Genomic DNA, 57250 nt, shown 5'->3' on the forward strand with positions numbered 1-57250 from the left:
GGTTGTCCTCGCGCTTCAGGTAGACCGGATTGCGCAGACGCGCCGACAGATTCGGCGCGCGTTCGAGTTCGGTCTCGCGGGCCACGTCGTAGACGCGCGCGGTCAGGGTTTTCTTCAGGTAGTCGTGACGAAGCGCGACGCTATCGGCGGCTTCGGCCGCCTGTTTGAGTTCGTGTAACGGCAAGGCAAGCTCCTGTGCGGCAAGGACGAATCAGTAAAGCGTTCACAGGAGGCAGGTTGCAAGCGGACATAAAAAAACCCGCCTCAGGTGGCGGGTTATGTGTCACTGCTATCCGACGCGCGCTAACCCACCATTCGATGAATGATGCTAATAATCAGCGCAATACGGATGTCGAGGCAGTTCATGCGTTCGATCTTCGTTGACTTGAGGCGCTTTGTCAATCCCTGTTGATTGCAATGCGTGCCGTCTCGCGCTCCCTGCATAGCGGCGAAACATGCGCCGAGCCGCGCTTGCAGGTCATGAGTAGCATCGGCAACCATCATGCTCGCTGCTAGTCGATCTCAACCCTGCTGAACCTGCGCCACGCGCAAACCACGATCCCGCACGGAAACCGAACGCCGCGCATTCAACATACGCTCGCGCAGAAACTGTTCGAATTGCGCCATCACCACATTGCGCGAGCACTGCGAAAAGAGCGCATGGTCGACCTTCCCGATCAGTTTCACGTCGACGTTCTTCAACTTGCCCAGGCGATTACCTTGAGGTCCGAAATGAATTTCCAGCGCGTCGAGCCCTTCATCGAGCGAACCATATAACAATGTAGTCTGCACGCCCTTGCGCTCCAGTTCGAGTACGAGCTTGCGCTCCATGCCGCCCGGCGTGCGTTGGCCTAGCAGCCATTCGACCGCTGCACCGGCGCGCGCTGCAAGGCGCGCGCCCAGACGGCGCGCGAGTTCGATCGCGATCATCCTGCCGTTTGCCTGGCCGGTCAGCAGACGCAACCATTTGCGCGGATTGCGCATGGCACGCCGGTAGACGACGCTCGCCGCCACATGCCGTGCACCAGGCCGCGTATGCGCGCCGTCCCACGTAAAAAACGGCAGATTGACAGCGGCGCAACCCACCACTGCCGGATGCGCATGCGCCGTATGCAGGCTGACATACGCACCCGTGCACACGCCGAACATCACGGTTTCCGGATACCCCGTCGCCACGAGCCAATCGACGCCGGCTTTCGCGTCGCCAACCGCATATTGCGCGTACACCCTATCGAGCGACAGCGCAGCATCACGGCGCAGACTATCGCCGAGGCCGCTCAGGTCCATGCGCAACGAGGCGATACCTTTTGCGGCCAGATAGCGCGCCATCAGCACCGTGAAGCGGCCGTCGCCGATTCGGTGCACACCGCCCGTATTGACGAACAACACCGCCGGCGCATCTTCAAGTGCGTGTCGCGGCTGACAGAACACGCCGGCATAGCAACCGCCCTCGAACACCACAGGCGTTTCGCGTCCGTGCGAAAAATCGATCTGCGCAGCGGTTGCGCCCGCAAGCATCTCGACGACCGGCTCGCGTTCCGTGATCGCGCCCGCACTGAACCATTCGAGCACGCTCGCGAACGCATGCTCCGGCGTTTCGCTATAACTGGGATTGACGAGAAACTTGCCGTATTCGCCGAAAAACTGCAGATCCGTTTGAGTACCGAGCGCGTGATAGTGCGCCACCACGCGCTTCAGACGCGCGCTCTCGTTCAGATCCTGCAGCAGCACACGCCGCGCGGCACATCGTGCAGTCCGTTCGAGATCGACCTTCGCAAGCGACTCGAGCGTGTCCGGATAGAGACGGAAGCCGTGTGCGCCGACGGTATTCGCGGTCTCTGCATCGAGACTGAGTCCGAGCGCCTGCTGCGAACTGAGCCAGCTCTGATGCTGAAGCTCCAGCTCACGAATGTAGGTCTTGCCCGAACTCACCGGCATGAGCAGCACCAGATCGTCGACGCCGCCCATCTGTTCGGCGGCCAGCGCCGCCAGCGTCGCGCCCAAACGCAGTCCGCACAGACTCAGGCGCGTCACCGCGGTTTCGGCGCGCAGCCATAGCGCTGCCGCCTCGATGCTGTCGAGCCAGACACGCATGCGCTGCGGATCGTCTTCGTTGCCGCTCGAATCGCCGGTGCCGGGATAGTCGAAGCGCAGCACCGCCACTCCGCGCGCGGCGAGCATATCGGCGAACTCGCGCCAGCCTCGATAGGTGCAGAGTGCCTCATAACCGAACGGGTTGCACAGCACGACGCCCGTGTCGGGTTGCATGCCGGCCGGACGATGCAGCCAACCGAAACAGCCGCCGAACGTGACGGGTGTCATGGTGAGCTGAGCGGACATGGGCGGACAGCGTAGCGCCAAGTCAGGTTCGCGTTGCACTCGATTCCTCCGGCACGATGTGCGCAAGCACGCTTGCAAGGGAATCGATGCTTTCGAACAGTTCGTGCGTGATCTGCGCGCCTGGAATTTCAATGGCGAATTCGTCCTCGATGGCCATCATCACACGGACCGTGCCAAGCGACGACAACCCGGCGGCATAGAGATCGTCGTGGTCGTCGAGCGTATCGACCGGTACGTCGAGACAGGCGGCCTCGCGAAGAATACGGCGCACATGCGTCTTCATTGTGATTCCCCCGATACTTCAATTTTTCGACACGGCATCGATCCATCAGGAACGAGCAAAGAGACACTGCCGCGCGATGCTCAGGTGAGCACATCGCCGGTCATACACTGTCCGGCCAGCGCCCTTCTATCGACCTTGCCATTGACGTTCAGCGGCAACGTGTCCAGCATGACGACCCGTTGCGGCACGGCATACGCCGGCAGGCGCTGACGGCACGCCTGCAGAATCTGCGTCGCGCCAGCTTGCACATGCGTGACAAAAGCGATCAGGCCACCTGCGCGACCCGCTTCATCGACAGGCCACGCGATAACCGCGCACAGCGCAGCCTGACTGCACGACCTGACGACATGCTCGACTTCTTCGAGTTCGATACGATTGCCGCGAATCTTGATCTGCGTATCCATGCGGCCTTGAAACACGATTCCCTCGCCGGCTACCTCGCGCGCGGCATCCGCACTCCGATACCAGCGCGACGCGCTGTGGCCCGGATACCTCCGCGAAATGAAACGGCGATTGCCGGGCTCGTCCGCCGACAGATAACCCGAGGCAACCTGCGGACCGCCAACCAGCAATTCGCCGCCGACGCCTGGCGCGACCGGTTCGAGCGCAGCGTCCACGATCAACAGTTCCATGCCCGGCAACGCGCGGCCAAGCGGCATCACCGCGTGGCGCGAGTCGGCAAGAAATTCCGTGGTGACTTCGAATGCTGTGCACGCAACCGTCGTTTCAGTCGGCCCGTACATGTTCAGCACCCGGCTGTTCGGTGCGGCACGCAGCCACGCTTGCACCAGCAAACGCGGCAACGGTTCTCCGCCGAACAACGTCACGCGCAGGCTGGGAAATTCGTCCGGCTGCAGCTTGCGGAACTGCTGCATGAAGGCGGCGACCGAAGGCACGCTGCTCCAGTGCGTGATCGCGTGTTCCTTGATGAAGGCCGCGTTGTAGATCGGCTCGACCGTCTTCGGCACGTACAGGCATGCGCCATGCGCCCAGCACACGAACATGTCGTGCACCGAAGGATCGAAGGAAAGCTCGCATAACTGTATATAGCGGGCACCCGGCAGCCTGTCGATCAGATGCAGTTGCCCCGCCACATAGGCACAAGCATTCTCGTGCGAGAGGGGCACGCCCTTGGGTGCGCCGGTCGAGCCTGACGTGAACAGAATATAAGCCTCGTCGCACGACGCGCGAGGCATGGCGGCTTCGGTCACAAGTGGATCATGTGGCGGCCGTGTCAGGTCGCCATCGGCCAATGCCGTGCGGGCCAGATGCATTTCATCGGAATCCTGAGAGACTTGTCCGGCTTCTCCGCCTTCGTCGTAGAGCAGGAAGATCCTGGGTGATTCGTCCAGCAGCGGTACCACTTCGGCGAGCAATGCGGCGCAACGCCGGTCAACCAGCATGACGGGGGCGCCCGACTGCCCGATGATGGCGGCGATACGCGCAGCCGGCACGTTGGGATTGAGCGGCACATAAGCGCAGCCTGCCTTGAGGATTCCTAGCAAACCCGCATAGGCGTCCACACTACGATGCGCGAATAACAGGCAGCGCCTCGCTCGACCAGGCGGCAGCGCCGCAGATACGTCGGCCGCGATCCGGTGCGCTCGCGAGGCAAGTTCGTCGTAGCAGTACGAGCGCTCGTCGACCCATAGCGCGGGAAGATCCGGCTCACGCGCGGCAGTATCGAAGAAGAATGAGTCCAGCATTCACGGCCTCGACGCATGGGGCAAAGTGCCGGCCTTGCCGGACCGGTCGCTCGAGCGCGCCGGAGTGGCTGCCAGCCATGCCGGCAGCACGCTGCCGGGCGACTGGGCGAACCGGCGACGCGCTGCATTATCGTAGGAGAATTCACAAGAAAGACACGGACGACAACCGGCCACGCAGGCTCGTCAAGCAGTATCGCTTGATGAGCCCAGCGGTCAGCTCTTTGAAAGAATCATAGATGCCGGTGAAGCCGGACTATGTGCGATAGCGCTCTCAACAGACGAATGAGCATTCGAAGGCGCACCGCCAGCGGCGATCCGGCGATCCGGCGATCTGGCGATCTGGCGATCTGGCGATCTGGCGATATCAATCATGCACGCCGCTCTGCTTCCTGAAGGCGCTGAGAATGCGCCGTTCCAGCGAGTTGTAATCGCCGCCGAAATGGTGATCGCCCGAAGTGCGAATCACCTCGACGCCGGTTTTCGTCAGCGACGGACACAAGGTGTCTTTTTCGTTCTCGCCGTAGAAGCACTGCACGATCGCGGGCGGCACACGGGCCAATTCCGGCTGCACTTTCAGCGCCTTGTCGCTTGCCGGCATGCCGAGCCAGCCGCCCACGCGAATCTGAAAATCGGCGTCGGGGGCGAAGCCGAGCAACGCGATCAGCGAGACCTTCGCGCGCAGCGCTGCCGGCAAACGGTTATACGCGAACGGCATCACGTCCGCGCCAAACGAATAGCCGATCAGTGCGATGTACTGCGCGTTCCAGCGCGCGCCATAGGTTTGCATCACGCGCGCGAGGTCGCGGCTCGTCTGCGCAGGCGGCTTTTCGCTCCAGAAATAGCGCAGGCTGTCCCAGCCGATCACGGAGACGCCGTCTTTCTGCAAAGCCTGGGCGATCGTCTTGTCGAGATCGCGCCAACCGCCGTCGCCGGAAATCACGATCGCCATGAGGCCGTTCGGGTGCGCGGCCGGCAATTCGATCAGTGGCAGATCAGAGACGTCGTCGTCGCTCGTCGACACCGCCTGCAGATGCGGCGTGACCAGCGCCACGAGGCGCGTGTGATCGGCGCTGCCCGTGGCCGCCTTTTCGACGAAGCCCGGCACCTTGTCGCGGATCACCGTCGGGTCCGGCGGGCACGGCTGGAAGCGCGGATCGAGCGTGCGCTCGGCGTCCACCGCGACCGCACCGGCAATCGTATTCGACGGCGCCTGTTCGAGCACGCGCGTGGCGAGCGTCGCGCCCTGCCCCGTACCCGCGACGATCGGCGCGAAATAGTGGCTCGATTGCGATTGCCGTTCGAGCTGGTGGCTCAACGCTTCGGCATCGCCCACCAGCTGATGGCAGGCTTCTTTCTTTGCGGCGAGGTTGGCGGCATAGCGCGCGGTATCCACGCCGACGGTCAACGCGCCGGCCTTGGCGAGCGCATCGGCGCTCTGCTGATCCGCCGTGCTCCAGCCGCTCGCTTGCGAGTACAGCACCACGAAGCCGCGCAACGGACCAGCGGGCCGAGTGACCGTCACATCGCCATACCGGCCACCCGCCACGGTGGTGGTCGCGGCATGCGCGAGCGCGCCGCCGGTCACGAGGCTCGCCGCCACAGCAAGCCTGAAAAACGAATGCAATGTCATGAACGCCGGCCTCCCGCCAGCAATGACAGGTCCGCGAGTGTGAAGAACACGCCCACCGAACCCGACGCCGCGAGATAACGCGGCTCCCAATGCGGCTGGAACTTGCTCTTGAAAGCACGCAGTCCGCGGAAGTTATAGAAACGGCCGCCAAAGCGCCACACCATGCCGGCAAGCCGGTGCCAGCGCGAGGCGAGCGGCGTGGGCTGCATGCCGGACAGCGGCGCGATGCCGAGACTGAGCGAGCGGAAACCCGCCTGCTTCAGATGCAGCGCGAGTTGCGTGAACAGATATTCCATTGCATACGGCGACGCGCTTTCCACATGACGCATCACGCCGACCGTCGCTTCGGTGTTCATATCGGTCGTCATGAAGGTGACGAACGCGGCCGGCACGCCGTTCTGGCGCACCAGCATCACCGATTGCGCGGCGAGGTACTCGTCCGTGAAAGCGGCGACCGAGAAGCTCTTTTCGCGCGCGTCGCGGCTGCCGAGCCAGCCATCGGAAATCCCGCGCAGCGTTTCGAGCGACGCGGGCACGTTCGCCTGATCGATCACTTCGACGGTGAAGCCATCACGCTCGCCGCGTTTGAGCGCATAGCGAAGATGCGCGCGATGCGAGCCCTTCAGATCGAAGTCGTCCAGAACGATATGCGCTTCCTCGCCGAGTTTCATCAGCGTGAGACCGGCGTCGAGATAAAGCGGCAAGGCGTTGGCGCGCACCTGATAGAACGCCGCGCGCCCGCCATGTGCATGCGCGAGCGCGACGAACTTGCCGATCAGGCCGGCCCACTCTTCGCGCGGACCCACCGGATCGTGCAAAGCGGCCCACGTGCGGCCGTATTTCGCGTACATCAGGAAAGCCTGGCGCGACTCGGAAAACAGGAAGCTCTTGTCGCCCATCAGCGCAAGACCGGCGTCGCTGCGCTCCTGCGCACGGACGATGCGCGCCGCGTCGTGCAGATCTTCGGGCGCCGGCTTGACGAAGCGGCCCGGCGCGGGACGCAACAGTTGCCAGAAAGAGAACGTCGCGGCAAAGAGGCTTGCGGCCAGCGTCGCGCGCAGCGCACGCGGCGCGCGTTCGTCGAAGGCGAATTGCCACCACAGGTCGCGCGTGTACGGCACGTCGCGGAAAGCAAACAGCATGACCCACGTGGCGAGCATCAGCACCATCGCCACCGAGACCAGCCAGCCCGCCGTAAAGCGCTCCGCGAACAGCGACGAATGACGGTTGAAACGCTCGCGCGTGGACAGCAGCAGCACGATCAGCATGCCGAGCACGCCCGCTTCCACGAACGCAAGACCTTTGGTCAATGACAACGCGAGACTCAGCACGGCCAGCAGGAGCGTCATCCACCACGCGGCGTCCAGCCGCCGCAGCAAACCACGCGCGACGAACAGCAGCAGCACGCCGAGCACGCTGCAAAGCATCTGTGAGCTTTCGAGCACCCATAGCGGCAGCACGTCGCGCAGAATACGGATGCGTTGCCAGAATGCGGGCGTCGCGCTGGATATCACCAACATGCCGCCCACCACGAACGTGACGAGACTCAGGAACAGCGGCGCAAGCTTCGACGCGGCGGCCGCATGCTGCAGCGGCAGACGGCTTTTCAGCGCACGTCCTTCGAAACCGGCCAGCAACGCGGCCGAGACGATCAACGGGACACCGAAGTAAATCGCCCGATACGCAAGCAGAGCGGCAACCATCTGATGCGTTTGCACGCTGCCGTTCAGCGTGAATACCATCGCCGCCTCGAACACGCCGACGCCGCCCGGCGTATGGCCGATCATACCGAGCAGCATGGCCGCGGCATAGACCGTGATGAAGGTCACGAAGCTCACGTCCGCATGCGGCAGCAACGCCCACAGCGCAAGGCCGGCGGCCACCACGTCGAGCACTGCGAGCGCCACTTGCGCGAGCAGATCGCGGCGTGCGGGAAGGTCGAACGAGAGCCACTGCCAGCGCGTGCGAAGCGGGCGCGTTTCGCTGCGGCATGCGGCGGCCGCCAGCCCGAGCACGACGAGCAGCACCGCGCCGCTCCAGCGCAGCGCGACGGGCTCGAGGTGCAGCATCGGCGCGAGCGTGCCGGCGAGGCCGAGCATGCCGAGCGCCGTCATCAGCACCAGCGCGAGCGCGAGCGACACACTCGTGAACACCGTCATGCGCCCGATCTGCGCGGGCGTGACGCTCGCCACGCTGTAGACGCGCGCGCGCACGGCGCCGCCTGTGAGCGCGCCGAAACCAGTCGCGTTGCCGAGCGCGGAGCCTGCGGTCGCGCCGATCCACAGTGCCACACGCGGAACGACCACACCCAGATAGCGCAAGCCGACGGCGTCGCGGCCGACCAGCGCCACGTAACTGAGCGCAGTGGCGCCGAGCGCGGCGACCCACTCGCCGGCCGTCAGTTCACGCAACTGACGCATCACCGAGCGATAGTCCACGGCTTGCGAGAGATGTTGCAAGACGACCAGCAGCAGCACGCCAATCACGAGTGCGAGAACGGGCGAGAGAAGCCCCCGGTTACCGAGCGTTTTCGATGCACGGTCGAACATCGCGCCTAGCCGGTCGAATTTATTGTTATATCGATGGAACATGGTCAATGCAGGGCCTTGCTTGGAACTGTCACGACGACGATTCGTCAGCCGCGGCGTCGCCTGTTATTGGCGATTTACAAATGGATAACGGCACAGGGGTAAAAAGGTTGACAGTTCCAGCCTTGTCGCGGGGTTTAACCTGGGCCGTCGAATCTGAATGCCGCGCGCGGCGTGGCAACGCGAAACGCTTGAATGAAACGGTCGATATTGCCGACCGGGTGGCAATGACGCGCGCCGGGTATCGACAGGGGCTGGAGTTTAAACGCTATTTGCGCGCCGCGAATGAAGAATCGACGCCATGTGGTAACGGCGGATCAGGATTGGGTAATGGCGCACGCGTATTGGAGCGGTCTAATGGCTATGACGCTTTTTGGGAAGCGCATTGGCCACGAGAGCGACCGGGGAGCGCGGGGCAGCGCCGGATGTTGTCGAGCGGCGCCCACAACTCATTCATGCAGGGCCATGCGAGTCCGTATCGCATGAGCATGATGCAAACAGCACGGTGTAGCCCATGCGTGACATGCCGCCCGTATGCGCGAGGCGCCCATGGGCGATCGGCCGATGGCGTTCGAACCCAAATAACAGGCGTGAAAGACGCGTTGAAATGACACGAGATCGATACGGCGGCGCCATAACAGCGGCAGCGCCGTCAGTCGGCGCGCGGGTGGCGTTCGGGCGTCTGTATTACTGCGGACGGCGATACGCTTCAGCGATCACGGCGCAGTTTTGCAGGTGCAGATTGAGTGCATGCAGCGCCAGTGCGCGCAGTTTGCCGAAGAACGTCTTGTTGGTGGCGGCAGTAGCGTGGGCGGCGGCAGCGTTGGAAGCGGTGTTCATGGCAGACTCCATTTAGGGTTTATACCTAGGCAATAACCCGATTATAGCCAGCTTCTACTGCACCGCAACAAATATCAATAAAGTGGTGGACCGGGACACCCCAGCGCGCATCGACGATCGGCCTGTCGTAAAAAGGGGGACATCGAAACGTTGTCTTTTAACAACCCGCACCGTACAGGTGCAATAATGCCGCTTTGTCCGCGAGCGCCCGACGCAGCCCGCCTCCATGACCGTCGCCCAGAAAGCCCTGATTGCGCCCCTTATCGTCGCGTGTGCGATGTTTATGGAAAGCGTCGATGCGAATGTGATCGTCACCGCATTACCGGCTATGGCACGCGACTTCGGGCGCGATCCGGTCACGCTGAAAATCGCGGTGACGAGCTATGTGCTGGGGCTCGGCGTGTTCATCCCCGTGTGCGGCTGGCTCGCCGACCGGTTCGGCGCGCGTACCATCTTCCGCACGGCGATCGGCATCTTCGTGACCGGCTCGCTGCTGTGCGCCGCGTCGAACTCTCTCGCCACCTTCACGCTCGCGCGCTTCGTGCAGGGGGTCGGCGGCGCGATGATGGTGCCGGTCGGGCGGATCATCATCTTTCGCGTGGTGCACAAGGCCGACTTCATCCGCGCGATGAACTACCTGAGCGTCCCGGCGATGCTCGGCCCCGCGGCAGGGCCGCTGCTCGGCGGTTTCATCACCACGTACCTGCACTGGCGGCTGATTTTTTTCATCAACGTGCCGATCGGCATTCTCGGCATCTATCTGACCAACCGGCACATCGCCAACACGCGTGAACCGGATCCCGGTCCGCTCGACTGGATCGGCTTTTTCCTGTCGGCCGCAGGCGCGGTGTTGCTGTTGCTCGGGTTGTCGCTGGTCGGCGGCGAACTGATTTCGAACCGCGACGCGTTCGGCATGTGCGCGAGCGGCGCCGTTCTGCTCGCGGCCTACGTCGCCTATGCGCAGCGCGTCCCGCTCCCTCTGCTCGATCTGCGCTTTTTCAAGGTACCCACGTTCCAGGCGAGCGTGCTTGGCGGTTCGCTGTTTCGTATCGGCCTCGGCGCGCTGCCGTTCCTGTTGCCGCTGATGCTGCAGGAAGGCCACGGCATGAGCGCGTTCGAATCCGGTCTGATCACCTGCGCGTCCGCATTCGGCGGCATGTTCATGCGCACGGTCGCTTCGAGCGTGCTGCATCGCTTCGGCTTCCGTTCGGTGCTGGTGGTCAACGCCGCGTTGTCGGGGCTTTCTATCGCGGCTTGCGGCCTGTTCTTTCCCGGCACGCCGACCTGGATCATCTGGGCGATCGTGCTGCTCGGCGGGTTCTTCCCCGCGTTGCAGTTCACCAGTCTGAACTCGCTGACTTACGCGGAGATTGCCAGCCGCGACGTGGGCCGCGCCACCAGTCTCGGCAGCGTCGTGCAGCAGATGTCGCTGGGGTTGGGCGTGACAATCGGCGGTATCGTGCTGCAGATTTCGCGCGTGCTGCACGGACATCCCGGCCTCATGTGGTCGGATTTCTGGCCGGCGTTTCTGGTGGTGGGCCTGTGCTCGTTCGCGTCGATTCCGGTCACGCTGCGCATGCCGCATCGCGCGGGCGAGGAAATCTCGCGCGGCGGCCGCGGCTGACCGATCGTACCGGTCGCCGCCGTCGCCGGCCGGCTTCACGATCGCACCGGCCGCCGCCGGCCGGCTTCAGAGCTTCTTGCGGATCACGCTCACTTCGCCATTGCGTTCGAGAATTGCCGCGGCGACGTTATCCATCGAACGTGAACCGGTCTTCTGGCGCACGCTTTCCTGCACATCGGTCGGCGTGATGAGCGCCGCGTCCATTTCGCGCGCGTTGAATGCGCCGTTGCTGAACACCTCGCGTTCGACGCCGCCGACCAGCCGTTCCAGCGCCGGCGAGCGCATGCATGCCCACGCCAGCAACCGATGGCACGCAACGATCACGAACGACGCCACCACGGTCGCGACAAACGGCGACGCACCGACAATGGCCCGGCTCAACGTCGCGCCGAGCAGGATCACCACCACCGAATCGAATGGCGAGCGCTGTCCGAACGAGCGCCGGCCCGAGATCCGGATCAGCACCAATGCGACAAGGAACACGACGATCGAGCGTATGCCCATCTGGAGCGGGTCGAGCGTCCTGCCCTGACCGAACAGCAGGGAGATTGTGTCCATCATGCCGCCCTCCTCGCGGCGTGCAGCCGTCTTTGATAGTGTGCGGTCAAATCGGTTTTGCGGCGCTGCTCGCTCAAGCTTTCACGCGCTTTCTCTCGCCCGCTTTGCCAAGCCGCTTCACCGAGCGTTTTGTCGCGCCGTTTTACCAACCCGTTTTGCCGAGCCGTTTTACAGAGCCGTTTTACAGAGCCGTTTCACAGAGCCGTTTCACAGAGCCGTTTTACCGCGCCCCTTCACCGCGCCGCTCCATCCACCCGCGTTACCCCACCGCCCACGCCGCCAGCGTATCGCCGAACCCACCCCGCGCACGAGCTGCCGCGCGTGCGCTCGTGATCACGCGCGGCGCCGCGCTCCACGCAATGCGAGCTCCGATCGCAATCAGCCGGTCGACCAGCGCGACATCCTCGCTGCACGTGAGCGGCGGAAACCCGCCCGCGCGCCGGTACGCATCGGCCGACACGCCGAGATTCGCCCCGTGGATGTGGCGATGACCGTCGGCGTCCATGTATGTCTTGCGGAAATATTCACGCACGCTATGCGGATGCGGAGTCCAGTCGTCGACGGCAATCGAGCCGCACACCGCGTCCGCCTCCAGCGAAAGCTGCGCAACCAGCCAGCCTGGCGACACGCGGCTATCGGCATCGGTAAACGCGAGCCAGCGCGCGCCGTCCGCGAGCAGAAAGTCCGCGCCGCTCGCGCGCGCAATGCCGACATTGCGCGCCTTCAGCGTCAGCGTCTCGACGCCGTAAGCTCGCGCGATCGCGCCGGTGAAGTCGTCGCAGTCGTCGAGCACCACGACGATACGCACCGTTTCACACGCCAGTTCCGCATGGCGCGAGGCTTCGATCAAGGCCGCGAGGCAAGGCGCAAGCAACGCCTCTTCGTTATGTGCCGGAACGATCACGCCGATCATAGGAGCCCCTCGCGTTGCGCAACCGAACGGGCGTCGCGCGACCAGACGTCGATCAGCAGATCGGCTTCATCGTGATGCGCGAGACGCGACAGGCCGCAGCGCGCATCGAACAGAGCATGCGCGGCGTCGGCGGATTCGAGCGCTTCGGCGAAGGGCCGGCGCCAATGGCAGGCAAGCAGCGTACCGTCTGTCGTGAGCGAGGCGGCGATCCGCGCCGCCAGGGTTTCGAGTTCCGCCGCGTCGAGGTAGTAGGCGAATTCGCTGATCACGATCAGATCGAATGGGCCGGCCTCGGTCGGCCACTCGCGTGGCACCGTGCGCTGTTCGACACGCACCTGCGACGCATCGGCAACGCGCTCGCGCGCAAGCTGCACGGCACGCTCGTGCAGATCCGCGGCGAGCAGCGTATCGCAGCGCTTTGCCAGCTCGACGGTCAGTTCGCCGTTCGCGCAGCCGGGTTCGAACGCGTTCCGGTAGCGCGGACGCGGCAGCAGCGCGAGCGTGAGCGAGCGCTTGCGGCGTTCGTACCAGCCCTCGCGCAGCTTCCACGGATCGTCGCTCCGCTGATAGAGTTCATCGAAGTAAGTTGCCGGAGAGCTCATGTCAGCAGCCCTCCGTGCAGCGTGTCAGAGCATCCACGGGCCACCTCCGGCATCGCAATCGGCACGGCCCTCGCCTGCCTTGCCCGCTCCCGCGGCGCCGCTCAGCTCCCCTAGCGCGGCAAGATCGCGCTCCGCGTGGCTCTGTCGCAGAAACACCGGCAGGTCGGCGAGCGCCCGTGCAAAGTGCGCATTGCGGCACAACGGACCGGCGCCGAGCGCACGCGTCGCGTGATTCATCACCGTGCTCGCGGCTTCTTCCACCACGAGGCGCGCACGCATCGCCTCGCGCCGGGAGTCGGCCAGCGGATCGGCGTCGATGTGCGCGGCGGTCTCGCGCAACACTGCCGCCGCGCCGGCCAGGGCGACCTCGACCGCACCGAGATGCGCGAGGCGATGCGAGTCCGCGCGCTGCGTGGACGCCTCGCGCAGCATCCGGCCGATCTGCGCGGCGGCGCCGTACCAGCACGCGGCGATACCGGCTCCGCCGTGCCAGAAGCCTGGCCGGCGCACATAAGCGTGCGGGGCGCCGACCAGCGTTGCCGGTGTGCGGTCGAACGTAACGTCGGCGCTCGCCGTGGCCTGCATGCCGACCGCTTGCCATTTCGAGGTATCGATCGCGATCGACGGCTGATCCATCGCCACGGCCGCGAGTACCGGTTCACCCTCCAGCCACGCGGTCACGAGCGCATGCGTGACGACACCGGCGCCCGAACACCAGGCTTTCGTCCCAGTGAGATGCAGGTCTCCGCCATCGCTTCGGAATCCTACTGTCACTGCCTGCACGCGTGCCTCGGGCGGCTCCGCTGCCCATACGCCCCAACGGCTTCCCGCTGACGGCTCGGAACCCGGCAATTCCGCGAGAATGGCGAGCGCATCCGTGTGGCCTTCGAACAGTTTGACCAGTCCGAGATCGCGCGCCGCCACTGCGGCAAGCGCACGCCAGCGCGCGAGCGTATCGCCGTGGCCCGGCAAGGGCATGACCGGCGCACGGTCATAACCGCGCTCGACCAGCGCGCGCAACACACCGCCCAACGCGGCGGGGTCGTTCGGATCGAAACGCGTGGCATGCAGATAATCTTCGAGCGGCCCGGCAAGTTTCGCTTCCTTGCGCGCGTGGCGCGTCGCCGTATGCGGAGCACCGGAGACGGTCAGGCCGGAGCTTTGCGGCGGCCGGGCATTGACGCCGGCCCTACGATCACGCGTATCTAGCATCGTGCCTCCCTGAAGCTGTTCGATCGGTTGCGAGCGGATCCTCAAGGGGCCGCTGCGCATACGAGGCGGACAGCAAGCGGCGTGCCTCACACGCCGGACGCCGCACACGCGATGATTTTCTTCAGGGATGCGGATGCGGGCGGGCCTATAAGCCCGCTCTGGTATGAAGGAAGCGCGCGCTGATTTGAACGCTAGCCGGGAGTGCGTCCACGGCGCCGCGCTTCAACCTCGGCCAGCAACGTGTCGAACAGCGCGAGTTCCACCGGCTTCACGAGATGCGCATGGAAACCGGCGTCGCGGCTGCGCTCGCGATCGGTTGCATGGCCGAAGCCGGTCATCGCGGCGTACATCGTGTCGGCTAGCCTGGGCATTTCGCGCAGCGCCGCGATGGTCGCGTAGCCGTCCATTCTCGGCATCGCGATGTCGATCACGGCGAGGTGCGGCGCGAAGCGCGGCGCGACCTGCAACGCCTGCTCGCCCTCGTAGGCAATGCGCACCTCGTGGCCTTTGAGTTCCAGCAGCATGGCGAGACTGTCGGCCGAATCGCGGTTGTCGTCGACCAGCAGAATGCGCAGCGGCGCGACCTGGCCGTTTGCCCCGTTCGCCTCGTCACCCGCGGCCTCGGACGGCGCGGCGGCGAGCGGCAGACTCAGCGTGAACGTACTGCCGCTGCCCGGCCCTTCGCTGCTCGCGACAATGCTGCCGCCGTGCATCTCGACAAGCGACTTGCATAACGTGAGGCCGATACCCAGACCGCCTTCGCCGGCGCTCTGCGCCTCTTTTTCCTGGGCGAACAGTTCGAAGATCTTGTCGAGCGAACGCAGCGCAATGCCGCAACCGGCGTCGCGCACTTCGAGCACGGCCATGTGAAAATCGATGCGAGCCACGACGTCGACAACACTGCCCACGGGCGAAAATTTGGACGCGTTATGCAAGAGGTTTTGCAACACCTGAACGAGACGGGTCATGTCGCCACGCACGAATATCGGCTCGAGCGGCATATGCGCGACGACGCGCTGCTCGTGCGCGTCAGTAAACGGCCGGGCCGCCTCGATCCCACGCGCCACCACCTCGGCCAGATCGACACGGCCAACGCGCAGTTCGACCTTGTTGGACATGATCCGGCCGACGTCGAGCAGATCATCGACCAGCCGTGTGAGGTGCGTGACCTGGCGGTCGATCAGATCGCGCGAACGCGCGAGCGTAGAGCTTATGCCGGTTTCGAGCTGCATCACGCCGATTGCATTGCGCACCGGCGCGAGCGGATTGCGCAATTCATGCGCGAGGGTCGCGAGAAACTGGCGCATGCGTTCGCCCGAACGCTCCAGTTCTTCGCGCTGGCGCCGCTCGGTCAGATCGCGCGTGACCTTGGCGAAGCCGCACAGCCGCTTCGATTCGTCATACACCGCGGTGATGTTGACGTTGGCCCAGAACGTCGTGCCGTCCTTGCGCACCCGCCAGCCTTCGTCCTCCACGTGGCCGATTTGCCGGGCAATCGCCAGTTCGCGCGCGGGCTTGCCCGCCGCCGCGTCTTCCGGTGGATAGAAGGTCGAGAAATGCCGGCCGACGATTTCCTCGCGCGTATAGCCTTTGATGCGAGCGGCACCCGCATTCCAGCTCACCACGTGGCCCTGCGGATCGAGCATGAATATCGCGTAGTCCTTGACACTGTCCACCAGCAAACGGAAACGCTCTTCGCTTTGCCGGAGCGCCTCCACGTATTCGCGACGCGCGGTCAGATCGCGCGTGATCTTGGCAAAGCCGGTGAGAATGCCCGCGTCGTTGCGGATCGACGTGATTACGACATTCGACCAGAAGGTCGTGCCGTCCTTGCGAACCCGCCAGCCTTCGTCCTCGAAGCGGCCGGTCAGCGAGGCCTGTTGCAATTCATAAGCGGGCCAGTCGCGCGCTACGGCCTCCTCGGTGTAGAAGCGCGAGAAATGCTGGCCGATGATCTCCCTGTCCGTGTAACCCGCCAGCTTCTGTGCCCCGGCATTGCAACTGACGATTCGCCCGGTTGCGTCGAGCAGGAAGATCGCATAGTCTTCGATCGCCTGCATCAGCGCCCAGTAATCGACATCGGCGGCCGGGTTCATGCGGACCGGCGCCGGGATGTCGGCAGGCTTGCCGTTCTCGGCGGCGGAAGGGACATCGAGTTGTTTCATGGTGTCAGCGGAGTATGGCCACGTCCAAAAGCATACACCGCCAGACACGCTGGCTGTGTCGTTTATGGTGCCGCCGGACGACCACCCGGCAGGCTCGGCGCTGCCAGCCGCGCGAGACATAGTAGCTGGATGACCGGGCCTCGCAATTGCTACTCCAGCATCGCACCATCATCAAAGAACAGGGCCGCCGACCCGCCGGCAAATGAGCGGCGTGCGACAACGAGCCGGTGGTGATCGTCCGATCACCACCGGCTCAATGGGCACCGTTGCTTCTACGGGATTCACCCGGCGGCACTGACCTTTTCCGCCAGCTTCGCGTCGTAACTCGAATGCACGTGCACGCGTTTTTTCTCCGGATAAGCATACGAGTACGCCTTGCGCAGCGCCAGCGAAGCCTCATGAAAGCCCGACAGAATCAGCTTCTGCTTGTTCGGATAGTTGGCAATGTCGCCGACCGCGAAAATACCCGGCCGCGAACTTTCGTAGTTCGACGTATCCACATCGACACGCCCGCCATGAATCGACAGACCCCATTGCGCGATCGGGCCGAGATCGGCGACCAGTCCGTACAGCGCGACGAGATGCTCGGCCGCGAGTCGAGTCTCGCCCTCGATATGTCGCAAGGTGATCGACTTCAACGCATCGTCCTCGACGTCGAGCCCCACAATCGCGCCGACCACGAAGTCCATCTCGCCCGCCTCGACTGCACGCCGCATCGACTCGACACTCGAATCCGCTGCACTGAAACCGCTGCGCCGATGCACCAGCGTCACCCGGCGCGCGACCTTGCGCAGCGCCAACGCCCAGTCGAGCGCGGAATCGCCGCCGCCGGCCACGACCACGGTCTTGCCGGCGAAGTCGGCAAGCCGCGGCACGCTGTAATGCACGTGGCGCGACTCCAGCGGCACGGCTTCGGCCAGCGCCAGCTTTTGCGGCACGAACGCGCCGTTGCCGGCAGCCAGCAGGATCGCGGCGACATCGAACACGAGGCCGCGATCGGTACGCACGGTCCAGCGCCCGTCGCTGCCCTGCTCGACCGACTCGACCCGTTGTTCGAGATGAATGGGCGGGTCGAACGGCTTGCATTGCGCGAGCAGGCGCTCGACCAGCTCACGCGCCGTGCAGGATGGAATGGCGGGAATATCGTAGATCGGCTTGTCCGGATACAGCTCGATGCATTGGCCGCCGACCTTGTCGAGCCCATCGACGATCTGGCAGGACAGCCCGATTACGCCCGCCTCGAAGGCAGCAAAAAGTCCCACGGGGCCCGCGCCCACGATCAGGACGTCGGTGCGGATCGGCGGCGGCGACGACGATGGCGGAGTGGCGGCGGAGTTCATGCGCGATCTCTTGGGATAGGTGGATGACCCACCATACAGAATCGCCCGATGCCCGGCAACGATGCCATTACCATCGGTAAGGACGCTCGACGTGGCCAGTTCGGATCGCGGTGCGCACGCAGCGGGCTGCCTGAACACCGCTGCTCGAAGCCGGTTATGGAAACGGCCTCTCTGAATGCTGCTCCCCGAAAGTAACTTAGAAAGCGGCCTCGCGCTGCGCCGCATCGCTCGCAACTTTGAATGCCGCGGTCAATTCGCTCAACTGCCGCGCCTGATCCGCGAGCGAGTTCGCGGTCGCAGCACTTTCCTCGACCAGCGCCGCATTGTGCTGCGTGACCTCGTCCATCTGCGTGACGGCGAGGCTCACCTGCCTGATGCCTTCGCTCTGCTCTTTCGAGGCCGCCGCGATTTCGCCGACGATACGCGCCACGCGCCCGATCGCGGTTTCGATTTCCTGCATCGTGTCGCCCGCTTCGTTGACGAGTCCCGCGCCGCTCTCCACCCGCGAGGTCGACTCCGCGATCAGTGCGCCGATCTCTTTCGCGGCAGCCGCCGAACGCTGCGCCAGGCTGCGCACCTCGCCCGCCACCACCGCGAAGCCACGCCCTTCTTCACCCGCGCGGGCCGCCTCGACGGCCGCGTTCAACGCGAGGATATTGGTCTGAAACGCAATGCCTTCGATCGCGGTAATGATGCCCGTCATTTTCGACGAACCCGCATGGATCACGCGCATGGTCTCGACCATGCTGCCGACCGAATCGCGCCCGCGCCCGGCCATTTCCGAGGCGCGCGAGGCCAACTCGCTCGCGTGATGCGCATTCTCGGCATTCAGTTGCACGGTCGACGTGAGCTGCTCCATCGCCGCCGCGGTTTCTTCGAGCGACGCCGCCTGTTCCTCGGTGCGTTGCGACAGATCGAGATTGCCCGCGGCGATCTGCTGCGTCGAAGACGCGATCGAATGCGAACCGGCACGCACGCTGGTGACGGTCGCGCCGAGTTTGTCCTGCATCGACGCGACGCCGCGCAATAGCGTCGCCATTTCGTCGTTCGAACGAATCGGCACATGGGTCGTCAGTTCGCCGGCGGCGATCGCGTCGAACTGGCGCAGCGCGTCGTTCAGCGGCGCCATGATCGCGCGGCGCAACGTGCGCCAGCTGACGAACGCCACCGTCAGCCCCACCAGAATGCTGCCGATGCACGCATACAGCAGCGTATGAAAAAGCGTGGCGGAGCGCTCGTTCGCGTCGCTCGCCTGCTGGTTCAGATAATTCTCCAGCGCGCCCTGGCTCGCGTTCATCGCCGTATAAAGACCGATCAGATGATTCGCGCGGCTTTCGTCCATCCAGCTCGCGTCGCCGGTGCGGATCGCTTCGATCAGTTTGTCGATGCCGTCGCGGCGCACGGCGGTGCGCTTTGCGTCGAGGTCGTCGGTGAGACGCTGCAGTTCGGGCGTTTTCGGCAGATCGCGAAAGGCGTTCCACCATTTGTCCGAATCGCCGAGCAGCATGCGGGCGCGCGCGAGTTGCGCGGCCAGTTGCGGCGAGTGCGGATTGCTCATGGCCCAGTCGAGTCCGAAACGCGCCCGCGACATGGCCGTGCCTGATTTGCCGAGCGCGACGACCGAGGCGAAATGGACCGTGTAGGCATCGTGCTGCGCCTCGTTGCTCTGGTTCATGCCGAGAATGCCGAGCGCGCCGGTGGCGATCAGCAGCACGCCGAGAAACGCGATGGTGATCGCGATCCGTAGATTGATGGTCAGGTTCTTGGTCATCGTGGTTTGATCGCTCTGGCTGGTTTTGCGCTCTGGCTCATAACGTGCGGCCCCGCGCACGGTGCAAGGCGGTAGATCCCCGACGCCTTTCAGATGGCCAGTTTGATTTTCCGACTCAACGATTTTGTTCCATTAATGGAACATAAAACCGTATATGGAAAGTATAGCGACTCGCGTTCAGGCGAAAAAATAATATTTGGCAGGGGCGCGGCAAACGCGCAACAAGCTGCGCCTGGCTACGCAAGCCGTAACGCGTGGCGCGACGTGAAGCGCGGCGCGGTGTTCTCCACGCCGACCGCGCTCTGTTACGTGCGTACGCTCGTGAGCGCTGGCCTCACTCCCCGATCCACGACCCACGCAGATCGCTGTCATGCAGCAATTTCAACAGCGTGCCCGCCGGCCGGCTGAGCCGCTTCGCCGCCAGCGCGATGAATTCCACCGACGGCAGCGCCGGCAGACTCGCTGTGTTCAGCGGCGCCGCCAGCCCCCGAGCGGCCAGATATTGCGGACGAACCATGATGCCGAGCCCGCCGCGCGCCGCCGCGATGCAGCCCGCGTGACTGCTGCTCGTGCACACCACCTGCCAGCGGAAACCCGCCTCGGCGAGCGCGTCGAGCACGACGGCCCGCGTCACGCTCGGCTCGGCGACCAGAATCAGCGGCAATGGCTGGCTCAGATCGACCAGCGTGCCCGCGCGCGCCAACCACTCCAGCCGTCCGGTAAAAAGCGGCACGCCGCGCCGGTCGCCAAGACGCCGCTTGCCGACCAGCAGATCGATCGCGCCTGCGTCGAGCAACTCATATAGCTTGCCGGTCATGCCGATGGTGATTTCCAGTTCGACATCGGGATGCGCGTTGCGAAACGCGGCCAGCACCGTAGGCAGCGGGCCGAGCGCGACGTCGTCGGAGGAACCGAGCCGCACGCGTCCCTTCAGGCGCGGCGCGCGAAACTGCGACTCGGCCCGCGTTAGCGCCTGCAGAATCACGCTCGCATGCGCGAGCATGGCTTCGCCGTCGGGCGTCATGGCAAGCGAATGGGTGTCGCGCACGAAGAGGCGGCGGCCCACGCTTTCTTCGAGCCGCCGGATGTGTTCGCTGACGCTCGATTGCGTCAGGCCGAGCCGCCGCCCTGCCTCGGTGAAACTGTGGCAGGCCGCGACGGTCGAGAAGGTCTTGAGCCAGATGGGATTGAGCATCGGCTATTCTCGCGCCGCTTATCGGCAATGTCGATGACAATCAGCGCCCCTAGTGGGGTTCCCGATTGACGAGGATGTCAATATCATGACGGAATTCCCCCAATCAATGCTCCGAGCCCAGGTGCGCCCCTGCCGGCCCGCCGCCCTCCGTAAAAGATGACCAAGGATTCTTCCCAGACCGCCCTGCTCTGGATCGTCGCTGCCGGTTTTTTCATGCAGTCCCTCGACACGACGATCGTCAATACCGCCTTGCCGTCGATTGCGAACAGCCTGCACGTCGCACCGCTTGCCATGCAGCCCATCGTGGTCGCCTACACGCTGACCATGGCGATGCTCACGCCCGCCTCCGGCTGGCTCGCCGACCGCTTCGGCACGCGGCGCGTCTATTTCGCGGCCATTCTGCTGTTCGTCATCGGCTCGATCTGCTGCGCGAGCGCGCATACGCTCGGCCAACTGGTGATGGCGCGCGTCCTGCAAGGCGTGGGCGGCTCGATGCTGCTGCCGATCGGACGGCTCGCCGTGTTGCGCAGCGTGACGGGCGAGCAGTACGTCGCGGCCCTCGCGTTCATTTCGGTCGCGGGACAGTTGGGACCGATCGCCGGGCCGACGCTCGGCGGCTGGTTCGTTCAGGCGATCACGTGGCACTGGATTTTCCTCATCAATGTGCCGATCGGCGCCGTGGGTCTGTACGCGGTGCAGCGCTTCCTGCCAGCGCACGGCGAAACCCAGGCGCCGCCGTTCGACTTCGTCGGCTGCGGGCTGCTCTCGCTGTGCATGATCGCGTTCTCGCTCGCCATCGACGCGCCCATGCCCACGCATCGGCTGGCATGGTCCGCAGCGCTTTTCGTACTCGCCGCCGTGAGCGCGCTCGCCTACATTCCGCATGCGAAACGCCGGGCCGATCCGCTCTTCAAACTTTCGCTGTTTCGCGAGCCGAATTTCAGCGTCGGTTTGATCGGCAACCTGGTGTGCCGCATCGGTTCGAGCGCCGTGCCGTTTCTCGTGCCCTTGCTGCTGCAATTGCAACTGGGCTATTCGCCGCTGCATTCCGGCCTGATGATGCTGCCCGCCGCGCTGGCCGGCACCGTCGCCAAACGCTGGATCGCGCCGCTCGTGCGCCGCTATGGCTACGACACGTTCCTGCTCGTCAACACCGTGATCGTCGGTTCCTCGATCGTGGCCTTTGCGCTGATTACGCGCGGCACGCCGCTCGTGGTCGGGATCACGATCCTGGCCGTGTTCGGCGCCGCCAACTCCATGCAATTCGCGGCGATGAACAGCGTCACGCTCAAAGACCTCTCGCATGCCGATGCCGGCAGCGGCAACAGCCTCTTTTCGATGGTGCAGATGCTGGCGATCGGGCTGGGTGTGTCGATCGGCGGCGGGCTGGTGAATCTCTTCTCCGCGCAGGTGGGATCGGCCGCGCTCGGGTTTCGCCTCGCGTTCGTGTGCGTGGGCGTGATCACGCTGGTGTCGGCCTGGGTGTTTCGTCATCTCGACGAAGCGCCTGCCTCGCGCACGGTGCACGGGCAAGCGACTCAAGGCGCGGGGCGCTGAGCGCCGCCGCCCTCTGCATCAGTCCGGCAAACGGATGCCGGAAAAGCCCGCGCAAGCTTCGAGCAGACGCTCCTGAACAGCCACGTCGTGCACCGCCGGATGCGTCTCGCGCGGCTTCATATGGTAGAAGTACGCGCCGCTGACGGTGGCTGCCGGTTCATCGCTGACCGCGAGCCATACCTGGGTTTCCGGCGCCGCCAGCAGATCGTCCGGTGCGCCCGGTCCACCCATTTTCGTCGCGACCCAACCCGGCTCCAGTGCATTCGACAACACCTGCGGCCAGCGGCGCGCAAGCGCGAACGCCAGCAGCGCGTCATGCAGTTTCGAGTCCGAGTAGGCCGCCGTGCCCCGCCAGGGGCGCCGCTCCCAAGCCAGATCGTCGAGGCTCGCGTCGCCGCTGCGATGCAGCGCCGAGCTCAGATAGACGAGCCGTTTCGGCTTCCCGATCAGTGCGCTCAGAATGTACGGCGCCAGCGTGTTGACCGCGAACACGTGCGACAAGCCGTCGACGGTCGCGATCCGGCGCGGCTCCTGATAACCGACCGCCGCGTTGTGAATCACCGCATCGAAACGGCCTAGCCGGTTGACCTGCTGCGCGAGTTCAGCCGTGGCGGCGATGCTCGACAGGTCGGCAACCAGCGCCGTCTCAGCTTGCGGCACTGCTTTCAATGCCTGCTCGGCGCGCGCGTCACTGCGTGCGTGCAACACCACCTGATGTCCGGCGTCGACGAGCAGACGCGCGGCCATCTGACCGAGACCATCGGCGGAGCCGGTAATAAAAATACGCAAACATGGAACGCTCTCCGTTATTCAGTCCAAATATGCCCAATGCATGACGAGAGTCGCATGTCTTTGTACATCGGGCGGGTTCGTACAGATTAACGCGCGCCATGTGACTGACGCGATAGCGTGGCTGTCATTCCACTCATGACACGACATCATTCGTCGGCCTTGCCAGACGGCATTTCGCCGCGCCGGCGCGTGAATTCAAACGGATTTTCGCGTTAGCATGTCACGCATTAATGCATAACAAAGGACTATCACATGCCATTTGACGAGCGCATGCTGAACGGCATGGGCGTCTTGACGGCGATCGTCGATTCCGGCAGTTTCGCGGCGGCGGGCGTTGCGCTCGACATGTCGCAATCCGGGGTCAGCCGTTCGGTCGCGCGGCTCGAAGCGCGTCTCGGCATCCGGCTGTTCGATCGCACCACGCGCTCGGTCGTGCTGACCGACGAAGGCCGGCGCTTCTACGAACAGATCGTGCCGTTGCTGGGTGGACTCGAAGAAGCGGCGGCCTCCGCCGCGCAGGGCGCGACCGCCGTTCGCGGACGTTTGCGCGTGAACATGGATCCGTTCTTTTCACGCCTCGTGCTGGGGCCGAGGCTCGGCGGCTTTATCGACAGGCATCCCGATCTGCAGCTCGAACTGATCACCCGCGACCAGTTGGGCGACATGGTCGCCGACGGTTTCGATCTCGCGATCCGTTTCGGCGACCCGCCGGTGTCGACGCTGATTGCCCGCAAGCTGCTGGACACGCGGATTCTCACCGTGGCCGCGCCGTCGTATCTGAAGAAACACGGGCATCCGGTGAACCCGGCCGATCTCGAAAGCGGCAAGCATGTGTGCATCAAGTTCCGCGATCCGCTGACGGGCTACCCGTTCAACTGGGAATTTCATCGCGGCCGCAAGAAGATCGTGGTGACGCCGCAAGGCCGTTTGACGGTCAACGACGTGGGCACCTTGCACAGCGCCTGCGCAGCGGGCCAGGGCGTCGCGCAGATTCTGGAGCTCGGCGCCGAATCGCTGATGGCGAGCGGCAAACTGGTCGCGCTGTTTCCTGACTGGAGCGACGAGGTTTATCCGCTGTACGCGCTTTACCCTTCGCGGCATCATCCGCCGGCCAAGGTTCGGGCGTTCTTCGAATTTATCGTTTCGCTCACGGGTGGCGCGCCGCGCGAACCGGCGGCTTGATTCCGGACCCGGCGACGTGCGCGCGGCGGCCCCTCGCGCCGTCTGTATCAGGAAATCGTGTAGCGGTTTTGTGGGCCGCCGAGATACAGGCCGCGAGCGAGCGTCAGGATTTGCTCGCGATGCCGGTCGAACGCCGCGAGCACGGCGGGTTCATCTGCGCCCACGCTGGGGCTCAGATTCGAAATCACCGAACGGGTGACGATGAAAGCAATTTCGCGCGCATTGTCATAGCCCCAGAAATTGACGCAGTGGTGCGAGGCGTCATAGCTGCGGCTTGGGTTCGGGAAGTTGAGGGACATTTCGTACTCCCGGGGTATAGGGTTCTCGTCCCACGGTGCGCTGAATGGCGAGCGTGGTCAAGCGGTTGTTTGTAAGTGTGGAGGGCTGCCCTGACCTTGCGTTGCCGGGCAAGCAGCCAGGGGAGATTTGCGTCGCGCATAGGGTCATCCTCCTGTAACACACCGCGGCATGACCGCAGTGCTTTCATCGTGATGGCAGTCCGCTCCGGCGGATTGCAACGCAACTTCTCATTCACCATCACGAGATGTCCTATGTCAAACTCCGTCTCCGATTTTCACCCCACGTTCTCGACGACACCTGGCGCGCTGTCCCACAAGCTCGACGCTGTCGCCCCGACGCCTGGAACCGTCATACCGAAAGGCACAACGACGCCGACCGAATTCGCCAGCGCGATGCTGAAGAAGTACGACGGTGGCGATCAATCGATCAACTACGCCAACGACGCCAAGACAACGCTCGTCCAGGAACAGACGACGAAGCTGCTGATGACCGGCTACCCGCGAGACTTCGTCGCCGCGCGAATGCGTCTGGAGAGTCTTGCGCCCCTCACGGCGCAGATGGACGAGGAAACACGGGAGCGCTTCGCCGCGCGCGCGAAGACCGTGCTCAGCGAGCCGAACCCACAGCGCGACACCGACATCCGGCAGCTCGAAACAGAGGTGCAAACGGAACTGCAACGAACCCGTGCCGACCCGCTGCGCCGCCTGAATGCCATCTTCAATATGCCGGCCGGCGCCGGCCTGCTCGGCGACGGCGGCGCGCAACGCCTGCAGCAACTGCGCGGCCAGTACAGCACATTCAGCGCACCGGGCATGACACCGCAGCAACGCGAGGCGAGCTTCGCGCAGGCCGTCAAAATCAAGACTGATATGCAGCGCGACATCCACAACAAGGTCAGTGACATTTACGCGGCCACTCAGAAGTCATCGAACGAATCGGCCGCCCGCGTGAATGGCATGCTCGACGAGGCGGAAAAGTACACGCCCGACACCATCAATCTGCCGCACAACTCCGACGATCCCGACTGGGACGCCCAAACGCGCAAGCCCGCCTACGCGAAGACCTTTCCGTACCAGTCGATAATGGAGAAGCTGCTTTCCGACGACGGCCATTCGAGCCAGGAGCGCGGCACATCCTCGGCGCGCAAGCGCCCGCCCGAGCAGATCGCGCAGGATCTGCTGACGTTCCAGCACGGGATGACGGATCCGGGCTCGGCGATACACCGCCGCGTGCAGGCCCTGCAGGACAAGGCGCTCACGACCCTGGACAAGCCCGGAGCGGACCTGGACCAGGCCGAGCGTCCGAAGACGTACGAGGACGTTGCCCAGACACCCCCCGCCGTCGACAACGACTACGTCAACAATCTCGCGAAGAACTACGGCGGCGCGCTCAAAGACATCGACGAGAAAAACCGCGCGATGCTGCGCGAGCACATTCCCGGCCTCGCCGACAAGATCCTCTACGGCATCGGCCGGGTGTTATCCGGCCTGTCGCCGATCCCGGGCGCCGATTGGCTGGCCAACAAGTTGCTCGACGCCGAATTCCCCGATCAAGGCGGACTGAGCAGTGAGCAGGTGGGCCTGATCGACGCCGGGACGGCGCTCGCCGGTCTGCTGCTCGGCGGGTTCGAACCCGAAGGGGAGCACCTCACCGGCGCCGGCGAGACTCATCCGTCTGGCGCCGGCGTGGCTCGCGGCAAGCCGGCGCCGTCGCTGGCCGCCAGTTCGGTGGACACGTTCGAGCACAATTTCAAGGGTGGCGACAGCCTGGCGGAAAAAACGAACTCCGCGGGATCCGATAATCAACGCACGTCAGATAGGCCTACGCTGCCCTCGCGCTATGCGGCCCAGCCCTCGGGCGCGTTGCAGCCTGACCCGGCCCACGCTGGAGTCCTCATCGATTCAACGGGGCAGCGGTACATTCAGGATCACGGCCACAGCTATCCGGTGCGCTACGACCCGGCCAACCAGACGTGGCGCCTTGTGCAACAGGACAAACCGACTGCTCCGGGCGTTCCCATCGAGCGTCGGCCGGACGGTAGCTGGCAACCGCATGGCGATGTCGGCCTGCAAGGTGGCGGAAACGAGTCCAGAGAACGAACAACTGCCGTGGGCGACGAGCAAAGGGCCTACCAGATCCAGCGGGCACAGCAGACATTAACCAGCTTGCAAACGCGAATGCAAACTGTCGCGCAGGATCTGGTCTTCACTGGCCGAAGGATTCAGGAGATAGGACAGCTTCGAACAGAGTATGAACAACGGAGGGCGGACCTGACGCAACGGAAAACTCAGACAGAACAGGAGAGCGCCAACCTGTTGGCTCAGCTTCAACAACTCCGTAGCACCGGGCAGCCGCGTGACCCGCAAGCGGAGGTGCGCATCCGCGAGCTCAGTGAACGAAGGCAATCCATTCGCGCGGACATCAGGCGGTTCAACGAAGACCTGGTGCGGCTGAAACTGGAACTGGATAATTTACGCCCGAGATTCGATCAACTTGCCGGCCAACGGCTGCAATATCAGGATCTGGAGACGCAACTTCAGGCGCAGATAGGGGCCGCGCAGCTTGAGTTGAGTCAGTTGCTGAATTAGTCGGAAGGGGCGATGCGGCAGTACCGGCCGCATCGTCTTGCCGCGTCGGCTGCCGCGCCGACATGCTCGCGATTGACCGGGCGGTCGGCAGTGGTGCCCCGTGGTTCATATCCACAGGCTCGAGCACTTGAATGCTCGATGGGCTGGGTTCTGCATCGTCCACTTGCCGTCGACGCAGAATGCTTGCTGTACCCGTCGCGTCAACGCGCGGCGAGCAGCGGGTCAAAAAGCCAAGCCGCCCACCTCAAACCACTTCCTCCAGCAGTTCCCGAACAGCCGCCCTCGCCTCACGCGCCAGTTCCCTGAGATCGACACCGTCGATCTGGTCATCGGCCACCACACGCTTTCCGGCAGAAAACAGCGCGGCCAGCGAAGGCCTTCCGCCCGACGCCACCGGCCCGATCGCCGGATCGTGCAAGCCGAAATACCGCGGGTCGTCGAGCCGGTACACCGCGAGATCCGCGGCGAAACCCACCGCAATCCTGCCGACCTCGTCGAGGCCCATGATCCGCGCGCCACCCGCGGTGCCCCAATGAATCACATCGGCCACGCTCGCCGCGCTCGCGCCGCCTTCGAAGCTGCCGCCACGAAACGCGGGCTGCGCCATCATGCCGAGCCGCGCGCGCTGCGCGAGCCATGTCATGTGCACTTCGGAGATCATGTCGGCCGCTTCGTTCGACGCCGCGCCGTCCACGCCGATCGACACCGGCACGCCCGCGTCGGCCATCTCGCGCACCGGGCAAATGCCACTGCCGAGACGCCCATTGCTCTGCGGACAATGGGCGACGCCGGTGCCGGTTTGCGCGAGCAGCGCGATCTCGTCGGCGTCGACCTTGACGAGATGCGCGTACCAAACGTCGCTGCCGAGCCAGTCGTGCTCGCCGCAAAACGCCACCGGCGACTGCCGGTACAGGGCATGCGCGCTATCCTGGTAGCCCACCGTCTCCGAGAGATGGCTGTGCAGACGCAGCCCCAGACCACGCGCCACCGCCGCCGTCTCGCGCATTTCGGCGGGCGAGATCGAATACAGCACGGTGGTCGGCGCCATCACGACACGCTGCATCGCGCGCGGCGAAGCGTCGTGATAACGGGCGGCAAGCCGTTCGACATCAGCGATGTAGGCATCCAGCGTTTCGGGCCGCAAAGCGCTCGGCAATTCAGCTTCGAGCTGACGTGTCCGCGTGGCGCCACCGCGCAGCAACACGAAACGCAAGCCGAGTTTCTGCGCCTCTTCGAACAGGATCGCCGAACTGTCGAACGGCATGTCCGGGTAATACACATAGTTGTGATCGGCCACTGTCGCACAGCCCGAGCGCGCCAGTTCGATCAGGCCGATGCGCGCCGCGAGCCGGAAGCGCCGCTCGTCGAAGAGCGCCCTGAAGCGATACGGCGTCGCCGCGAGCCACGGCGTGAGCGTGGCGTCCAGCCCTGCCGTGTCGCCCTTGAGCAGCGACTGGAACAGATGATGGTGCGTGTTGACCCATGCCGGGTAGATCACGCAATCGGTGGCGTCGACGATCGCCTCGCCCGGCCGTGGCGTGAGCGCGCCGATCGCTTCGATCGTGTCGCCGGCAATGCGGATGTCGGGACCATTCGCGCGCGCGGGATCGTCGGCCGAACCACGGCCGCCGGTCATGATCGCCGCCGCATTGCGGATCAAGGTGGAAGGTGTCGTGTGATGTGTCGTCATGAGTTCGAGCCTGAGTTCGTCGCCAATGCATTCAAAGGCATTCAAAGTTGACTGTCGTGCCAGCCGCGCAAGCCTATGCGCGACACCCGCGCCGTGATGGCGAACAGCACGACGCCCGTCACGGTGATCAGCAGCAGCGCCGCGAACAGACGCGGAATATTCAGCTGGAAACCCGCCTGCAAGATCTGATACGCGAGCCCCGCGCCGCTGCCGCCCGTACCGGCGACGAATTCCGCCACCACGGCGCCGATCAGCGACAAGCCGCTCGAAATCCTCAGTCCCCCGAAAAAATAGGGCAACGCGCTCGGAATCCGCAAACGCACCAAGGTCTGCCAGCGGGTCGCGCGATTGATCCTGAAGAGGTTGATCAGCCCGGGGTTCACGCTGCGCAAACCGAGCGCCGTGTTCGAGATGATCGGGAACAACGCCACGAGCGTCGCGCACAGCACCAGCGCGGCGTCCATATCCTCGACCCAGATGATGATGAGCGGCGCGATCGCCACGACCGGCGTGACCTGCAACAGGATTGCGTAGGGAAACAGGCTCGCCTCGATCAGCGGACTCTGCACGAACAGCAACGCGATCACGACACCCAGCAGCGTGGCCAGCGCGAACGCCAGCAGGGTGATCTTCAAGGTGGCGAGCAGGCTGCCGAACAGCAGCGGCGCATCCTGCACCAACTCGCTCACGATCGCCGAGGGCGACGGCACCAGATACGCCGGCACCTTCATCACCACGCACCAGGCCTGCCACGCTGCGAGCACCACTACGCCGACGACCCACGGCGCCAACGCCTTCATCACGCCCGGACGTTGCAACCACGGCCGCCGCCGGGCACTTGTAGCAGAGCTTGTAGCGGGCCTGGCAGCAGGCCTCGCATCCTGCGCCGCAGCCGCTGTCGAAGAGGCGGCCGCCGCCCCTCGCCCGCCATTGCCCGAATGACCCGCAAGCACTTCGCCCGTCATGATTGCACTCCTGTTTCTTCGTTCGCAAACGACGCGCGATGCGCATCGGTGATCAACTCCGAGAGCGTCTTGCAATGCTGCAGGAACGGCTCGCTGACGCGATAGGCATCGTCGCGTTCGAGCGGACCGTCGATCGGCACGTCGGCGATGATGCGGCCCGGCCGCGCCTGCATCACGACCACCCGGCCCGACAGATACACCGCCTCGTAAATGCTGTGCGTGACGAACACCACCGTCATGCCGCGCCGTTGCCACAGGGCGCGCAAATCGCTGTCGAGGCGGTTACGGGTGAATTCGTCGAGCGCGCCGAACGGCTCATCGAGCAGAAGCAAATCCGGCTCGGTCACGAGCGCGCGAGCCAGCGACGCGCGCATCTGCATACCGCCGGACAGTTCGCGCGGCAACGCCTTGCCGAATTTGGCGAGCCCCACGCCGTCGAGCGCAGCGGCTACACGCGCGGCGGCTTCGCGGCGCGGCACATGGGCGAGATCGAGCGGCAGACGCACGTTGTCGGCGACCGTCGCCCACGGCATCAGCGTCGCTTCCTGAAACACCATCGACATGCGCCGCCCCGGCGAGCCGACCGTCTCGAACGGCTGTCCCCACCAGCGCATGTGGCCATGCGTCGGCGTTTCAATGCCGGCGAACATTTTCAGCAGCGTGCTCTTGCCGCAACCCGACGGCCCGAGCAGCGAAACGAACTCGCCGGGCTCGATGGCAAGGCGCACGTCCTCCAGCGCAATCGTGCCGTTCGGATAGCACTTGTCGACGCGCTGCACCGAGAGCGACGACGCGGCCCTGTCAGGAGTAAAGGTTTCAGTCGCCGCCATGATCACTCCTCCACGTGAATGGGCAAGACTTCGCGAAATACTTCGGACTCGCCATGATCGTTCAGCAGCTTGAGCAGCATGCGGCGCATCAGCAGGCCGGGCTGATCCGACTCCATATGGCACTCCTGCTGACGGCGCACGTCGATGCAGGCGTCGTAGTCGGTGGCTTCGAGAATGTCGCGGTCTTCGTCGGTGATCGGGCGATCCCAGTCGATCAGTTCCTGCGTCGAGCAGGCGTCTTCGGTGTCGTTGCGATAGAGCCATTGCGACAGCATCAGCGTGCGGTCGTCGATCGGCGTCGCGCAATTGTAGATGATGTGATGGATACCGCTCGCCGGATACACGCAGCCGAAGCGCCGCGCGAACGGCATGAACCAGCGGTTGATCAGATGGCGCTCGGTGACCTCCTCCGTCGTGCCGGTGATGCGATAGCTCGCGGGCGGATTGCGCACGGGCACGTGCGTCTCGGCTTCGAAGCCCCATTCGTGCGGGCGGAATTCGTATTTCGACGGCTTGGGGTTATCGAACAGGCCGAAGTTGCCTTTATGCACGAAGCTGAAATGCGAGTTGTCGAACGAGTTTTCCATCATGCGCAGCGGACTCGTTTCCCAGCGCTCGTAAAACTGCAGGATGCGGCGATAACCGGGCGCGTCGTCCTCGGGAAACTCGGGGATCGGCTGCAACGGCTCGTCGAGCGCGACCCACGCATAGCCGTAGCGTTCCTCGCAGCGATACGACGGCACCACGGCGCGCGACGGAATCGCCCCGCCGCTGTTCTGCGGAATCTTCACGCATTGACCCGAACAGTCGTAGGTCCAGCCGTGATAGCCGCAGGCGATATTGCCGTCGCTATCGACGAATCCCTTCGACAGTTTTGCCGTGCGGTGGCAACAACGATCGCGCAACGCGTGCGGCTTGCCGCCCGCGCCTTTCCATAACACGATCGGCTCGCCGAGCAGGGTGAACGGCTGCGGGCCGGCATCGAGTTGCGCCATCGGCATGATGGCGTACCAGAAGCGGCGCAAGACGTTTTGACGGGTGACCAGCATGTGATGCTCCTTGTCGGGCGTTCAGACGTTCAGGCGTTCAGGTGATGTGAGGTATCCGCGTCGAGGGCCGGCCTCAAGGCATCACCTTCGCGTTCTGAATGAATTGCAGCGTGTAGGCCGCGTGATAATCGGTGGCGGGCTTGAGGAGTTTGGCGTCGACCATGTAGTCGAAGGTCTTTTTCCAGCGCGCGTCGGTCATCGTGCCGATGCCCTGCGTGGCCGCATCGCCACCAGTCACGAGTTTGAGCTTCTTCAGTTGCGCTACGCCGTACGCGAGTTGCGCATCGCTCATCTGCGGGTTGTCTTTCTTGATTAGCGCATTGCCCGGTGCGGGGTCGTTCAGGTAGCTCTTCCATCCTTCCATCGAAGCCTTCACGAAACGCGCCACCACGTCCGGCCTGTTTTTCATGGTGTCGCGCATCGTGACGATCGTGCTGTTGTACGGCGGATAGCCGTCGTCGGCGAACAGGAAGAAGTGCGCGTTCGCATGAGCCTGCTCGGCCTGGAACGTTTCAGAAGACGGATACGCCTGCATCGCGACGTTCGGATCGGCGAAGAACGGTTGCAGGTTGAAGGTGTACGGGCGCGCTTGTGCTTCCGTATAGCCGTACTTCGCCTTCAGCCACGGCCACCACGTCGTGCGGCCCGAACCGGCGACGAGGATCGTCTTGTTCTTCAAACCGGCGAGACTGGTCACGTCGGCGTGGGTCATCATGCCTTGCGGGTCGTACTGGAACGCGGCGGCCACCGTGGCGACGGGAATGCCGGCTTCCACGCTCGAGAGCACCTGAAAGTCGTAGCCGAGCAGAAAGTCCGCCTGGCCGCCGGCAAGCAACTGCATGCCGTTGACTTGCGGGCCGCCCATCCTGATCGTGACGTCGAGCCCATATTTCCTGTAGATGCCGGTCGCGACGGCCTGATAGAAACCACCGTGCTCGGCTTGCGCGTACCAGCTGGTCAACAAGCTGACGTGGTCGTCGGCATGAGCCGGCAGCGCCACCGCGAACGCGGCGCCGGCCAGCGTGGCCGCAGCGGCGGTGCGCGTCGCGAATGAACGGGCGGACACTGCAATGCGGGAGAGAAGATGCGAAATGCGCATGACTGAACTCCGTGTGAATGTGGGCAAGGTTGGGAACGTGAGAAGGCAAGGCCGAATGCCGTACAAGGAACGGGCGATGTGACCGCTGCGCTGCGCGCAAGCCGAATCGATACGACGCGCAGGCATGCGCGAACGCAGATCGCCGCGTGTAATCGCGTTGAGGCACAACAGTCGGGTGAACATCTGGGGCAACTGCATCGCACGCTCCTTGTTGGCGGAACCGGACGGTTCCGTTCAAACGCCGAATCGCTTCGACGTGGGCGCACGATGCGCCCCAAGAGCAATGCCCCACGGTGACCGGCATGGACATGCCGGCTCGCTAGCCGCTTCTACTCTGTTTTTCCTTTAAGCGAATGTTGTGCCAACTACCGCAAAGCGGCATGTGGCGCGCGCAGCCAGGCGTTTCGGCGCAACCCATGCGCGGCGCTCGCGTACGACTGCACTCGCGCGATGCGCGCCGGCACTGTCCAGGTGCAGATGCGGCGCGGAGATGTTTCGCTCATGGAGCGCCGGATCATGAGGCCGGGTCTGCGGCTTGCTGCAATCGTCATGTCATCCACTCGGGAGAGGAACATGAGCGAAACCAGAGAACGCGTCAACGGAAAACCGGCCGACATCGAGCATCCGCAACCGGCGGTACATAGCGATAACGAGAAGAGCAAGCTGCCCGAACGCGACGACGAAGGGCGCAACGAGTCGCCCGCGGACCGTCCCGGCAAAAAACCCGGCGAGGGCGAGCCGTCGGTCAGCTGACATATTAAGCATTGGCCTACAAGCGGCTTTGCTGCGTTCTCGCAGCGAAGCCGCATAAATATTCCCCTTCGACGCCCTTTCATACGCCAAACATTTCTTCCTGATTTTTACCGATTATTTTTCCGATGTGATGGACTAATTTTCTGCTTGCAGCGACCTGTACGCCAAGCGAACCGGCTGCCTCCCCTCAACAGATAACAAAGGAGACGCTCATGTCCATCACCTCCACTTCCTTCCACCGGCCCAAGGTCTCCATCTGTCTGCCGACTTGCGATCGACCGGAACTGATCGCGACGTGCATCGACTCGTGCCTCACGCAAAGTTACGGCAATCTGGAAATCGTGATCGGCGACGACTCGAAGGACACCCGCACGCAGCAGTTGATCGCGGCGCGCTATGCGCAGGAGCCGCGCGTGTGCTACAGGAAGAACCAGCCTTCGCTCGGCCAGGCGCGCAATGTCGCGAGCTTGTTCGAGCGCGCGAGCGGCGACAAGATCCTGCTGATCCACGACGACGACCTGCTCACCACGGACGGCGTCGAAAAACTCGTGTTGTTATGGGCACTGCATCCGCAACTGGATGCGGCATTCGGCGACCAGTACGAAGCCGATCACGGCGGCGCCATCGACTTCACGGCAAGCGCGAGCCTGAACGCCGCGTTCCGCCGCACGAAGGACGCCGAAGGCCTGCAGCCTCTGCCGGGCAGAACCGGGCTGGTTCAGATGTTCCCCAACAACGGCTGGATGGCCAATGCCGAACTTGTCAAGCGGATCGGCTACAAGGAAGCGTATGGCGTGTGCTGCGACTTCGTGTTCGGCACAGAGTTGTGTCTCGCGGCGCGCGAGGTGTTCTATCTGCACGACTATGTCTCGGTGTATCGCAAGACGGCAAGCTCGATCTCGCATAGCACGCGCGGCACGACGGTCGCAGCGACGCTCAGCGCGTATGCGTTCGTCAACGCGCTGAAGTTGCCGGCACAACTGGAGCCTTCGCGCAGGCTGGCGTTGCGCCGTCTCGCGCCGATCGTCGTATCGGTCCACGCGAAGAATCGCCAGGCGCTCACCGGCTTCAAGGTCGCCTTCACCCATCTGTTCGCGTACAAGTATGGATTGAGCGTGCGGCTCTACTACCATCTTCTGATGCTCACGCGCAGCGCGTTGAGCGTGCACCGGCAAGCAGTGGCTGCGGCCGCGGTCGCAGCCGTGGCCGCTGCGCCCGCCGTTGCCGCAGATCCGGCCGCCGCCGTCAAGGAGTTCGTCTCGGAGTTCGTCAGCGATCGATCGGAGCCGGTGTGACGCAGCGCCGGCGCGGCACTCGCTGCCGGTCCGTGCGGGGCGATAAGCGTGTTTTCTGCTAAGCATCCTCTGCTAAGCAAACGCGTATTTGTTGCTTGGTCTGGCGTGGCGCGCTGATTAGGATAGGTGTGAACATCATCAGACCTGAGGCGAGACGCCATGTCCGACAGTGCCTGTTTCAAGCCGCGTGTGATCGAACCGGTCGTCGTCAACCAGCCCGAAGGATTGGGCCTCGCGGTGGAGTTATGGCTCGCGCAACCCGTGGATGGAATTGACGGACGAGCGCTGCAGATTCATTTGCGCAGCGACGCAAAAATGGCCCAGGCCGAAGCGCTGCGCGATCTGCTGCATGCGTTGGGAACGGAGATCATCGTGGCGTGAGCCTGCACCGCGCCTTCGATGCGCGCGGCCCGCTCGTATCGCCCGGGCCGCGAAGAAGCAGCGCGCCGGGTTACCCCGGGCGCCGCGCCTGAACCACATTCGCCGTCGTGCGTTAAGAGCTTACGGTTCGTGCCGCAGATACCCTTCTTTCGACGGGTCACGCATACGCAATGCCACGACGCCGGCAATCGCGCACATCGCCGTCACATACCAGTAGAACGTGGACTCGCTGCCCGCCTGCTTCAGCCACAGCGCGACATATTCCGCCGAGCCGCCGAAAATCGCATTGGCCACCGCGTACGACAACCCCACGCCAAGCGCGCGCACTTCCGGCGGAAACATCTCCGCCTTGATCAGGCCGCTGATCGACGTATAGAAACTGACGATCGCGAGCGCCGCCACCACCAGCCCGAAGGCCGCATACGGGCTCGTCACGTCTTTCAGCGCGTGCAGCAACGGCACCGTGCCGATGGTCGCGAAGAATCCGAAGAACAGCATCGAACGGCGCCGCCCGATGCGGTCCGACAACGCGCCGAACGCCGGCTGCATCAGCATGTAGACGAACAGCGCGCCGGTCATCACGTTGCTGGCCGTCTTCGCATGCATGCCCGCCGTGTTGACCAGGTACTTCTGCATGTAGGTGGTGAACGTGTAGAAAATCAGCGAGCCCCCGGCCGTGAAGCCGAGCACGGTCATGAACGCGCCCTTGTGCAGCCACAGACCGCGCAGCGTACCGGCCTCCTTGCGGTGGCGCGTTTCGGCGGTGGTGGTTTCGTCGAGCGATTTACGCAGATACAGCGCGACCAGTGCCGCCAGCGCGCCGATCACGAACGGCACCCGCCAGCCCCACGCCTTCAGCTCTTCAGTGGAGAGCGTCTGTTGCAGCACCACCAGCACCAGCAGCGCGCACAACTGCCCGCCGATCAGCGTGACGTACTGGAACGACGCGAAGAAACCGCGCCGGCCCTTGAGCGCGATTTCACTCATATAGGTTGCGCTGGTGCCGTATTCGCCGCCCACCGACAAGCCCTGGAACAGCCGCGCGACCAGCAGCAGCGCCGGTGCCAGCGCGCCGATCTGCGCGTAGGTGGGAAGCACCGCGATCACCAGCGAGCCGCCGCACATCATGAACACCGACACCATCATGGCGGTGCGCCGCCCGTGCTTGTCGGCAAGGCGGCCGAAGAACCAGCCGCCGATCGGACGCATCAGGAAACCGGCGGCAAACACGCCCGCAGTGTTCAGCAGCTGTGTGGTCGGATTGCCGCTCGGGAAGAACGCCGGCGCGAAGTACAGCGCGCAGAACGAATACACGTAAAAGTCGAACCACTCGACGAGATTGCCCGATGAAGCGCCAACGATCGCAAAAATGCGCCGCCGCGTGTCGTGTGTGGAAAGTGCCACTGGAATATCAAGATTTGTCATTGGTCTTTTGTGCTCCTGGATGTCCCCTGTTAATTATTAATGGCGTGGTTCCTCCACGCCTTTATGCGTCTCTTGGTTCGGCATTCTAAATGAATGTTGTGCTTCCTGGTTTGACGTTCTGCATCTCTAATTTAACGCTGGGCGTACCAATGATTTTTGTGTCAAAAAATGTATGTCCACTTCTGTCGGACCACCAGGCAGAGCGAACATGAGACGCCGTTCAACGTGCGCCGACGGCATGATGCTGTGACTGACCGAGGCGCCTTCCCGCAGGAGTTTCAATGAAAGTCAATGCAGCCTCTCACCCATTCTGGCCCGACGACGCGTCGAATATTCCGGACAGCGCACAGCACCGGCAAACTCGTGCTGCCCTGCGAGGCACCAGCAACAGGGAAAACTCCCAACAATCTCCGGCGGCCATCGCGAATGCCAGCGTATCTCAAAAGACCGCTCCACCTTCGCCGCCCAACGGGTCCGTCGCAAGCCCAGCCGGCAAAGAGATTGATGCCGAAACTCATGCCATTGCCGCGCAGGCGGTGATCGGCAACGAGATCGCAGCCGATATGGAAACGTTCAACGCGTCGCTCGGCAAGGTCGATGAGGATGTCGAGCGCGGCGGCAATACGACCGCCGACATGATCGAAGCAGCGTCGGCCTACAACCAGGCGCAGCAAGTGGGCGCACTAGACAAACCCACACCCGAGCTGCAGTCGAAGATCGCCCGGGTCGAGACTGCTTTGCGCGATTCCAAAGGCGATGAGTCGCTGGGCACGATCGGGCAAAAAGCCGGCGTCGACCTGTCCGCGCTGACTCATCAACCGGACGCCGCTTCAACCTACGGCAAATATGGCAAGGCGGCGAGCACCTATACGCGCGCGCTCATCTTCGACGAAGCGCGCTTCAACAATTCCGCCGTGCTGAAAAACACGCCTCTCGCAGCGTTGCAGCGGCCGAACCAGAGCGTGCTCGATCCTCTGGGACCGTACGGCCGGCTAGGCACCCTGACAGGCACCCGTCTGAACTCCGCCGCAAGTTATTTCACAAAAGGCGGGCTGTCATTTCTGTCCGGCATGGAGAAATTACGCAAGGGTCAGGATCCGACAAAGGACTTCGTCACCGCAGGCGCGACTACCGGACAAGGCATCAACGAGCTCACCGTCGGCATCGGTACCGACGTCGGCAATCATCTGGTCAAGCTGCGGCAGACGAAAGCAGCGGCGCAAATAGCCGGCGGCCAGAGCACGGGGACTGGCGGTTCCGCGCGCCCCGCGACTCCAGGTCAGAGCGGCGTGACGCAGGGCGTTGCGGAACCGGTCGCGGGACCCAGCCGTACCGCGGAGTTCACCGACTTCGATTCACACGGCAAGGACGACGCCGAGATCGACACGTTCGAAAAGAAGACCGCTGAACACATCGACGAACAGCTCACGCAGCAGCAACAAAGCTTGCGCGAGAGCGTCATCGCCAAGCTCGAGAAGACGAATCGTGACGTGCAGCAGCTCGAATTGAAGGACGCGACGGACGACCTCGCGCCGCAGTACTTCGAGATGCAGGACATGGCGAAAAAGTTCAAGGATTCGACGGCCGATGCGGCCAACGACGCCCACGAAAATATCAAGACAATCGACGCAAAGGCACAGGACGTCATCGCCAAACTCAAGAACCAGGGTTTCGATACCGCCGATGCCGCACGCCAGTCCGGCAAGCCGGAGGCGATCGAACTCGGCAACCAGCTCGACCGGCTGGCGGGCCTGAAGCACGCAGCCTATGACCAGTTCAACAGCGCCATGCAGGAACGGGAAAACGCGCTCAGCGATACCAGAACCGCATTCGGCGAACTCGGCAAGCTGCTGAAGGATACGCCCGCGAGCGAGCGTCCATCGAAATTGAAAGAGTGGTCCGACAAATACACGGATTTCTTCGCGCAACGTCAGGCCAACATACTCTCGAAGACCGACGGCTGGCCCGACTGGATGAAGATATCGAAGCCGCTGCGCATGCAGATGGTGCCCGCCGCGATCAATACCGTTCTTGGCGGCGCGACGTTTGGCGTCTCGTTGGACACGTATCTGAAAAAGCAGCAGGCTGGCAAGCTGACGCCTCAGGACAAGATGGACCTCGCGGCATCCGTGATCAATCTGTCGAGCGGCATGATCGGATTCGTGCCGGTTATCGGGCCTGCCCTGTCGTTTGCGCTCGCGACAGCCGGTCTTATCGTCGGTGGAATGTCGGATCAGTACGATGCCCGCAAGCGCGAAACCGATACGTACAACCTGAAGGAAAAGATACGCGAGGAATACAACGCGAAGCATCCCGATAAGCAGATCGCCGAGCCCTTCGACGGAGATTGAGCGGCGCCGACGTGCGTGACGAGGCCGTTCGCACGTCGTGCCGCCTCATGCGCTCGCCCATGCGAACGCGGCGTGAGATCGCGTCATTTTTCCGTGGCGGCATCGCGGCAAGCGACCCAACCGTGATTCGGGCGAGCGCCGTTACGCAAACTCGTCGCCGAGTTCGATCGTGATTTCGCGCGGCACCGCCTCGCCGTTCGCATATTGCTCCTCCAGCGAACCCAGCGAGGCCTCGACATATGCGCGCAGCACCGCAAAACTGCGCCCGCGCACACGCGCGGGCATCGCGCGATAACGTGCCAATGCTGCCGGTGCAATCGCCACGGTCATCACGGTACGGCGCGCCGCCGCACCGAAACGCATCGCCACCCAGTGAATCGCCAGCATCGGCGCGCCTTCCTGCACCGCGCGCTGAATGAACTGCGTCTGCTCGGGAAACAGATCGCTGATGACACGCGCCAATTCCTCGAACTCGGGATTGGCGCAGTCGTATTGGTAAGCTTCCATGAGGTATGCCGAAAAAATAGGCGTGAAGAGAGGCCGCTTGTAGAGAACCGCCCACGGTTCAATGTGGCGCGCGCATCAAGCGACAATCAGGCGGCAATCAAGCGGAGATCAAGCCGCCACCCCGGGACGCCTGAACGCCCGGAACAGCAGCCCCGCGACGATCACCGCCCCCACAGCGTACACGGCGTCCACCGCCGCGAGCGGCACGAGTTGCGCCTGGAACATTGCGGCGGGCACGTCCACCAACGCGTGCAACGCGATCGCGAGCGGCAGGATCCCACGCCAGCCGGCGCGCAAGCCGCGCCACATCAGCACCGACAAACCGATCTGGAACACCAGCGCGGCGACGCGTTCGAGCGCGAAAATGCCCGCGGTCTGCGGCGTCAGGCTGGCGAGAATCAGGTGGATGCGCATCAGCGATTCAGTCGGCAGATTGCTCAGGTAGCCGTCCAGTTCGCCGCGGTTTTCGAAGACCGCGAACAGGAGCCATTGAATCTGCACCAGCACGCCGACGAGCCACGCTTCGGCGCCGCCGTGGCCGAGACCGTAGGTCAGCGCGGTGCCATCCGTCGTGATGTCGGTCTTGCCTGCCGCGAGCGCCGTGGCGCCGGACTTCGCCGCCGCGCGTTTGAGCAGCAGCCGCATGCCGATGAACCGCCCCACTTCCTCGCAGATACCCGCGGCCAGCGCGCCGTACACCACGAAGGCAACCGGATTCGACAGGAACTCCGCCGTCGCTTCGTTCCGATGCAGCACGAAGTCGTTCAGCGCGCGCTCGATCACCATCGCGAACAGCGCGAACACGGCGACGCCGGCGATCGCGTCGCGCGGTTTGAGCGCGAGCGGCCGACGCAGCCGGCGGTAGATCAGGAAGGGCAAAGCGGCGACGAAGAGTGTCGCGAGGGCGAGGCTCGAGAGGGTAAGCGGTGCAACAACCATGAGTTTCCTTGCGATGACCGGCGCGCACCCGCTGCGTGCCGCAGCCCGAATGATCGCAGATCGGCGCGAATTCAGCGCAAAGTGGAGGCGCGCACGATCAATTCGCCCGGCAGCAAGCAGTCGCGCGCGGTGGTCTGAATACCTTCGATGCGCTCATGCAGGAACTCGACCGCACGGTAGCCGATCTCGTAGGTCGGCTGGCGGATCGTCGTGACGCCGGTCAATTCGGCCCAGTCGGGGTCGTCGATGGAGAGCAGCGCGGCGCGGGCTTGCCAGTCGGCTCCATAGCGCGCCTTCAGATGCAACGCGAGACGCAACGCGACGGGTGCGTTGGCGGCGAACAGGGCAATCCGCGCGGGCTTGCCCGCGGCGCCGGCGGCCGCGTCGATTGCCCGGTCCAGTTCGGCCAGGCCGCGCTCGACCTCGCCTGCGTCCGCGAGGTTCAGCACAAGCGTGTGACCGCGTGCCGCGCCCTCGCCGCCGCTATTGCCACCTTCGGCATGCCAGGCGCTCATCGTCTCGCGAAACGCTGCTTCACGCAATTGCCGCGAGCTGACCTGCTCGAAAGGCTGGACGACGAACCAGATATCGTCGAAACCATTGTCCAGCAGATGCCGCGTGCCGAGTTCGGCCGCCGCCCGGTTGTCGAGACCGACCATATCCGCGACCAGTCCGTCCACCAGACGGTCGACCAGCACCGCCGGAATCCCGCCGCCGCCCACCGGCCGCAGCGTTTCCTCGCGCACGCCGGTTGCGTTGACGATCACGCCTTCCACCCGGTACGTGGTGAGCAGTTGCAGATAGCGCCGCTCCATCTCGACTTCGTTGGCCGCATGGCAGATCAGCGGCATCAGGCCGAGCGCGTGACATGCCGCTTCGACACCTTGCAGCACTTCGATCGAGTAGGGATTGGTCAGGTCGGCCAGCAGCATGCCGATCAGACGATTGCGGCCACGCTTGAGGCCGCGCGCCATCTGGTTCGGCTGATAGTCCAGACGTGCGATCGCGGCTTCGATTCGTGCGCGCAGTTCGGGCGACAGCACACTTATCTCGCCGTTCAGATAGCGCGAGATGCTGGTCTTGCCGGTGCCGGCTTCGCGCGCGACGTCGGTGATCGTCGCGCGGCGCGGCATGGACTGCGGCGTCGTGCTCATCGGTTCCTCGTGGTTCCGCTTGTGGTTCGCCGCATTGTCCGGCTTGTCGTTCTGCTTGTCGCCCGGTTCATGCGGCGAGCACTTCGCGGTTGACGACATTGACGGCCAGCGTGCCGTCCAGCGCGGCGACGAGGTTTTCCGCCGCGTTGCGCGCCATCGCGTGCCGGGTTTCGTGAGTCGCCGAACCGATATGCGGCAGCGCGACCACATTCGCGAGCTTCAGGAGCGGCGAGTCGGCCGGCAGCGGCTCGGTCTCGAACACGTCGAGACCGGCGCCGTGGATCGTGCCCTTTTGTAGGGCTTCGATCAGCGCCGCTTCGTCGACGGTCGCGCCGCGCGAGGCGTTGATCAGGATCGCACTCTTCTTCATCGACTTGAGTTCGGCCGCGCCGATCAGATGCTTCGTCTCTGCCGTGAGCGGCACTTGCAGGCAGACGAAGTCGGAGGTGGCGAGCAGTTCCGCCAGGCCAACGCGCCGCGCGCCGTAAGCTGCTTCAGCCTGCGGGTTCGCGCTGCGGTTGGTGTACAGCACCTTCATGTTGAAGCCGAGCGCCGCACGCCGCGCCACCGCGCCGCCGATCCGCCCGAGCCCGACGATGCCGAGCGTCTTGCCCTGCACGTCGACGCCGAACTGCGCCGGCCCGATGCTGTGCTGCCAGTGCCCTGCCTTTACCCAATCGGCGAGTTCCACCACTCGCCGCGCCGAAGCGAGGATCAGCGAGAACACCGTGTCCGCGGTCGATTCGGTCAGCACGTCCGGCGTGTGCGCGAGCACGATGCCGCGGCGCGTGAGATCGGCCACGTCGAACTGGTCGAAGCCCACCGAGATGGTCGACAACGCCTTGAGCCGGGTCGCGCCTTCGAGCATTGCCGGCGTGATCTTCACGCTCGAACCGATGCCGCCGTCCGCGTCTTTCAGCGCGGCCACGAACGTGTCGTGCTGCGCGGCGTCGACCTGCACGACCTGCGCGTGCTGTTGCAGATACGCGAGCACATCTTCAGGCAACGGTTTCCAGGCGACGATCTTCTTCATCAGCTTATTTTCCTTGCAACGGGGTGGCGAGCGGCGGCGCACTGTTCAGCGCTTGCGGCTGCGGTTTGACGACCAGCGTCAGAATCACGGCAGCAATCAGCGCCACGCTCATGAACGCATACGACGCGGCGGGCGAACCGGTGGCGCCGTTCAGATAACCGACCACATACGAGCCGACGAACGAACCGAGGGCGCCCATGCTGTTGATCAGCGCCATCGCGCCGCCCGCGACGTTCTTCGGCAGCAGCTCCGGCACGATCGCGAAGAACGGGCCATACGGCGCGTACATCGCGGCACCGGCGATCACCAGCAACGCATATGAAAGCCAGAAATGCGCGGAGCCGAGCGCATACGAAGCCGCGAACGCCACCGCGCCGATCAGCAGAAACGGCCACACGAATACTTTACGGCGGTTGAGTTTATCCGATGCCCACGAAGCTGCAAGCATTGCGATGGTTGCGGCGAGGTACGGCAGCGCCGAGAGCCAGCCGGTTTCGACCATGCCGAGCGTCGAACCGTTCTTCAGGATCGACGGCAACCACAGCACGAAGCCATACACGCCGATGCTCCAGCAGAAATATTGCGCGCACAGCTTGATCACCGCGGGCGTTTTAAAGGCCTCGCTATAGTTGCGCACCGGTTTGATCGCGGCCTGCTCTGCGCGCAGCGTTTCGGCGAGGTCGTCCTTCTGCTGCTGCGTGAGCCACGACACCTGCTGCGGCTTGTCCTGCACGATGAACCACCAGATCACCGCCCAGATGATCGCGGGCGCGCCTTCGGCGATGAACATGTGACGCCAGCCGAACGAATGCACCAGATAGCCCGACACCACTGACATCCACAGCACCGTCACCGGATTGCCGAGAATCAGGAACGTGTTGGCGCGCGAGCGCTCGCTCTTGGTGAACCAGTTGCTGATGAAAATCAGCATGGCCGGCATGACCGCGGCTTCGACCACGCCGAGCACGAAGCGGATCACCATCAGCGACGCAATGTTGCTGACCATGCCGGTCAGCGCCGCGCATCCGCCCCACAGAATCAGGCTCCAGAACACGAGCTTCTTGACGCTGCGGCGTTCCGCGTAGATGGCGCCGGGAATCTGGAAGAAGAAATAGCCGAGGAAGAACAGCGCGCCGATCAGCGACGACAGCCCCTTGCTGATGCCGAGATCCTGGTTGATGCCGGCGGCCGACGCGAACCCGAAGTTCGCGCGATCCAGATAGGCGAGGCTGTACGTGATGAATACGATCGGCATGATCGTCCACCAGCGGCGAATCGCAAGCGATGAGGTCATGGGTGTCTCCTTTGACTTCCCGAAACAATGATGGACGGTCATGGGGCGCTCTGTTCGAGCGCTCTTGCTGTTATCGAGGCAGACTTGCTGAGCAGGTCTTGCGGGTTTTCTTCAAGCCGCGGCGGCGATGGACGTCGCGTCGGCCGATTCGAGCGCGTCGAGTTCGGCGCGGCCCGGCAGCCCCTCCGAATCGCCGATCACCTGAATCGCCAGCGCGCCGATACGGTTGCCGCGCGCCACGGCTTGCGGCAGCGACTTACCTTCGAGCAACGCACTGACCACGCCGACGGCGAAACCATCGCCCGCGCCGACCGTATCCACGACCTTTGCGACCGGCTGGCCGGCGATCAGCGCGGCGTCGGCGGCGGTGCGGAAGTACGCGCCCTGCGCGCCGAGCTTGATGATCACGCCGCGCGCGCCATGGTCCAGATAGAACTTCGCGATGTCGTCGGGCTGCGTATAGCCGGTCAGGATCTCGCCCTCGCCGATGCCGGGCAGCACCCAGTCGGCCAGCGCGGCCAGCGCGTTCAGGCCTTCGACCATTGCGGCGCGCGACGGCCATAGCGTCGGGCGCAGATTCGGGTCGAAGGAAATCGTCTTGCCGGCAGAACGCATTTCGCGCGCCAGATGGAACGCGAGTTCGCGCGAGCTCGCCGAAATCGCGGGCGCGACGCCGGTCAGATGCAGATGGCGCGCCGGCAACACGTAGTCCGCCGCGTAGTCGTCCAGCGACAGATGGCTCGCCGCCGACCCTCTGCGGAAATATTCGACCGCCGGGTCACTGCCGTCGTCGTTTCTGGACTTCAACTGGAAGCCGGTGGGATAGCGCTCGTCGGTGGTTACGCAGCGCTGGTCGATGCTTTCTTTTGTCAAGGTGTCGCGCACGTACTGACCGAACGAATCGTTGCCGACGCGGCTCATCCAGCCCACCTTGAAGCCCAGCCGCGACAGGCCGATCGCCACGTTCAGATCGGCGCCGGCAATGCGCTTCGTGAACTGGCCGACGCCCGCGAGCCGGCCGGTTTCGGCGGCCACGAACATGGCCATTGCTTCGCCGTAGGTGATGACATCGAGTGCTGCGCCTGTGTTGCTCATGCTTCGCTCCTGCGGATTCCGGTTTGCTGCGGGTTAGGCGTTTCTGGCGTTTCTGAAGCGTGCCGCTTGCCCTGTGTCGTCTGCCTTGGGCTTCTCGCCGCGTGCTTCCTGCCGCGTGCTTTTCGCCGCGCGCTGTTTTCGGCTTTGCCGCGCGCTCAGTTCCAATGCCGCTCACGCAGCGGCCAGCCACGCAACGTAATGCGCCGCGTCCGTCTCGACGCAACTCGCATCAAACGGAAATTCGATGCCGCGCGGCACATGGCGCGGCAGATGGTCGAGCACCGCGGCGAATTGAGCGTCGTCGGCGGCCGGCGCGGCGGGAAAGCGCCGTGCTCCCTCGCCCACCGCCGTCTTGCAGTGGATGTATTCCACGTGCGCCGCCAGCGGTGCGGCGGCGTCGAGCGGCGCGACGTCGCGCCATGCCCAGTTGCCGATGTCGAAGGTCATGCCGAGCAGGCCGGCGTGACCTTCGCGCGTCAGCGCATCGAACAGGCCGGTGAACTGCGCGAGCGAGCCGCCCTCCGCCAATTGCCCGTTCTCGACCACGAGCCGCAACTCCGCGCAGCGCAGGTGATCGGCGATCACGGCGGCATTGGCGTCGGCGGCAAAACCACCGAGCTGCAACTTCACGAAGCGCGCGCCGAGCGCGATCGCTTCTTCGATCGAGAGGCGCAACGCGTCGGCGTCGAGTTTGCCTTGCGCGGTGTAAAGCGAAGCCGGCGTGGAATACACCGACCACAAACCCAGGTCCGCAATCTGCCTGCCGAGCACGCGCAGATTGTGCGGCGTGGCGTCGGTTTCGTCGCCGAACAGTTCGCGGCGCACTTCGAAGCCCGCCGCGCCGGCCTGCCGGCTCGCTTGCGCCCACTTCAGGTGGCCGTCCGTGCGGACCGCGTCCATCCCGAATGCGCTTGCGACGATCACCACGTCTACTGCGTCAGCCATATCAAATTCCCTCAAATCTGTCTCGCCACGGCATTTGGAACCGGTTCCAAATGCACTTCAAAAAAAAGCGCCGAAGCGCCTGCGATGCCCGAATAGTGCGCCGAGGCCGCCGTCGCACACCATAGTGGAAATCCCCAGGCGCGGTTGGCGTCGGCATCGGCCTGTGCTCATTTCAAGGTCCGTCGCCAAGACACAGCGCGAGAAAACGCTCCACGACCCGCGACGGCGCGCTCGCATGGGGCACGAGAATCGACAGCCGCCGGGTGAGCGGCTCCGGGCTCAGCGACAGCAGGCATAGCGCGCGGTCTTCGTGGCGCATCGACATCGCCGAGACGAAGCCGATGCCCATGCCCGCCCGCACCGCTTCCTTCACGCCTTCCACGCCCGCGATCTCCAGCGCCACGCGCATCGGCACGCCCGCCCGCGCGAACGCCCGCTCGACGATCTGCCGCACGCCCGAGCCCGCCTCGCGCAACACCAGTGGATGCTTGCCGAAGGCCGCCAGGTCGGGCGGGCCGCCGTCGCCCAACTGCGCCAACGGATGCGAGCGCGGCATGATCGCGACGATTTCGTCTTCGCGCCAGGCATGCACGGCGGTGTCCGGCGGCAGATCCTCGCCGACCGGCCCTTCGATCAACGCGATATCCACCGACCCGAGCGCGCTGACGATCTCGGTGGTATTGCCGTCCGCGGTATGCAGCGTCACGTCCGGATAACGGCGATGAAAGTCGGCGATCAGATACGGCAGCAGGTAGCTCGCCGGCGTGGTGCTCGCGCCGATCCGCAAGGTGCCCTGCTCTAGGCCGCGCAAAGCGTCGCGGTACGCGTGCGCCTGCCGCCAGGTGTCGCGCAGCCGCGTGGCGTAACTGGCGAGCTGCTCGCCCGCCGGTGTCAGGCGCACGCCGCGGCCGTCGCGCTGATAGAGCGGCTCGCCGAACTCGTCCTGCAACTGCCGCAACTGGCCGGACACGGCCGGCTGCGACAGATGCAGCGCCACAGCCGCCCGGCTGATATTGCGATGCTCGGCGACAGCGGCAAACGTTATAAGTTGGTCCGGGGTCATGACAGGCCAAGTATCGGGTGAGATGATATTTCACATTCTAAATGATGATTTTTCATATCGATATATCTACTTTAGGATTAGCCCATCGAATCCCCGTCAGTCACAGAAAAAGGGCTGCACCATGTCTACCGCTCATCTCACCGCTTCCAGTACGACGCCTGCCGAGTCCTCCGCCCGGGGCCAACTCAACGGCATTCTATTCGTCGCGCTGTTCGCCGCCGCCGTCACCCGGATCGCCGAGATTCCCGCTATTGCCGGATTGGGCCTGAGCCCGCTGATCGTCGGCATCGTGGCGGGCGCCATTTACGGCAACGCGCTGCGCGACGGCATGCCCGCCAGTTGGGCGGCGGGCGTCAACTTTTCGGCGCGCAAGCTGCTGCGCATCGCAGTCGCGTTCTTCGGGCTGCGCGTCAGCCTGCAGGAAATCGCTCAGGTCGGCGTGCCCGGCCTCGCGGAATCCGTGCTGATCGTGGTGAGCACGCTCGTGATCGGCACGTGGGCGGGCATGAAGATCATGAAGCTCGACCGCGACACGGCCTTGCTGACCGCCGCGGGCAGCGCGATCTGCGGCGCCGCCGCCGTGCTCGCCTTCGAATCGACGCTGCAATCGAAGCCGCACAAGAGCGCAATGGCCGTGGGCAGCGTGGTGCTGTTCGGCACGCTTTCGATGTTCCTGTACCCGGTTCTGTTCAAGGCAGGCTGGCTGCATCTGGACACGGTCGGCGCTGGCCTCTTTTTCGGCGGCACGATCCATGAAGTGGCGCAGGTAGTCGGCGCGGCCAGCAACGTGAGCCCGGAAGCGACGCACATTGCCACCATCGTCAAGATGACCCGCGTGATGCTGCTGGTGCCGGTGCTGCTCGTGGTAGGCATGTGGGTGAACCGCTCCGCGCGCCGCAGCGCCGCTTCGGCCAGTACGCAAGACGGCGTCCACAGCCACGCACCGCGCAAACTGGCGATTCCCTGGTTCGCGCTCGGCTTCCTCGCCTTCGTCGTGATCAACTCGTTGCATGTGCTGCCGCAAGCCGCGACCAGCACGCTCAACACGCTGGACACCTTCGCGCTGACCATGGCCATGACCGCGCTCGGCATCGAAACACGCATTTCGCAGATCCGTCAGGCCGGCCCCCGTGCACTGACCACCGGCTTCATTCTGTATGTGTGGCTGATTGCCGGCGGACTGGGTATTACATGGACTGTCCAGCGCCTGTTCGGCTAAGCCGCCCTCGCCTGCAGACCCACCCCGCCGCGCGCGGGGTTTTGCGCATTCCGGAGACCCATCCGGGCCGCCCGCGCGGCATACTGGTTGCTGACGTCGTCAGCTCATGCAGTGCGCTCAGGCGCCCTGTCAATGCAACCGGAATGAGGATCGATCGATGAGTCTGGAACTTTACTATTGGGACGGCCTGCAGGGCCGCGGCGAATTCGTGCGGCTCGCGCTGGAAGAAGCCGGCGCCGACTACGTGGAAGTGGCACGCGGCGAACCGTCGAAAGGTCTCGGCACGAAGGCGATGATGTCGGTGATGAAGAGCAAGGACGAGCCGTATCCGCCGTTTGCGCCGCCGTTTCTGAAAGACGGCGATCTGGTGATCTCGCAGACCGCCAACATCCTGCTCTATCTCGGCCCGAGGCTGAATCTCGCGCCCACGGTGGACAGCCTGCGGTATGTCGCCAACGGCCTGCAACTGACGATTGCCGACCTCGTCACCGAAGCCCACGACACCCACCACCCGCTCGCCAGCTCGCTTTATTACGAAGATCAGAAAGACGCCGCCAAAGTGCGCGCGCACGACTTCATCGACAACCGCATTCCGAAGTTCATGTCGTACTTCGAGCGCGTACTCAAGCAGAATCCGGCCGGCGACCAATTCATGGTGGGCGACACGCTCACTTACGTCGACCTGTCCATGTTCCAGCTTATCGACGGCTTGCTGTACGCGTTTCCACGCGCGCTCAAACGTTTCGGCGAGCACTACCCGCGGCTCGCCGCGCTGCACGACAGGGTGATCGGGCGGCCGAACATCGCCGCGTATCTGCAGTCCGAGCGGCGCATCGAACATAACGAGGCCTGCATCTTCCGGCACTACCCGGAACTCGACAAGGCGGCCACTTGACCGGTGCCGTTTTCCTTCGTTCGCTCACCGCATCGCGCCCGCCGTTTCAGGCGGGCGCGATGCTGTTGCAGTGCGCGTTCTTCAACCCGTTCTCACGCCCCGTACCGCCGACGTGCTTTCATTCCTGCTGAAGCTGCGCACCCGCGCACAAGATCTGTTCCGCCTCTCCGAAGCCCACACGATGCTGGTCTGGTCGGTCGTGGTCGGCGTTGCGGGCGCCTTCGCCACGATCGCCTTTCGCGAGGGCATCGCGCTGCTGCAATTCGCGGTGGTCGGCAAGGCGGGGAGCTTCGTCGAAATGGCGCGCAGCCTGCCTTGGACCGTGCGGATCTGGCTGCCCGCGGCAGGCGGCCTGATCGCCGGCTTCTTTCTGCTGATCGCGCGGCGTTACGAGGACAAGGGCAACCACGTCGACTACATGGAAGCGGTCGCGATCGGCGACGGCGTCGTGCCGGTCAAGCTGAGCTTGTGGCGCAGCGTGTCGTCGCTGTTCACGATTTCGAGCGGCGGCTCGATCGGCCGCGAAGGTCCGATGGTGCAACTGGCGGCGCTGGCCGCGTCGCTGATCGGACGCTGGGTGCATTTCGACCCGTCGCGGCTGCGTCTGCTGGTGGCGTGCGGCGCGGCGGCCGGTATCACCTCCGCGTACAGCGCGCCGATTGCGGGCGCGTTTTTCGTCACCGAGATCGTGCTCGGCTCGATTGCGATGGAAAGCTTCGGGCCCGTGGTGGTGTCGGCCGTGGTGGCCAACATCACGATGCGCGAATTCGCCGGCTACAGACCGCCGTACGAGATGCCGGTGTTTCCGCCGGTGGCCGGTCTCGAGGTGCTGCTGTTCGTCGCGCTCGGCTTGCTGTGCGGCGCGGCCGCCCCGCAGTTTCTGCGGCTGCTCGACGTATCGAAGAAAAGCTTTCGCAAGCTGCCGGTGCCGCTGCCCGTGAGGCTCGCGCTCGGCGGTCTGGTGGTCGGCATTCTGTCGGTCCGCACGCCCGAGGTGTGGGGCAACGGCTATAGCGTCGTCAACTCGATTCTGCACTCGCCGTGGACCTGGACCGCGCTCGTCCTCGTGCTGGTGTTCAAGCTCGTCGCCACCGCGGCCACTTCGGGCTCCGGCGCGGTAGGCGGGGTGTTCACGCCGACGCTCTTCGTCGGCGCGGTGGTCGGCTCGCTGTTCGGCCAGGGCATGCACGCGCTGTGGCCGCACGGCACCTCGGCGCCGTTCGCGTATGCGATGGTCGGCATGGGCGCGTTTCTGGCGGGCGCCACCCAGGCGCCGCTGATGGCGATCCTGATGATCTTCGAGATGACGCTCAGCTATCAGGTCGTGCTGCCGCTGATGCTCTCGTGCGTGGTCGCCTATTTCGTGTCGCGCGCAATCGGCAAGACGTCCATGTATGAAATCACCTTGCGCCGCAATCACCAGGAACAGGAACGCTCGCGTCTGCGCGCCACGCAGATGCGCGAGCTGATCCGTCCCGCGGAAACCGTCGTGCCGCCCAATGCGACCGTGCACGACATGACGCGCGTGTTCCTCGAATATCCGGTGAAGTATCTCTACGTGGCCAACGAGTCCGGCGCGTTTCTCGGCGTGGTCGCGCTCAAGGACATCACCTCCGACCTGCTCGACGGGCGCGACACTTCCACGAAGACAGCGGCGGACTATCTGCAGCCGCATTTCGACGTGCTCACGCCGGACATGCCGCTCGGCGTGGCATTGCAGCACTTCCTCGCATTTCAGGGCGAGCGCCTGCCGGTGGTCGAAAGCGCGGCGCATCCCACGCTCGCCGGCGTGGTCTATAAAACCTCGTTGCTCGACGCCTACTTCCGCATGAATCCGACGCGTTAAGCGCCGCGCACACAATCTGCTTTCAGCGCGCGCCCGCAGTCCGCTTGCGGCCCGTGCAAAGCACGGCAAATTCTCTACAATGGACAGAGCGCTGCGGCGAACGCCGGCAGCGCGCGTTACGCCAGAACGGGCGCACCGAGATGCCCGTCCTTCGATCGGAGCGAAGATGAGCGAACCGTCCCTCGATGCCGTGCGCCGCGACCAGGCGGGCTGGATTTTCCTGCATATCGAAGGCGAACCCTACGACCGCGGCGAGCAGCACGGCCAGTTGCTCGCCACGGAAATCCAGAACGCGATCCGCACCGCCCGCTACCTCGCGAAGTGGGACACCGGCGAAGACTTCGACACCTTCGTCGACGCCGCAGTCGCCCAGTTCACCAACAAACTCGACACCGAATTCGCCGACGAAATCCAGGGCATTGCCGACGGCGCGAGGCTGCCGTTCGCCGAAGTGCTGGCCTGGAACGGCTACATGGATCTGCTGCAAAGCTGGTGGCCCACCCACGCGGCGCAGCAGCAGCCGAGCCTCGGCCTGAAACCGTGGCGCGGACGGCGCGGGCACCACTGCAGCGCGTTCATCGCCACCGGCCGCGCAACCCGCGACGGCCGCATCGTGATGGCGCACAACTCGTGGGACCGCTACGCGGCCGGGGACGCATTCAATGTCGTCTTCGACATCGTGCCCGACCGCGGCAACCGCATCCTCATGCAAGGCTTGCCCGGCTGCATTTCCAGTCTTACCGATTTCTGGGTCACCGCCGCCGGGCTGATGGTGACGGAAACCACCATCTCCAATTTTGTCGGCTATAACGCGGCGGGCGCGCCCGAGTTCTATCGCTCGCGGCGGGCGTCGCAGTACGCGAACAGCATCGGCGAATGGTGCGAAATGTTCGCGGTCGCCAATAACGGCGGCTACGCGAATAGCTGGCTGCTCGGCGACGCCAAGACCGGCGAGATCGCGCGCTACGAACTGGGCCTGCACTTCTCCGGTTTCGAAAGCACCCGGGACGGCTTCTACAGCGGCTACAACACCGCGACCGATCTGAAGATCCGTAATCAGGAATGCCTCGGCGAAGGCGAAGACTATACGGACGTGCGCAAGAATGGCGCGCGGCGCCTGCGCTTCATGCAACTGGAAGAAATGCATCGCGGCAAGATCGACGTGGAACTCGCGAAGGAGATGATCGCCGACCATCACGACGTCTATCTCGACCGCAACGACAACCCGTGCTCGCGCACCATCTGCGGGCATCTGGAACTGGACGATGCGCGCTTTGGCGGTACGGATCACGGACCGTTCAATCCGTGGGGCGCCAACGACGGCAAAGTGGTCGACAGCGAAATGGCGCGCGAGATGGCGTTCAGCGCGCGCTGGGGCCATCCGTGCGGGCGGCCGTTCGACGCACAGGCGTTCATGAAGCGGCATCCGCAGTGGAACTGGCTGAACGGCTATATGCGCGACCGGCCCTCGTGGCCGTGGACACGCTTCGAAGTACTGCGTTAGAAGCCGCGCCTGCCACGCTGCAACATGAGCGCCGCACGACCGTTCGCGACGGCGCTGCTGCGTTGTTGGCTCGTTTCTGCCATCATCTGAAATCGACAATACGGTTTTGTCGCAAACATGCGTGCGCTGCAAAATTTGCCATCTAAGATGGAAAGACGCGCGTACGCCGCGCGCAACGCCGCGTGTAGCATCTGCCGTCCTTTCGACGCGGGGACGGCACAGCGCTTGCTCTACTGTCAGCGCCGCATGAGTTTAGGAGGTCGGGTGATGAAAACCTCGACGCTGTTGATCATGGTGACGCTGTCAGCCTCGTGTTTTGCCGCGCCGGTTCGCACCGCGCCGGACAGCACGAGCGCAAGTAGCCTCGCCGAACGCGCCAACGCCGCACCCGTCGCCCCCGCGGCGCCGGATGTCGCCGCCACGGACGACAATCGTCCGCAACAGTGGCAACATATCGCGTTGCCCAAGTCGCGACATCTGGATCGAAGCTTCATGGGGCAGAACGAGCATTTGCAGACCTGACGCCGCGTGCAGACGTGCGTGCCAGGGTGGTAGGTGCGAAAGTTTCTGCGGAATGAAGCCGCGGCGGGGGCGAGAGCGGATCTACGCTGCCGGATGGCATTCTGCTTTCGGTAGTATCGCGTGAGCCGCTGCAGCCTCGCCCCCTTGGCCAGCAACGGCAACCGTCACGTCCAACCGTATCAACAGGAGCGTTTGCATGACCGCATCGGCCATTCCCGGCGAATCAATTGATCTGCAGATCGCCGATCTTCTGGGCGAAGTCCAGTTTCCAACCAATAAAGATGCACTCGTCGACGCCGCGCGCGAAGCCGGTGCGAGCAACGAGGTGCTGTCGATGCTCGACGGTTTGCCGGAACAGGATTACGCCGATGTGAGCTCGGTGACGCGTCTGGTCAGCGGAAACTACAGTCCGGGGTTGAGCGGTTGAGCGGCTAAGGGGCTGCGTGGAAGAGGAAGAGCGCCGGTCTTGTCGCCGGTTCGTTCGTGTGTGCTTGTGCTTGCATCGTGACACTCGCGCTTTTGCGGCGCGTCGCAGCCAGCAGACCCCTCCACGCGATTTTCCTCGCGCGCCGCGTGCCAGAACTAGAACGGTGACGAAGCCGCGATCCGCGCGCGCGCGGCCTTATGCGCAGGGCGCGCCGTGTCCGCGGACAGCGCCGGTGTCGGGAGGCCTTTCGCACCCGCCGCCATCTCCACCCTATCCACCTTATCCGCCACGGCACGCACAGGCGTCATCGTGCGCGGATCGCGCGGTTGCTGACCCGGCTGCTGGAAATGCTCGACCAGATGGTCGATGAAAGTCCGCACTTTTGCCGGCAGATGCAGGCGGCTCGGATAGGCAATGGTGATTTCGATCTGCGGCAAACGGTAGTTGGAAAGCAGCGGCACGAGCCGCCCGGACGCCAGATCGCGACCGATCAGATAGCTCGGCAGAATCGCCACGCCCATGCCCAGCAGCGCGAATTGCCTGAGCATCTCCGCGTTGTTCGCCACGATCGCGTTCGTAGGACGCACACGCACTTCGCCGTCCGGGCCGGTGAAGACGCGCTCCTCGCCACCCTGCTCGGCCGGCCGGCTCAGGCACGGATGCGCCAGCAGATGCTCGGGCCGAGTCGGCGTGCCGTGCTGTGCCAGATAAGCGGGCGTCGCGCAAACCGTCATATAGCCCGTGGTCAGCCGCCGCGTGACGATGCTCGCGCCGCGCATGTGCCGTGCAACGAGAATGCCGACATCGAAGCCCTCTTCCACCAGATCGACATGCCGATCCGCGAGCGTGACGTCGGGCACGACATCCGGATACCGCGCGGCATAAGACTGCACCACCGGCGCGAGACTATGCAGCCCGAACACCACGGGCGCGACGATCCGCAAGGTGCCGACCGGCTCGTGATTGCGCGCCACCACCATCTGCTCCACGCCTTCCAGGTCGTCGAGAATGTGGCGCACGCGCTCTAGATAGGTGGTGCCGGATTCGGTCAGCGACAGGCGGCGCGTGGTGCGATTGAGCAGACGCGTGCCGAGGCGCGCTTCCAGATCGGCGACGTGGCGCGTGACGACCGCGGTGGAAAGATCCAGCGCGCCCGCCGCGCCGACGAAACTACCGAGGTCGGCCACTTTGACGAATACGCGCATCGACTGCAATTGGTTCATGGGACGACTCCTGCCGCGGTAAAGCCGGGCCGGCGCAGCCCTCGCGCCTATGTCGACCCGGGCGACAAGGCGCGCGCGGGTTTGCCCAACGCTTCCGATTGTATCGACCCGATCATGTCCCAACCCTGACCTGGACATGACAATCCGGACAGATTGCCGAGGCGCTCGCGCACAGTTTGGGAAGGTTTATTGCGAGGTTCCCGAGAGGTTTATTGCGGATTTTGACTAGGTATAAACCCTAGGATGCTGGTATCATAGCGCCCGAAAGGAAATCAATCGCTATGACACATCGTTTTCAGCTTTTCGAAAAAATCGCGTTCTCGCTGGTGTGCTGGTCCGCTGCGGCCTGCTCGGCTTTCATCGCGTACGAACGTTGCCCGGACATCAAGGTGATCCTGCACGTGGGCGAAGAAGTCCTGCGCTACAGCGGGCAGTATTCGTTCGCTTGCGCCACGCCGGTGGCCGACGCCTGCACGCAATTGCCGGCCGACTGATCCAGCGCTTTACGCTTCGCGTCCGAACACCACGCGCGCGAAAAATCCCGCCAGCACCTTTTCAGCCATCTCCGCCGGCACGTTCTGCGGGTCGACCGTGTAGAAAAACTGCACGCCGTCGCACAACCCCATCAAGCCGATCGCCAGCGTCTCTGGCGGCATCGGCATCGGCGTGCCCACGCGCGCCGAAAACTCGCGAATGTACGCGCTCAACTGCTCGAGCTTCTCGTGCATGAACGCGTTAAAGCGCATCCGGAAACGGCCGTCGCGCACCGCGAGCAGCTTCGCCTCCACCCACAGCAGGAAACACTTGTTCTCGCGATGCAGGTTGCTGTAATAGCGCAGCACCCGCTCTTCCATTTCTTCACGCGATGCCGCGTTCGCGAAGATCGCCTGCAATCCCGCCTGCATGACCTCGTGGTCGCGCCGCAGTAGTTCGAGAAACAGTTCGCTCTTGCTACGGAAGTTCGAGTAGAACGCTCCGCGCGTATAACCCGCTGCCGCCGCGATGTCTTCGACACTCGCCGCGACAAAACCTTTCTTCATAAAAATGGCTTGCGCAGCATCGAGCAGACGCTCCCGCGTCTGGTCTTTGCTCTGCTCGCGTGTCAGTCGTTGCCGTTTCATGGGCGCAAGTCTAGCACTGAAAAGAATTCGAATTCACCCCAACATTCAAATACAGGTGTGTATTAGAATGCAAATCGTCATTCGAAGTCAGATGCGTATGCCAATTGCATGATTGGCCGTCGTGTCTTCGCTGGCGGGCCGCTGCGGCTTGCCGTGTTCGTTCGCTGTCTCCAGTTGGGGTAAATGTGAAGCGTCCCGGTCTCCCCGCATCGCCCGCGATGCGTCCGCAGTTTCATCGGTATTGTCATCCCGCGCGCGCACGCTGGGCTGCATTCGTGCTGGTTCTCGCCGGCGTCGTCACGCTCGCCGCGTGTTCGAAGAAGGAAGCGGCGGCGCCCGAACCGCGCCCGGTAGTCGCAGTCGCCGTGCATGCGGACGGCAGCGCGACGCAGGCGGCCTCGCTGCCCGGCGAAGTTCAGGCTCGCTATTCGACGCCGCTGTCGTTTCGCGTCGGCGGCAAGATCATTGAGCGGCGGGTGCGGCTCGGCGATGTGGTGAAGAACGGGCAGATCGTCGCCCGGCTCGATCCGGCGGACGCGCAGAAGAACGCCGCGAGCGCGCAAGCGCAACTCGCCGCCGCCCAGCACGCCTTAGTGTATGCGAAGCAGCAGCTCGATCGCGATCAGGCGCAGGCCAAAGAAAACCTGATTGCTCCCGCGCAACTCGAACAGACCACGAACGCGTACGCGTCCGCGGTTGCGCAGCGCGATCAGGCCGCGCAGCAGGCAGCGTTGTCGAAAGACCAGTTGCAATACACTACGCTCGCCGCCGATCACGCCGGCGTCATCACCGCCGAACAGGCCGACACCGGCCAGAACGTCTCCGCGGGCCAGGCCGTCTACAACCTCGCCTGGAGCGGCGACATCGACGTGGTGTGCGACGTGCCGGAGAACGCGCTCGCCGCGCTCTCGGTCGGGCAAACCGCCAGCGTCACGCTCGCCGCGCTGCCGGGGCGCAAGTTCGCCGCGCGCGTGCGCGAACTCTCGCCCGCTGCCGACCCGCAAAGCCGCACCTATCGCGCCAAACTCACGCTCGACAATCCCGGCCCGGACGTGCGCCTCGGCATGACCGCGGATATCGAACTCGCCACGCAAGCCAGCGCTTCGGCCGGTCAGCATGGTTTGTTCACCGTGCCCGCCACGGCGCTGTTCCACGACGGCACGCAGCCCGCCGTGTGGATCGTGCGCGCCGCGGACAACGCGCTGGAACTGCGCCGTGTGACGGTCACGCGCTATAACGAACGCACCATCGTGATCGGCCAGGGCCTCAAGGACGGCGAACGCGTCGTGCTGCAAGGCGTGCATACGGTGACCGCCGGCGAAAAAGTCCGTGCGATTGCGCCGCTGCATCCCGAGGACTTCGCTTCATGAGCACCACGCATGAAGAGGGACGCTTCAACCTGTCCGCATGGGCGTTGCGCCACCAGGCGCTGGTCGTTT

51 protein-coding genes and 1 pseudogene (1 of these 52 cut by a window edge) are annotated in these 57250 nt (G+C 64.2%); 18 read left to right on the top strand and 34 right to left on the bottom strand.

The genetic code is table 11. The features are described 5' to 3' along the window. The 7 genes and pseudogenes from NE850_RS34840 to mprF form a co-directional block, all read right to left on the bottom strand. Positions 1-184, bottom strand: a pseudogene (locus NE850_RS34840) (threonine ammonia-lyase, biosynthetic); the annotation flags it as partial. A 119-nt stretch (positions 185-303) separates the two neighbouring features. Further along, positions 304-504 (bottom strand): hypothetical protein, encoded by a 201-nt coding sequence (locus tag NE850_RS34845; RefSeq protein WP_035518105.1) that lies wholly within the window; start codon positions 502-504, stop codon positions 304-306. Positions 505-522: 18 nt separating this feature from the next. Continuing rightward, on the bottom strand, positions 523-2340 hold the full coding sequence (locus NE850_RS34850; RefSeq protein WP_232064172.1) for a serine aminopeptidase domain-containing protein: 1818 nt from the start codon (positions 2338-2340) through the stop codon (positions 523-525). A 22-nt stretch (positions 2341-2362) separates the two neighbouring features. Then, on the bottom strand, positions 2363-2623 hold the full coding sequence (locus tag NE850_RS34855) for an acyl carrier protein (protein ID WP_007181766.1): 261 nt from the start codon (positions 2621-2623) through the stop codon (positions 2363-2365). Positions 2624-2703: 80 nt separating this feature from the next. Beyond that, positions 2704-4329, bottom strand: coding sequence for an amino acid adenylation domain-containing protein (locus NE850_RS34860; RefSeq protein ID WP_007181765.1), 1626 nt, complete (start codon positions 4327-4329; stop codon positions 2704-2706). Positions 4330-4693: 364 nt separating this feature from the next. Beyond that, complete coding sequence (locus tag NE850_RS34865; RefSeq protein ID WP_007181764.1) at positions 4694-5959, bottom strand: virulence factor family protein; 1266 nt, start codon at positions 5957-5959, stop codon at positions 4694-4696. Next, complete coding sequence (mprF, locus tag NE850_RS34870) at positions 5956-8508, bottom strand: bifunctional lysylphosphatidylglycerol flippase/synthetase MprF (RefSeq protein WP_085954204.1); 2553 nt, start codon at positions 8506-8508, stop codon at positions 5956-5958. Before mprF ends, NE850_RS34865 begins: the two co-directional genes overlap by 4 nt. A gap of 47 nt (positions 8509-8555) precedes the next feature. Between mprF and NE850_RS34875 the strand changes: the two genes are divergently transcribed. Next, on the top strand, positions 8556-9158 hold the full coding sequence (locus NE850_RS34875) for a hypothetical protein (protein ID WP_310700031.1): 603 nt from the start codon (positions 8556-8558) through the stop codon (positions 9156-9158). Positions 9159-9234: 76 nt separating this feature from the next. Here the strand turns inward: NE850_RS34875 and NE850_RS34880 are convergent, their stop codons facing one another. Further along, positions 9235-9387: a hypothetical protein gene (locus tag NE850_RS34880; RefSeq protein WP_007181762.1), complete on the bottom strand. Its 153-nt coding sequence runs from the start codon at positions 9385-9387 to the stop codon at positions 9235-9237. A 226-nt stretch (positions 9388-9613) separates the two neighbouring features. Here NE850_RS34880 and NE850_RS34885 point away from each other — a divergent pair, with 226 nt between their 5' ends. Next, entirely contained in the window at positions 9614-11011 is a 1398-nt protein-coding gene (locus NE850_RS34885) for an MFS transporter (RefSeq protein ID WP_007181761.1), read from the top strand. Between the two features lie 66 nt (positions 11012-11077). On the opposite strand, the gene NE850_RS34890 is transcribed toward NE850_RS34885, so the two are convergent. The 8 genes from NE850_RS34890 to NE850_RS34925 form a co-directional block, all read right to left on the bottom strand. Continuing rightward, a complete protein-coding gene (locus NE850_RS34890) occupies positions 11078-11572 on the bottom strand; it encodes a DUF421 domain-containing protein (protein ID WP_007181760.1) in 495 nt (164 codons plus the stop codon). 256 nt (positions 11573-11828) lie between these two features. After that, entirely contained in the window at positions 11829-12482 is a 654-nt protein-coding gene (locus NE850_RS34895; RefSeq protein WP_007181759.1) for a glycosyltransferase family 2 protein, read from the bottom strand. Next, positions 12479-13084, bottom strand: coding sequence for a bifunctional 2-polyprenyl-6-hydroxyphenol methylase/3-demethylubiquinol 3-O-methyltransferase UbiG (locus tag NE850_RS34900; RefSeq protein WP_007181758.1), 606 nt, complete (start codon positions 13082-13084; stop codon positions 12479-12481). The genes NE850_RS34895 and NE850_RS34900 overlap by 4 nt, the downstream gene beginning before the upstream one ends. Before the next feature lie 24 nt (positions 13085-13108). Then, positions 13109-14296 carry an acyl-CoA dehydrogenase family protein gene (locus NE850_RS34905; protein ID WP_165186088.1) on the bottom strand — a complete coding sequence of 396 codons (1188 nt, stop codon included), beginning with the start codon at positions 14294-14296 and terminating at the stop codon, positions 13109-13111. 191 nt (positions 14297-14487) lie between these two features. Further along, positions 14488-16461: a PAS domain S-box protein gene (locus tag NE850_RS34910; RefSeq protein WP_007181756.1), complete on the bottom strand. Its 1974-nt coding sequence runs from the start codon at positions 16459-16461 to the stop codon at positions 14488-14490. Between the two features lie 281 nt (positions 16462-16742). After that, positions 16743-17801 (bottom strand): NAD(P)/FAD-dependent oxidoreductase, encoded by a 1059-nt coding sequence (locus NE850_RS34915; protein ID WP_007181755.1) that lies wholly within the window; start codon positions 17799-17801, stop codon positions 16743-16745. Between the two features lie 196 nt (positions 17802-17997). Further along, on the bottom strand, positions 17998-19572 hold the full coding sequence (locus NE850_RS34920) for a methyl-accepting chemotaxis protein (protein ID WP_310700032.1): 1575 nt from the start codon (positions 19570-19572) through the stop codon (positions 17998-18000). A gap of 334 nt (positions 19573-19906) precedes the next feature. Next, positions 19907-20767 (bottom strand): LysR family transcriptional regulator, encoded by an 861-nt coding sequence (locus NE850_RS34925; protein WP_007181753.1) that lies wholly within the window; start codon positions 20765-20767, stop codon positions 19907-19909. Positions 20768-20923: 156 nt separating this feature from the next. Here NE850_RS34925 and NE850_RS34930 point away from each other — a divergent pair, with 156 nt between their 5' ends. Continuing rightward, the gene (locus NE850_RS34930; RefSeq protein ID WP_007181752.1) at positions 20924-22324 is read left to right on the top strand and encodes a DHA2 family efflux MFS transporter permease subunit; all 1401 of its coding nucleotides are present in this window, start codon (positions 20924-20926) and stop codon (positions 22322-22324) included. A gap of 18 nt (positions 22325-22342) precedes the next feature. Here the strand turns inward: NE850_RS34930 and NE850_RS34935 are convergent, their stop codons facing one another. Beyond that, a complete protein-coding gene (locus NE850_RS34935) occupies positions 22343-23113 on the bottom strand; it encodes an SDR family NAD(P)-dependent oxidoreductase (protein WP_310700033.1) in 771 nt (256 codons plus the stop codon). A 255-nt stretch (positions 23114-23368) separates the two neighbouring features. Here NE850_RS34935 and NE850_RS34940 point away from each other — a divergent pair, with 255 nt between their 5' ends. Further along, positions 23369-24298 (top strand): LysR family transcriptional regulator, encoded by a 930-nt coding sequence (locus tag NE850_RS34940; protein ID WP_007181750.1) that lies wholly within the window; start codon positions 23369-23371, stop codon positions 24296-24298. Between the two features lie 47 nt (positions 24299-24345). Here NE850_RS34940 and NE850_RS34945 read toward each other — a convergent pair whose 3' ends face one another. Then, positions 24346-24597, bottom strand: a complete 252-nt coding sequence (locus NE850_RS34945) for a DUF1488 domain-containing protein (protein WP_007181749.1) — start codon at positions 24595-24597, stop codon at positions 24346-24348. Positions 24598-24849: 252 nt separating this feature from the next. On the opposite strand from NE850_RS34945, the gene NE850_RS34950 reads away from it, so the two are divergent. Then, on the top strand, positions 24850-27186 hold the full coding sequence (locus NE850_RS34950) for a hypothetical protein (protein WP_310700034.1): 2337 nt from the start codon (positions 24850-24852) through the stop codon (positions 27184-27186). 244 nt (positions 27187-27430) lie between these two features. Here NE850_RS34950 and NE850_RS34955 read toward each other — a convergent pair whose 3' ends face one another. The 5 genes from NE850_RS34955 to NE850_RS34975 all read right to left on the bottom strand — a co-directional run bounded on the left by NE850_RS34955 (position 27431) and on the right by NE850_RS34975 (position 32819). After that, positions 27431-28876: an amidohydrolase family protein gene (locus tag NE850_RS34955; RefSeq protein WP_007181747.1), complete on the bottom strand. Its 1446-nt coding sequence runs from the start codon at positions 28874-28876 to the stop codon at positions 27431-27433. A gap of 41 nt (positions 28877-28917) precedes the next feature. Beyond that, the gene (locus NE850_RS34960) at positions 28918-29676 is read right to left on the bottom strand and encodes an ABC transporter permease (protein WP_310700043.1); all 759 of its coding nucleotides are present in this window, start codon (positions 29674-29676) and stop codon (positions 28918-28920) included. A 161-nt stretch (positions 29677-29837) separates the two neighbouring features. After that, on the bottom strand, positions 29838-30671 hold the full coding sequence (locus NE850_RS34965) for an ABC transporter ATP-binding protein (RefSeq protein ID WP_007181745.1): 834 nt from the start codon (positions 30669-30671) through the stop codon (positions 29838-29840). Between the two features lie 2 nt (positions 30672-30673). Beyond that, complete coding sequence (locus NE850_RS34970; RefSeq protein ID WP_310700035.1) at positions 30674-31720, bottom strand: aromatic ring-hydroxylating dioxygenase subunit alpha; 1047 nt, start codon at positions 31718-31720, stop codon at positions 30674-30676. Positions 31721-31793: 73 nt separating this feature from the next. Beyond that, on the bottom strand, positions 31794-32819 hold the full coding sequence (locus tag NE850_RS34975) for an ABC transporter substrate-binding protein (protein ID WP_035518600.1): 1026 nt from the start codon (positions 32817-32819) through the stop codon (positions 31794-31796). A 573-nt stretch (positions 32820-33392) separates the two neighbouring features. On the opposite strand from NE850_RS34975, the gene NE850_RS34980 reads away from it, so the two are divergent. The 3 genes from NE850_RS34980 to NE850_RS34990 all read left to right on the top strand — a co-directional run bounded on the left by NE850_RS34980 (position 33393) and on the right by NE850_RS34990 (position 35248). Beyond that, positions 33393-33572 carry a hypothetical protein gene (locus tag NE850_RS34980; RefSeq protein WP_007181742.1) on the top strand — a complete coding sequence of 60 codons (180 nt, stop codon included), beginning with the start codon at positions 33393-33395 and terminating at the stop codon, positions 33570-33572. A 212-nt stretch (positions 33573-33784) separates the two neighbouring features. Continuing rightward, positions 33785-34867 carry a glycosyltransferase family 2 protein gene (locus NE850_RS34985; protein WP_007181741.1) on the top strand — a complete coding sequence of 361 codons (1083 nt, stop codon included), beginning with the start codon at positions 33785-33787 and terminating at the stop codon, positions 34865-34867. A gap of 159 nt (positions 34868-35026) precedes the next feature. Then, a complete protein-coding gene (locus tag NE850_RS34990) occupies positions 35027-35248 on the top strand; it encodes a hypothetical protein (RefSeq protein WP_007181740.1) in 222 nt (73 codons plus the stop codon). Positions 35249-35368: 120 nt separating this feature from the next. On the opposite strand, the gene NE850_RS34995 is transcribed toward NE850_RS34990, so the two are convergent. Then, entirely contained in the window at positions 35369-36673 is a 1305-nt protein-coding gene (locus NE850_RS34995) for an MFS family transporter (protein WP_007181721.1), read from the bottom strand. Positions 36674-36954: 281 nt separating this feature from the next. Here NE850_RS34995 and NE850_RS35000 point away from each other — a divergent pair, with 281 nt between their 5' ends. After that, complete coding sequence (locus NE850_RS35000) at positions 36955-39024, top strand: hypothetical protein (protein WP_310700036.1); 2070 nt, start codon at positions 36955-36957, stop codon at positions 39022-39024. A gap of 141 nt (positions 39025-39165) precedes the next feature. Here NE850_RS35000 and NE850_RS35005 read toward each other — a convergent pair whose 3' ends face one another. The 8 genes from NE850_RS35005 to NE850_RS35040 all read right to left on the bottom strand — a co-directional run bounded on the left by NE850_RS35005 (position 39166) and on the right by NE850_RS35040 (position 47054). Next, entirely contained in the window at positions 39166-39531 is a 366-nt protein-coding gene (locus NE850_RS35005) for a DUF3022 domain-containing protein (protein WP_007181719.1), read from the bottom strand. A gap of 108 nt (positions 39532-39639) precedes the next feature. Further along, positions 39640-40470, bottom strand: coding sequence for a YhfC family intramembrane metalloprotease (locus tag NE850_RS35010; RefSeq protein WP_165186116.1), 831 nt, complete (start codon positions 40468-40470; stop codon positions 39640-39642). A gap of 71 nt (positions 40471-40541) precedes the next feature. Continuing rightward, a complete protein-coding gene (locus NE850_RS35015; protein WP_310700044.1) occupies positions 40542-41624 on the bottom strand; it encodes a LacI family DNA-binding transcriptional regulator in 1083 nt (360 codons plus the stop codon). Positions 41625-41691: 67 nt separating this feature from the next. Beyond that, positions 41692-42657, bottom strand: a complete 966-nt coding sequence (locus NE850_RS35020; protein WP_007181716.1) for a D-glycerate dehydrogenase — start codon at positions 42655-42657, stop codon at positions 41692-41694. A gap of 4 nt (positions 42658-42661) precedes the next feature. Further along, positions 42662-43951 (bottom strand): MFS transporter, encoded by a 1290-nt coding sequence (locus tag NE850_RS35025; RefSeq protein WP_165186118.1) that lies wholly within the window; start codon positions 43949-43951, stop codon positions 42662-42664. A gap of 111 nt (positions 43952-44062) precedes the next feature. Further along, the gene (locus NE850_RS35030) at positions 44063-45046 is read right to left on the bottom strand and encodes a sugar kinase (RefSeq protein ID WP_310700038.1); all 984 of its coding nucleotides are present in this window, start codon (positions 45044-45046) and stop codon (positions 44063-44065) included. 171 nt (positions 45047-45217) lie between these two features. After that, a complete protein-coding gene (locus NE850_RS35035; protein ID WP_165186121.1) occupies positions 45218-45991 on the bottom strand; it encodes a TIM barrel protein in 774 nt (257 codons plus the stop codon). Between the two features lie 172 nt (positions 45992-46163). Further along, positions 46164-47054 carry a LysR family transcriptional regulator gene (locus NE850_RS35040; RefSeq protein WP_007181712.1) on the bottom strand — a complete coding sequence of 297 codons (891 nt, stop codon included), beginning with the start codon at positions 47052-47054 and terminating at the stop codon, positions 46164-46166. Between the two features lie 121 nt (positions 47055-47175). On the opposite strand from NE850_RS35040, the gene NE850_RS35045 reads away from it, so the two are divergent. The 6 genes from NE850_RS35045 to NE850_RS35070 all read left to right on the top strand — a co-directional run bounded on the left by NE850_RS35045 (position 47176) and on the right by NE850_RS35070 (position 53467). Further along, positions 47176-48273, top strand: coding sequence for a YeiH family protein (locus tag NE850_RS35045; protein ID WP_007181711.1), 1098 nt, complete (start codon positions 47176-47178; stop codon positions 48271-48273). 157 nt (positions 48274-48430) lie between these two features. Further along, entirely contained in the window at positions 48431-49168 is a 738-nt protein-coding gene (locus NE850_RS35050) for a glutathione S-transferase (RefSeq protein ID WP_007181710.1), read from the top strand. 112 nt (positions 49169-49280) lie between these two features. Then, a complete protein-coding gene (locus tag NE850_RS35055; protein WP_007181709.1) occupies positions 49281-51014 on the top strand; it encodes a ClcB-like voltage-gated chloride channel protein in 1734 nt (577 codons plus the stop codon). Between the two features lie 166 nt (positions 51015-51180). Then, on the top strand, positions 51181-52518 hold the full coding sequence (locus NE850_RS35060) for a C45 family peptidase (protein WP_007181708.1): 1338 nt from the start codon (positions 51181-51183) through the stop codon (positions 52516-52518). Positions 52519-52785: 267 nt separating this feature from the next. Continuing rightward, the gene (locus NE850_RS35065) at positions 52786-53040 is read left to right on the top strand and encodes a hypothetical protein (protein ID WP_007181707.1); all 255 of its coding nucleotides are present in this window, start codon (positions 52786-52788) and stop codon (positions 53038-53040) included. A gap of 196 nt (positions 53041-53236) precedes the next feature. Beyond that, positions 53237-53467: a DUF2795 domain-containing protein gene (locus NE850_RS35070; RefSeq protein ID WP_007181706.1), complete on the top strand. Its 231-nt coding sequence runs from the start codon at positions 53237-53239 to the stop codon at positions 53465-53467. Positions 53468-53622: 155 nt separating this feature from the next. Here NE850_RS35070 and NE850_RS35075 read toward each other — a convergent pair whose 3' ends face one another. Beyond that, on the bottom strand, positions 53623-54690 hold the full coding sequence (locus tag NE850_RS35075; RefSeq protein WP_165186124.1) for a LysR family transcriptional regulator: 1068 nt from the start codon (positions 54688-54690) through the stop codon (positions 53623-53625). A gap of 281 nt (positions 54691-54971) precedes the next feature. Here NE850_RS35075 and NE850_RS35080 point away from each other — a divergent pair, with 281 nt between their 5' ends. Then, entirely contained in the window at positions 54972-55184 is a 213-nt protein-coding gene (locus NE850_RS35080) for a hypothetical protein (protein ID WP_007181704.1), read from the top strand. A 9-nt stretch (positions 55185-55193) separates the two neighbouring features. Here NE850_RS35080 and NE850_RS35085 read toward each other — a convergent pair whose 3' ends face one another. Next, entirely contained in the window at positions 55194-55811 is a 618-nt protein-coding gene (locus NE850_RS35085) for a TetR/AcrR family transcriptional regulator (protein ID WP_007181703.1), read from the bottom strand. 218 nt (positions 55812-56029) lie between these two features. Between NE850_RS35085 and NE850_RS35090 the strand changes: the two genes are divergently transcribed. Continuing rightward, the gene (locus tag NE850_RS35090; protein WP_007181702.1) at positions 56030-57181 is read left to right on the top strand and encodes an efflux RND transporter periplasmic adaptor subunit; all 1152 of its coding nucleotides are present in this window, start codon (positions 56030-56032) and stop codon (positions 57179-57181) included. Further along, a protein-coding gene (locus tag NE850_RS35095; RefSeq protein ID WP_310700040.1) for an efflux RND transporter permease subunit crosses the window boundary here: on the top strand, positions 57178-57250 show its beginning. It continues 3065 nt past the right edge of the window; only the first 73 of its 3138 coding nucleotides appear in the window; the start codon lies at positions 57178-57180; its stop codon lies beyond the right edge, outside the window. Before NE850_RS35090 ends, NE850_RS35095 begins: the two co-directional genes overlap by 4 nt.

The sequence above is a fragment of the Paraburkholderia sp. USG1 genome, assembly GCF_031570135.1.
Lineage (GTDB): Bacteria > Pseudomonadota > Gammaproteobacteria > Burkholderiales > Burkholderiaceae > Paraburkholderia > Paraburkholderia dioscoreae.

Excerpts from the sequence above, each read along its gene's own strand:
- NE850_RS34845 (WP_035518105.1), bottom strand. The coding sequence starts at position 504 with ATGATGGTTGCCGATGCTACTCATGACCTGCAAGCGCGGCTCGGCGCA.
- NE850_RS34850 (WP_232064172.1), bottom strand. The coding sequence starts at position 2,340 with ATGTCCGCTCAGCTCACCATGACACCCGTCACGTTCGGCGGCTGTTTC.
- NE850_RS34855 (WP_007181766.1), bottom strand. The coding sequence starts at position 2,623 with ATGAAGACGCATGTGCGCCGTATTCTTCGCGAGGCCGCCTGTCTCGAC.
- NE850_RS34860 (WP_007181765.1), bottom strand. The coding sequence starts at position 4,329 with ATGCTGGACTCATTCTTCTTCGATACTGCCGCGCGTGAGCCGGATCTT.
- NE850_RS34865 (WP_007181764.1), bottom strand. The coding sequence starts at position 5,959 with ATGACATTGCATTCGTTTTTCAGGCTTGCTGTGGCGGCGAGCCTCGTG.
- mprF (WP_085954204.1), bottom strand. The coding sequence starts at position 8,508 with ATGTTCGACCGTGCATCGAAAACGCTCGGTAACCGGGGGCTTCTCTCG.
- NE850_RS34875 (WP_310700031.1), top strand. The coding sequence starts at position 8,556 with ATGCAGGGCCTTGCTTGGAACTGTCACGACGACGATTCGTCAGCCGCG.
- NE850_RS34880 (WP_007181762.1), bottom strand. The coding sequence starts at position 9,387 with ATGAACACCGCTTCCAACGCTGCCGCCGCCCACGCTACTGCCGCCACC.
- NE850_RS34885 (WP_007181761.1), top strand. The coding sequence starts at position 9,614 with ATGACCGTCGCCCAGAAAGCCCTGATTGCGCCCCTTATCGTCGCGTGT.
- NE850_RS34890 (WP_007181760.1), bottom strand. The coding sequence starts at position 11,572 with ATGATGGACACAATCTCCCTGCTGTTCGGTCAGGGCAGGACGCTCGAC.
- NE850_RS34895 (WP_007181759.1), bottom strand. The coding sequence starts at position 12,482 with ATGATCGGCGTGATCGTTCCGGCACATAACGAAGAGGCGTTGCTTGCG.
- NE850_RS34900 (WP_007181758.1), bottom strand. The coding sequence starts at position 13,084 with ATGAGCTCTCCGGCAACTTACTTCGATGAACTCTATCAGCGGAGCGAC.
- NE850_RS34905 (WP_165186088.1), bottom strand. The coding sequence starts at position 14,296 with ATGCTAGATACGCGTGATCGTAGGGCCGGCGTCAATGCCCGGCCGCCG.
- NE850_RS34910 (WP_007181756.1), bottom strand. The coding sequence starts at position 16,461 with ATGAAACAACTCGATGTCCCTTCCGCCGCCGAGAACGGCAAGCCTGCC.
- NE850_RS34915 (WP_007181755.1), bottom strand. The coding sequence starts at position 17,801 with ATGAACTCCGCCGCCACTCCGCCATCGTCGTCGCCGCCGCCGATCCGC.
- NE850_RS34920 (WP_310700032.1), bottom strand. The coding sequence starts at position 19,572 with ATGACCAAGAACCTGACCATCAATCTACGGATCGCGATCACCATCGCG.
- NE850_RS34925 (WP_007181753.1), bottom strand. The coding sequence starts at position 20,767 with ATGCTCAATCCCATCTGGCTCAAGACCTTCTCGACCGTCGCGGCCTGC.
- NE850_RS34930 (WP_007181752.1), top strand. The coding sequence starts at position 20,924 with ATGACCAAGGATTCTTCCCAGACCGCCCTGCTCTGGATCGTCGCTGCC.
- NE850_RS34940 (WP_007181750.1), top strand. The coding sequence starts at position 23,369 with ATGCCATTTGACGAGCGCATGCTGAACGGCATGGGCGTCTTGACGGCG.
- NE850_RS34945 (WP_007181749.1), bottom strand. The coding sequence starts at position 24,597 with ATGTCCCTCAACTTCCCGAACCCAAGCCGCAGCTATGACGCCTCGCAC.
- NE850_RS34950 (WP_310700034.1), top strand. The coding sequence starts at position 24,850 with ATGTCAAACTCCGTCTCCGATTTTCACCCCACGTTCTCGACGACACCT.
- NE850_RS34955 (WP_007181747.1), bottom strand. The coding sequence starts at position 28,876 with ATGACGACACATCACACGACACCTTCCACCTTGATCCGCAATGCGGCG.
- NE850_RS34960 (WP_310700043.1), bottom strand. The coding sequence starts at position 29,676 with ATGAAGGCGTTGGCGCCGTGGGTCGTCGGCGTAGTGGTGCTCGCAGCG.
- NE850_RS34965 (WP_007181745.1), bottom strand. The coding sequence starts at position 30,671 with ATGGCGGCGACTGAAACCTTTACTCCTGACAGGGCCGCGTCGTCGCTC.
- NE850_RS34970 (WP_310700035.1), bottom strand. The coding sequence starts at position 31,720 with ATGCTGGTCACCCGTCAAAACGTCTTGCGCCGCTTCTGGTACGCCATC.
- NE850_RS34975 (WP_035518600.1), bottom strand. The coding sequence starts at position 32,819 with ATGCGCATTTCGCATCTTCTCTCCCGCATTGCAGTGTCCGCCCGTTCA.
- NE850_RS34980 (WP_007181742.1), top strand. The coding sequence starts at position 33,393 with ATGAGCGAAACCAGAGAACGCGTCAACGGAAAACCGGCCGACATCGAG.
- NE850_RS34985 (WP_007181741.1), top strand. The coding sequence starts at position 33,785 with ATGTCCATCACCTCCACTTCCTTCCACCGGCCCAAGGTCTCCATCTGT.
- NE850_RS34990 (WP_007181740.1), top strand. The coding sequence starts at position 35,027 with ATGTCCGACAGTGCCTGTTTCAAGCCGCGTGTGATCGAACCGGTCGTC.
- NE850_RS34995 (WP_007181721.1), bottom strand. The coding sequence starts at position 36,673 with ATGACAAATCTTGATATTCCAGTGGCACTTTCCACACACGACACGCGG.
- NE850_RS35000 (WP_310700036.1), top strand. The coding sequence starts at position 36,955 with ATGAAAGTCAATGCAGCCTCTCACCCATTCTGGCCCGACGACGCGTCG.
- NE850_RS35005 (WP_007181719.1), bottom strand. The coding sequence starts at position 39,531 with ATGGAAGCTTACCAATACGACTGCGCCAATCCCGAGTTCGAGGAATTG.
- NE850_RS35010 (WP_165186116.1), bottom strand. The coding sequence starts at position 40,470 with ATGGTTGTTGCACCGCTTACCCTCTCGAGCCTCGCCCTCGCGACACTC.
- NE850_RS35015 (WP_310700044.1), bottom strand. The coding sequence starts at position 41,624 with ATGAGCACGACGCCGCAGTCCATGCCGCGCCGCGCGACGATCACCGAC.
- NE850_RS35020 (WP_007181716.1), bottom strand. The coding sequence starts at position 42,657 with ATGAAGAAGATCGTCGCCTGGAAACCGTTGCCTGAAGATGTGCTCGCG.
- NE850_RS35025 (WP_165186118.1), bottom strand. The coding sequence starts at position 43,951 with ATGACCTCATCGCTTGCGATTCGCCGCTGGTGGACGATCATGCCGATC.
- NE850_RS35030 (WP_310700038.1), bottom strand. The coding sequence starts at position 45,046 with ATGAGCAACACAGGCGCAGCACTCGATGTCATCACCTACGGCGAAGCA.
- NE850_RS35035 (WP_165186121.1), bottom strand. The coding sequence starts at position 45,991 with ATGGCTGACGCAGTAGACGTGGTGATCGTCGCAAGCGCATTCGGGATG.
- NE850_RS35040 (WP_007181712.1), bottom strand. The coding sequence starts at position 47,054 with ATGACCCCGGACCAACTTATAACGTTTGCCGCTGTCGCCGAGCATCGC.
- NE850_RS35045 (WP_007181711.1), top strand. The coding sequence starts at position 47,176 with ATGTCTACCGCTCATCTCACCGCTTCCAGTACGACGCCTGCCGAGTCC.
- NE850_RS35050 (WP_007181710.1), top strand. The coding sequence starts at position 48,431 with ATGAGTCTGGAACTTTACTATTGGGACGGCCTGCAGGGCCGCGGCGAA.
- NE850_RS35060 (WP_007181708.1), top strand. The coding sequence starts at position 51,181 with ATGAGCGAACCGTCCCTCGATGCCGTGCGCCGCGACCAGGCGGGCTGG.
- NE850_RS35065 (WP_007181707.1), top strand. The coding sequence starts at position 52,786 with ATGAAAACCTCGACGCTGTTGATCATGGTGACGCTGTCAGCCTCGTGT.
- NE850_RS35070 (WP_007181706.1), top strand. The coding sequence starts at position 53,237 with ATGACCGCATCGGCCATTCCCGGCGAATCAATTGATCTGCAGATCGCC.
- NE850_RS35075 (WP_165186124.1), bottom strand. The coding sequence starts at position 54,690 with ATGAACCAATTGCAGTCGATGCGCGTATTCGTCAAAGTGGCCGACCTC.
- NE850_RS35080 (WP_007181704.1), top strand. The coding sequence starts at position 54,972 with ATGACACATCGTTTTCAGCTTTTCGAAAAAATCGCGTTCTCGCTGGTG.
- NE850_RS35085 (WP_007181703.1), bottom strand. The coding sequence starts at position 55,811 with ATGAAACGGCAACGACTGACACGCGAGCAGAGCAAAGACCAGACGCGG.
- NE850_RS35090 (WP_007181702.1), top strand. The coding sequence starts at position 56,030 with ATGCGTCCGCAGTTTCATCGGTATTGTCATCCCGCGCGCGCACGCTGG.